At 54.3% G+C, this 57,038-nt stretch carries 55 protein-coding genes (2 of these 55 cut by a window edge); 27 read left to right on the top strand and 28 right to left on the bottom strand.

Annotation, left to right across the window (positions count from 1 at the left end):
* The 4 genes from aguB to FE783_RS19075 all read right to left on the bottom strand — a co-directional run.
* On the bottom strand, positions 1–96 hold the 5' end (the start) of the coding sequence (aguB, locus tag FE783_RS19090) for an N-carbamoylputrescine amidase (protein WP_138880983.1). The gene continues 780 nt to the left of window position 1, outside the view; 96 of the gene's 876 nt are visible here — the first part of the coding sequence; the start codon lies at positions 94–96; its stop codon lies beyond the left edge, outside the window.
* Between the two features lie 51 nt (positions 97–147).
* Positions 148–1,179 carry an agmatine deiminase family protein gene (locus FE783_RS19085; protein ID WP_138880982.1) on the bottom strand — a complete coding sequence of 344 codons (1,032 nt, stop codon included), beginning with the start codon at positions 1,177–1,179 and terminating at the stop codon, positions 148–150.
* A gap of 163 nt (positions 1,180–1,342) precedes the next feature.
* Positions 1,343–2,602 (bottom strand): M16 family metallopeptidase, encoded by a 1,260-nt coding sequence (locus FE783_RS19080; protein WP_158301907.1) that lies wholly within the window; start codon positions 2,600–2,602, stop codon positions 1,343–1,345.
* A 184-nt stretch (positions 2,603–2,786) separates the two neighbouring features.
* Positions 2,787–3,335 (bottom strand): NADPH-dependent FMN reductase, encoded by a 549-nt coding sequence (locus FE783_RS19075; RefSeq protein WP_138880980.1) that lies wholly within the window; start codon positions 3,333–3,335, stop codon positions 2,787–2,789.
* A 196-nt stretch (positions 3,336–3,531) separates the two neighbouring features.
* Between FE783_RS19075 and FE783_RS19070 the strand changes: the two genes are divergently transcribed.
* Entirely contained in the window at positions 3,532–4,353 is an 822-nt protein-coding gene (locus FE783_RS19070) for a class I SAM-dependent methyltransferase (RefSeq protein ID WP_138880979.1), read from the top strand.
* A 361-nt stretch (positions 4,354–4,714) separates the two neighbouring features.
* Here the strand turns inward: FE783_RS19070 and FE783_RS19065 are convergent, their stop codons facing one another.
* From FE783_RS19065 to FE783_RS19040, 6 genes are all read right to left on the bottom strand, one after another.
* On the bottom strand, positions 4,715–5,356 hold the full coding sequence (locus FE783_RS19065; protein WP_138880978.1) for an NAD(P)-dependent oxidoreductase: 642 nt from the start codon (positions 5,354–5,356) through the stop codon (positions 4,715–4,717).
* Positions 5,357–5,499: 143 nt separating this feature from the next.
* The gene (wrbA, locus tag FE783_RS19060) at positions 5,500–6,141 is read right to left on the bottom strand and encodes an NAD(P)H:quinone oxidoreductase (RefSeq protein WP_138880977.1); all 642 of its coding nucleotides are present in this window, start codon (positions 6,139–6,141) and stop codon (positions 5,500–5,502) included.
* 199 nt (positions 6,142–6,340) lie between these two features.
* Entirely contained in the window at positions 6,341–6,703 is a 363-nt protein-coding gene (locus FE783_RS19055) for a hypothetical protein (RefSeq protein ID WP_138880976.1), read from the bottom strand.
* 35 nt (positions 6,704–6,738) lie between these two features.
* The gene (locus FE783_RS19050; protein WP_138880975.1) at positions 6,739–7,935 is read right to left on the bottom strand and encodes a ParM/StbA family protein; all 1,197 of its coding nucleotides are present in this window, start codon (positions 7,933–7,935) and stop codon (positions 6,739–6,741) included.
* 217 nt (positions 7,936–8,152) lie between these two features.
* Positions 8,153–8,860, bottom strand: coding sequence for a DNA alkylation repair protein (locus tag FE783_RS19045; protein WP_138880974.1), 708 nt, complete (start codon positions 8,858–8,860; stop codon positions 8,153–8,155).
* 49 nt (positions 8,861–8,909) lie between these two features.
* Complete coding sequence (locus tag FE783_RS19040; protein ID WP_158301906.1) at positions 8,910–9,968, bottom strand: AraC family transcriptional regulator; 1,059 nt, start codon at positions 9,966–9,968, stop codon at positions 8,910–8,912.
* A gap of 117 nt (positions 9,969–10,085) precedes the next feature.
* On the opposite strand from FE783_RS19040, the gene FE783_RS19035 reads away from it, so the two are divergent.
* From FE783_RS19035 to FE783_RS19015, 5 genes are all read left to right on the top strand, one after another.
* On the top strand, positions 10,086–10,775 hold the full coding sequence (locus tag FE783_RS19035) for a DUF4386 domain-containing protein (RefSeq protein WP_138880972.1): 690 nt from the start codon (positions 10,086–10,088) through the stop codon (positions 10,773–10,775).
* Between the two features lie 118 nt (positions 10,776–10,893).
* Positions 10,894–11,715: an AraC family transcriptional regulator gene (locus FE783_RS19030; protein WP_138880971.1), complete on the top strand. Its 822-nt coding sequence runs from the start codon at positions 10,894–10,896 to the stop codon at positions 11,713–11,715.
* Between the two features lie 110 nt (positions 11,716–11,825).
* Complete coding sequence (locus FE783_RS19025) at positions 11,826–12,791, top strand: ABC transporter substrate-binding protein (RefSeq protein WP_138880970.1); 966 nt, start codon at positions 11,826–11,828, stop codon at positions 12,789–12,791.
* A 4-nt stretch (positions 12,792–12,795) separates the two neighbouring features.
* Positions 12,796–13,821 carry a FecCD family ABC transporter permease gene (locus tag FE783_RS19020; RefSeq protein ID WP_138880969.1) on the top strand — a complete coding sequence of 342 codons (1,026 nt, stop codon included), beginning with the start codon at positions 12,796–12,798 and terminating at the stop codon, positions 13,819–13,821.
* Complete coding sequence (locus tag FE783_RS19015) at positions 13,818–14,795, top strand: FecCD family ABC transporter permease (protein WP_138880968.1); 978 nt, start codon at positions 13,818–13,820, stop codon at positions 14,793–14,795. The genes FE783_RS19020 and FE783_RS19015 overlap by 4 nt, the downstream gene beginning before the upstream one ends.
* Here the strand turns inward: FE783_RS19015 and FE783_RS39005 are convergent.
* Genes FE783_RS39005 through FE783_RS19000 form a run of 3 tightly spaced genes read right to left on the bottom strand, consistent with a single transcriptional unit; the run spans position 14,758 to position 16,217 of the window.
* Positions 14,758–14,964, bottom strand: a complete 207-nt coding sequence (locus FE783_RS39005) for an SDR family oxidoreductase (RefSeq protein WP_420799752.1) — start codon at positions 14,962–14,964, stop codon at positions 14,758–14,760. The genes FE783_RS19015 and FE783_RS39005 overlap by 38 nt on opposite strands.
* A gap of 59 nt (positions 14,965–15,023) precedes the next feature.
* Positions 15,024–15,776, bottom strand: coding sequence for an SDR family NAD(P)-dependent oxidoreductase (locus tag FE783_RS19005; RefSeq protein WP_138880967.1), 753 nt, complete (start codon positions 15,774–15,776; stop codon positions 15,024–15,026).
* A gap of 12 nt (positions 15,777–15,788) precedes the next feature.
* Complete coding sequence (locus FE783_RS19000) at positions 15,789–16,217, bottom strand: MarR family winged helix-turn-helix transcriptional regulator (RefSeq protein WP_238403154.1); 429 nt, start codon at positions 16,215–16,217, stop codon at positions 15,789–15,791.
* Positions 16,218–16,426: 209 nt separating this feature from the next.
* Between FE783_RS19000 and FE783_RS18995 the strand changes: the two genes are divergently transcribed.
* Entirely contained in the window at positions 16,427–17,734 is a 1,308-nt protein-coding gene (locus FE783_RS18995; RefSeq protein WP_202916215.1) for a phytoene desaturase family protein, read from the top strand.
* 49 nt (positions 17,735–17,783) lie between these two features.
* On the top strand, positions 17,784–18,701 hold the full coding sequence (locus tag FE783_RS18990; protein ID WP_138880965.1) for an RNA polymerase sigma-70 factor: 918 nt from the start codon (positions 17,784–17,786) through the stop codon (positions 18,699–18,701).
* Between the two features lie 4 nt (positions 18,702–18,705).
* Here FE783_RS18990 and FE783_RS18985 read toward each other — a convergent pair whose 3' ends face one another.
* Positions 18,706–19,023 (bottom strand): MGMT family protein, encoded by a 318-nt coding sequence (locus FE783_RS18985; RefSeq protein WP_138880964.1) that lies wholly within the window; start codon positions 19,021–19,023, stop codon positions 18,706–18,708.
* Between the two features lie 87 nt (positions 19,024–19,110).
* On the opposite strand from FE783_RS18985, the gene FE783_RS18980 reads away from it, so the two are divergent.
* Entirely contained in the window at positions 19,111–20,064 is a 954-nt protein-coding gene (locus FE783_RS18980) for a TRM11 family SAM-dependent methyltransferase (protein ID WP_138880963.1), read from the top strand.
* Positions 20,065–20,080: 16 nt separating this feature from the next.
* Positions 20,081–20,587 carry a Crp/Fnr family transcriptional regulator gene (locus FE783_RS18975; RefSeq protein WP_138880962.1) on the top strand — a complete coding sequence of 169 codons (507 nt, stop codon included), beginning with the start codon at positions 20,081–20,083 and terminating at the stop codon, positions 20,585–20,587.
* 18 nt (positions 20,588–20,605) lie between these two features.
* On the opposite strand, the gene hmpA is transcribed toward FE783_RS18975, so the two are convergent.
* Positions 20,606–21,868: an NO-inducible flavohemoprotein gene (gene hmpA, locus FE783_RS18970; protein WP_138880961.1), complete on the bottom strand. Its 1,263-nt coding sequence runs from the start codon at positions 21,866–21,868 to the stop codon at positions 20,606–20,608.
* A gap of 191 nt (positions 21,869–22,059) precedes the next feature.
* On the opposite strand from hmpA, the gene FE783_RS18965 reads away from it, so the two are divergent.
* From FE783_RS18965 to FE783_RS18950, 4 genes are all read left to right on the top strand, one after another.
* A complete protein-coding gene (locus FE783_RS18965) occupies positions 22,060–23,187 on the top strand; it encodes an oxygenase MpaB family protein (protein WP_138880960.1) in 1,128 nt (375 codons plus the stop codon).
* 4 nt (positions 23,188–23,191) lie between these two features.
* Positions 23,192–24,808 (top strand): FAD-dependent oxidoreductase, encoded by a 1,617-nt coding sequence (locus tag FE783_RS18960; RefSeq protein WP_158301905.1) that lies wholly within the window; start codon positions 23,192–23,194, stop codon positions 24,806–24,808.
* 15 nt (positions 24,809–24,823) lie between these two features.
* Entirely contained in the window at positions 24,824–26,560 is a 1,737-nt protein-coding gene (locus FE783_RS18955; RefSeq protein WP_138880958.1) for a hypothetical protein, read from the top strand.
* Positions 26,561–26,671: 111 nt separating this feature from the next.
* On the top strand, positions 26,672–28,813 hold the full coding sequence (locus FE783_RS18950) for an ATP-binding cassette domain-containing protein (RefSeq protein ID WP_138880957.1): 2,142 nt from the start codon (positions 26,672–26,674) through the stop codon (positions 28,811–28,813).
* On the opposite strand, the gene FE783_RS18945 is transcribed toward FE783_RS18950, so the two are convergent.
* The gene (locus tag FE783_RS18945; RefSeq protein WP_138880956.1) at positions 28,777–29,385 is read right to left on the bottom strand and encodes an SET domain-containing protein; all 609 of its coding nucleotides are present in this window, start codon (positions 29,383–29,385) and stop codon (positions 28,777–28,779) included. The genes FE783_RS18950 and FE783_RS18945 overlap by 37 nt on opposite strands.
* 302 nt (positions 29,386–29,687) lie before the next feature.
* Here FE783_RS18945 and FE783_RS18940 point away from each other — a divergent pair, with 302 nt between their 5' ends.
* Positions 29,688–31,256, top strand: coding sequence for a methyl-accepting chemotaxis protein (locus FE783_RS18940; protein ID WP_138880955.1), 1,569 nt, complete (start codon positions 29,688–29,690; stop codon positions 31,254–31,256).
* A 10-nt stretch (positions 31,257–31,266) separates the two neighbouring features.
* On the opposite strand, the gene FE783_RS18935 is transcribed toward FE783_RS18940, so the two are convergent.
* From FE783_RS18935 to FE783_RS18915, 5 genes are all read right to left on the bottom strand, one after another.
* Complete coding sequence (locus FE783_RS18935; RefSeq protein ID WP_138880954.1) at positions 31,267–31,494, bottom strand: hypothetical protein; 228 nt, start codon at positions 31,492–31,494, stop codon at positions 31,267–31,269.
* Between the two features lie 34 nt (positions 31,495–31,528).
* Entirely contained in the window at positions 31,529–32,620 is a 1,092-nt protein-coding gene (locus FE783_RS18930; protein ID WP_138880953.1) for a GerAB/ArcD/ProY family transporter, read from the bottom strand.
* Between the two features lie 42 nt (positions 32,621–32,662).
* Positions 32,663–33,838 carry a Ger(x)C family spore germination protein gene (locus FE783_RS18925; RefSeq protein WP_138880952.1) on the bottom strand — a complete coding sequence of 392 codons (1,176 nt, stop codon included), beginning with the start codon at positions 33,836–33,838 and terminating at the stop codon, positions 32,663–32,665.
* On the bottom strand, positions 33,835–35,442 hold the full coding sequence (locus FE783_RS18920; RefSeq protein ID WP_138880951.1) for a spore germination protein: 1,608 nt from the start codon (positions 35,440–35,442) through the stop codon (positions 33,835–33,837). The genes FE783_RS18925 and FE783_RS18920 overlap by 4 nt, the downstream gene beginning before the upstream one ends.
* Before the next feature lie 72 nt (positions 35,443–35,514).
* Complete coding sequence (locus tag FE783_RS18915) at positions 35,515–36,102, bottom strand: NAD(P)H-dependent oxidoreductase (protein WP_138880950.1); 588 nt, start codon at positions 36,100–36,102, stop codon at positions 35,515–35,517.
* 118 nt (positions 36,103–36,220) lie between these two features.
* Between FE783_RS18915 and FE783_RS18910 the strand changes: the two genes are divergently transcribed.
* The 9 genes from FE783_RS18910 to FE783_RS18870 all read left to right on the top strand — a co-directional run bounded on the left by FE783_RS18910 (position 36,221) and on the right by FE783_RS18870 (position 45,816).
* A complete protein-coding gene (locus tag FE783_RS18910) occupies positions 36,221–36,664 on the top strand; it encodes a MarR family winged helix-turn-helix transcriptional regulator (protein WP_138880949.1) in 444 nt (147 codons plus the stop codon).
* Positions 36,665–36,700: 36 nt separating this feature from the next.
* Positions 36,701–37,405 carry a response regulator transcription factor gene (locus tag FE783_RS18905; RefSeq protein ID WP_138880948.1) on the top strand — a complete coding sequence of 235 codons (705 nt, stop codon included), beginning with the start codon at positions 36,701–36,703 and terminating at the stop codon, positions 37,403–37,405.
* Positions 37,402–38,322: a sensor histidine kinase gene (locus tag FE783_RS18900; RefSeq protein WP_138880947.1), complete on the top strand. Its 921-nt coding sequence runs from the start codon at positions 37,402–37,404 to the stop codon at positions 38,320–38,322. The genes FE783_RS18905 and FE783_RS18900 overlap by 4 nt, the downstream gene beginning before the upstream one ends.
* A gap of 114 nt (positions 38,323–38,436) precedes the next feature.
* Complete coding sequence (locus tag FE783_RS18895; RefSeq protein WP_338015875.1) at positions 38,437–39,363, top strand: ABC transporter ATP-binding protein; 927 nt, start codon at positions 38,437–38,439, stop codon at positions 39,361–39,363.
* Positions 39,356–40,108, top strand: coding sequence for an ABC transporter permease (locus tag FE783_RS18890; protein WP_158301904.1), 753 nt, complete (start codon positions 39,356–39,358; stop codon positions 40,106–40,108). The genes FE783_RS18895 and FE783_RS18890 overlap by 8 nt, the downstream gene beginning before the upstream one ends.
* Positions 40,109–40,185: 77 nt before the next feature.
* The gene (locus FE783_RS18885) at positions 40,186–41,652 is read left to right on the top strand and encodes a methyl-accepting chemotaxis protein (RefSeq protein WP_138880944.1); all 1,467 of its coding nucleotides are present in this window, start codon (positions 40,186–40,188) and stop codon (positions 41,650–41,652) included.
* A gap of 166 nt (positions 41,653–41,818) precedes the next feature.
* Complete coding sequence (locus FE783_RS18880; protein WP_202916214.1) at positions 41,819–42,157, top strand: DUF4234 domain-containing protein; 339 nt, start codon at positions 41,819–41,821, stop codon at positions 42,155–42,157.
* Positions 42,120–42,548 (top strand): DUF2752 domain-containing protein, encoded by a 429-nt coding sequence (locus FE783_RS18875; RefSeq protein WP_338015874.1) that lies wholly within the window; start codon positions 42,120–42,122, stop codon positions 42,546–42,548. The genes FE783_RS18880 and FE783_RS18875 overlap by 38 nt, the downstream gene beginning before the upstream one ends.
* 154 nt (positions 42,549–42,702) lie before the next feature.
* The gene (locus FE783_RS18870) at positions 42,703–45,816 is read left to right on the top strand and encodes a hybrid sensor histidine kinase/response regulator (protein ID WP_238403153.1); all 3,114 of its coding nucleotides are present in this window, start codon (positions 42,703–42,705) and stop codon (positions 45,814–45,816) included.
* 87 nt (positions 45,817–45,903) lie between these two features.
* On the opposite strand, the gene FE783_RS18865 is transcribed toward FE783_RS18870, so the two are convergent.
* The 3 genes from FE783_RS18865 to FE783_RS18855 form a co-directional block, all read right to left on the bottom strand.
* On the bottom strand, positions 45,904–46,485 hold the full coding sequence (locus tag FE783_RS18865; protein ID WP_138881125.1) for a uracil-DNA glycosylase: 582 nt from the start codon (positions 46,483–46,485) through the stop codon (positions 45,904–45,906).
* Positions 46,486–46,601: 116 nt separating this feature from the next.
* On the bottom strand, positions 46,602–46,952 hold the full coding sequence (locus FE783_RS18860; RefSeq protein ID WP_138880943.1) for a Rieske (2Fe-2S) protein: 351 nt from the start codon (positions 46,950–46,952) through the stop codon (positions 46,602–46,604).
* 16 nt (positions 46,953–46,968) lie between these two features.
* Entirely contained in the window at positions 46,969–48,030 is a 1,062-nt protein-coding gene (locus FE783_RS18855) for an amidohydrolase family protein (protein WP_138880942.1), read from the bottom strand.
* A gap of 139 nt (positions 48,031–48,169) precedes the next feature.
* Between FE783_RS18855 and FE783_RS18850 the strand changes: the two genes are divergently transcribed.
* On the top strand, positions 48,170–48,931 hold the full coding sequence (locus tag FE783_RS18850) for an AraC family transcriptional regulator (RefSeq protein WP_138880941.1): 762 nt from the start codon (positions 48,170–48,172) through the stop codon (positions 48,929–48,931).
* A 68-nt stretch (positions 48,932–48,999) separates the two neighbouring features.
* On the opposite strand, the gene FE783_RS18845 is transcribed toward FE783_RS18850, so the two are convergent.
* A complete protein-coding gene (locus tag FE783_RS18845; RefSeq protein ID WP_138880940.1) occupies positions 49,000–50,334 on the bottom strand; it encodes an extracellular solute-binding protein in 1,335 nt (444 codons plus the stop codon).
* A gap of 177 nt (positions 50,335–50,511) precedes the next feature.
* Positions 50,512–51,981: a glycoside hydrolase family 88 protein gene (locus FE783_RS18840; RefSeq protein ID WP_138880939.1), complete on the bottom strand. Its 1,470-nt coding sequence runs from the start codon at positions 51,979–51,981 to the stop codon at positions 50,512–50,514.
* Between the two features lie 509 nt (positions 51,982–52,490).
* Here FE783_RS18840 and FE783_RS18835 point away from each other — a divergent pair.
* Positions 52,491–53,300, top strand: coding sequence for an AraC family transcriptional regulator (locus FE783_RS18835; protein WP_138880938.1), 810 nt, complete (start codon positions 52,491–52,493; stop codon positions 53,298–53,300).
* Positions 53,301–53,407: 107 nt separating this feature from the next.
* Here the strand turns inward: FE783_RS18835 and FE783_RS18830 are convergent, their stop codons facing one another.
* Positions 53,408–54,319, bottom strand: a complete 912-nt coding sequence (locus FE783_RS18830; RefSeq protein WP_138880937.1) for a LysR family transcriptional regulator — start codon at positions 54,317–54,319, stop codon at positions 53,408–53,410.
* A 118-nt stretch (positions 54,320–54,437) separates the two neighbouring features.
* Between FE783_RS18830 and FE783_RS18825 the strand changes: the two genes are divergently transcribed.
* Entirely contained in the window at positions 54,438–55,178 is a 741-nt protein-coding gene (locus tag FE783_RS18825) for an SDR family NAD(P)-dependent oxidoreductase (RefSeq protein ID WP_138880936.1), read from the top strand.
* A 75-nt stretch (positions 55,179–55,253) separates the two neighbouring features.
* Here the strand turns inward: FE783_RS18825 and FE783_RS18820 are convergent, their stop codons facing one another.
* Positions 55,254–57,038, bottom strand: the 3' portion of a protein-coding gene (locus FE783_RS18820) for a protein kinase domain-containing protein (protein WP_138880935.1). 15 nt of this gene lie beyond the right edge of the window; the window shows 1,785 of its 1,800 coding nt (coding positions 16–1,800); the start codon falls outside the window, past its right edge — the gene reads right to left on this strand; its stop codon occupies positions 55,254–55,256.

Here is a 57,038-nt window from a genome sequence, read left to right as displayed (position 1 = left end):
CGCGGCTTGTCTTACAAGCGCATCGGCTCTTCTTATATTTTCCTCGATATTGCCGGTGCAGCTCATCTGCGTCGCGGCTACTTTCACCTTTCTCAAGTTCCATTCCCTCCTTCTCGCTTCTGGACGGGCTTCTGACGGATGCGGCAGTCAGCTCCGTACAGCCGCCATCTGCTGAGTCGTACAGTGCACGTTGCCGCCTTCACGGATAATGGCCATACCATCCACCTTGCGGATGCGCCTGTCCGGAAATGCGGCCTGTAGAGCTTGTTCCGCCTTCACATCGGTTTGTTCAGCCGCCCCGCCGAATACCGGCAGGATAATGCCGCCATTGACGAAATAAAAGTTCAAATAGCTTAGCGTAAGCCGGCTGTCTTCGTATGTTGCCTTCGGAGGCTGCTCAATCGGGATAACCTCCAGCTTCCGGCCCGCCGCATCGGTCGCTTCTCCGAGCAGCCGCAAATTTTCCTGCGTAATCGCATAGTTCTCGTCTTCGGGGTCGTTGCAAACCTGCAAAATGATTTTGCCCGGTGCCGCGAAGCAGGCAACGTTGTCGACATGGCCGTCGGTTTCGTCTCCGCTCAAGCCTTGCTTCAGCCAGATCACTTTGCTGATATTCAGAAACTTCTTCAGTTCCTCTTCGATTTGCTCCCGTGTCATATCGGGATTCCGGTTCGGATTCAGCAGGCATTCCTCGGTTGTAAGAAGCGTGCCCTCCCCATCGACATGGATGGATCCGCCTTCCATGACGAGCGGAGCGTCGAAGCGCCGGACGCCGAGACGCTCCAGCAGCTGGGGTGCGACCGCATCGTCCAAATCCCACGGGGAATATTTGCCTCCCCAGGCGTTAAAGCGCCAGTTGACTCCCGCCAATTCGCCGTCGTTCCGGACGATAAAGGTCGGCCCGTTATCCCGGAACCAAGCATCGTTATGCGGTATGACCACAACATCCACATTCGTTTCGCTGAATCGGCTCTTCACCTGCTCGGCGTCATGCGGATTCGCGATTACGGTGACCGGCTCGAACTCGGCGATCGCTTTCACGATCTGCGCATAGCCTTCGCACACTTCCTCCACCTGATCCGGATAAACCATCGACTGCTGCACGGGCCAGGAAATGAACGTACGTTCATGCTTGTCCCATTCCGCAAGCATCGCATATTGCATATCTCTAGGGTACATGGAATTCACTCGCTTTATCATTTGATTTCTTGTCGGCAACTATCACATTTTCTCTAACATCATATACGAAAATGCCGACAACCTCAACGCAAGCGGCCGCTCACGACTTGCCGATGCTGTTGCACCGGGATTCGCGTAAGCGGCCAAGTTTCATTTATTTGGGCTATACGGCCGACCGGCCTTGATCGTCTGCGGCGGCATCCGCCTCCCGGCTCACTTGGACGAACAGCATGCGGTCGGGGCCCAAATATTTTTGAGCGAAATCCAGCACGTCGTCTCTCGTCACGCCGCGAATACGGCCTGCGAAGTACCGCGGATCGGTATTCAGCCCGTACAAATGCTGAGCCGCAAGGTTGGCATTAATCGCTTCCGGTTTATCCTGCGCAATGAGATGCCTCCCGGTAATGGCGTTTTGCGCTCGCTCTAATTCCGCGTCGTCGATCCGTTCCTGACGCATCCGTTCCAGCTGCTCGACAATGATCGATTTCACTTCTTCCAGACGAAGCGGATCGCATCCGACGTAGCCGCTTATAAACCCTTCCGTAGCCATCGGACTAAGCGCGGCCCATACTTCGTAAGCGAGCCCCTTCTCCGCCCTCACATGCTTCCACAGCCGCGAGGCCTGCCCTCCGCCCAGCAGATGCATCGCCACGAACCCGGCATATTTGTCTTCGTCGTAAGCATCCGGGCCGTACATACCCCAATGAAGCTGAGCTTGACGGATGTCTCTCGCCTCATGGATCACTTGGCCGCCCAGCTCATACGACTGCAGCTTCCCGAGCGTTATCGCCGTCGGTTCCCGTACGGGAATATCGAGGCTGCTAACATATTCAACCAGCTGGTCGTGCTGAATGTGCCCGGAAGCGGCCAGCACGATGTTGCTCGCCCCGTAAAATTGCCCGTGGAACTTCAGCAAGTCGTCTCTCGTGAGCCCCGAGACCGATTCCTCGGTTCCGAGATTGCTGGCCCTCTCCGGATGCATCCCGCGCAGCAGCCGGTACAAAGTGCGGCTTCCGTATTCCCGCGGATTGTCCCGGGCGCGGTGGATTTCTTCCAAAACGACTTTTTTCTCCAGCGTAATTTCCTGGTCGGGCAGCGTCGAATGAAATACCATGTCGGTCAGAAGAGCGATGCCTTCTTTCCACCTATCGTATGGCGTATACGCATAGTACCGGGTCCGATCGGTGCCCGTCGCCGCGCTCAATCTTCCCCCGCAATTCTCGATATCCTGCGGAATTTGCTCCTTCGTTCTCGATGGGGTTCCCTTAAAAATCATATGCTCCAGAAAGTGGGCGATCCCGTAAGGGTAATCCTTCTCGAAATGCCCTCCCGCCCTTACCCAATAACACAGCAAAGTCGAAGACGCATGTTCATGATGCTCGCTTACGATCGTAAGCCCGTTCGTCAATACCGTTTTCCGCATCCGGCTTCCTCCTCGCCCCTTTACGTAACAGTTCCTTAATACAGGAAATTCGCCCATTCCGGAAAACATTCCTGCTTTTGCTCGAAACGGACGATTTACGCAGTGCGAGCCGGTCGGAAAACAGGAAAGCGGATGGCCCCCGCATACAGGAGTCATCCGCTGTCATACCGTGTTTCGTATCCCATTATTGGCGGGAAAGCTTGTCCATCCATGCCACGAAGTTGCCGACGACGCCGTCCAGGAACTTGACGGTCGGCTCGTGGGTCAAGTTGCCCTCGGCGTCGATTTTCTCATGAACGGCGCCCACGTACACTTCGTTTCCGGGAAGAAGCGGGGACGAGATACCCGGCGAGAACAAAATGTCGCGCAGATGCAATTGCGCTTTTACGGTACCGAGCTGGCCCATCGACGCTCCGACGATCCAAGACGGTTTCCCGTTCATCACTTTGTCTACGCGGGAAAGCCAATCGATTGCATTCCCCAATACGCCCGGGATGGTGGCATTATATTCAGGCACGACCCACAGGACGGCGTCGGCTTCGGCTACTTTGCGTTTGAACTCCTTAACCGCGTCGGACGGGTCGTTCTCGATATCCTGATCGTAGAACGGAAGGCTGCGAACGTCCAAAATGTCCAATTCGAAGCGGTCCTGGTACCGGTTCTGGATATAGCGGGCTAGCTTCTTATTGTAAGACTCCTTGCGGATACTGCCTACGATTGCTGCTACTTTCATGATGGTTTCCTCCATATATTTATATAGTGCTGACCGAGTTGAAAGAGGCCAGATGTTGCTCGCGGTTTCCACTTCATTATTTTTGCTAACTATATTTTAGTTAGTATAATGTGCAAAGTCAACCTTCCGCTGCGCAGGAATCCCCGGTTACGCTGTCGAAGTGGTAATGAAAACCGTTTTGAACGGAGGATGCCCTATGATTCCGGAAGGCAATTTGCGCAGCAATGTGGAACGATTTACAGGCTATCAAAGCTTGTATGACAAATATCGCCCTGAGGCGCCGCAGCGAGTCGTCGATCTCATTACGAACTATTTGGGCAAAAAACCGTCCTTGGTCGTCGACTTGGGCTGCGGAACGGGGCTGTCCTCGTTCGTCTGGAAAGGTCAGGCCAGCCGGATTATCGGCATCGAGCCGAATGCGGATATGATCGGCAAAGCGAGGGAGAAATTGGCGCAAACGGACGGAGCCGGGGCCATCTCTTTTATCCCGGGGTACTCGAATCGATTGGAGCTTGACTCCGGCACCGTCGACGTGATCACCTGCTCCCAGTCGTTTCATTGGATGGAACCTGTCAGTACGCTGAAGGAGGCTTCCCGTGTGCTGACGGATGGCGGTGTTTTCGCCGCATACGACTGCGACTGGCCGCCAACGGTCCATTGGACGCTCGAATCGGCGTACAACAAGCTGATCGAGAAAGCCGACGCTGTCATCGCCGCACTTACGACAGAAGAGGACAGAGCCATCAAACGGAATAAAGATCAGCACTTGAAGCAGCTGCAGGACAGCGGCGCATTCCGGTTTACGAAAGAAATCGTATTTCATAACGTGGAGACATGCGATGCGGACCGGTATGCCGGCCTGGCGTTCAGCCAAGGCGGTGTCCAGACGGTGCTGAAGCTCGGGTCCAAAGAGCTGGACACGGATATCGCGGCGTTCCGGAGCATGGCGGAAATGTACTTCCAGGGGCAGACGCTGGATGTGCTGTTCAGCTATAGAGTGCGGCTTGGCGTGAAGTAGCGTGCTTTGCTTGAACTAATTTTAGCTTTGCTAGACGCCTTCCCGCCGATTCCGCTCAACGAAACTGCATACTGGAAAACATACATCTATTCTCGCGTCAAAATGAGAAACGGCGAGGATGAACTGGAAAACCTGTATGTAATTCCACGATTTTCGCGGCTGTGGAGCGAATTCGTAGAGAATAGATGGACTTTTTCCAGTAAAAGTGGTCCCGAGTACGAATTTCCGCTAAAATAACGGGAGCTTTTCCAGTTAACATCGCCAAAAAGCACCGCGCACAAGCATAAGCAGGGACAACCGCTGCCCCTGCCCTGCTCCTGCTCCTGCTCCTCACCCGCTCCCGCCCCCGCTTCCAGCGAGCTTACTCCGCTTCCGATACGACGGTAAAACGCTCATTGATGTGCTGAGGCCTTTCGATTTCATCGACAACCGCGATCGCGTAGTCCGGGTAGCTCACATAGCTGTTGCCCTGTGCGTTCAGCAGCAAGTTGTCTTTCCCTTTCCGGTAGTCACCCGTTCTTTTCCCTTCCGGGTTGAAAAACGCGGCCGGGCTTATAAACGTCCACCGGATTCCGCTCGATTGCTGCAAATCCTCCAGGTTTTTGGTTTGGTTGGACGCCGTCGCATAATATTGCTTCGGAAATTCCGGCGTATCGACTAGTCGGATCGTCTTGGCTTCGTCCACGTACAGGCTGCCGGCTCCTCCTACGACGATCAGTCTCGTCCGCAGTGCTCCTTTCAATGCTTCAATCAGCGCTCTTCCCGCTTCCACATGAAGGTGCTCCTGGCCGGGAGCCGCTCCGAATGCATTCACCACCGCGTCGAATGCTTGGAGATCCCCGGCTTGAAGGCCGAATACGTCTTTCTCGATAACGGCAATGCGATTATCGCCGATTTTGGAAGCATTCCTGACGATGGCCGTCACTTCATGACCTCGGTTTACCGCTTCCTTCACAATCACGCTTCCCGCTTTGCCGCTTGCTCCGATTACTGCTATTTTCATCTTCCATTTCTCCTTTTGTCGTAAAATTGACTTCATACTGTAACCATTATAGTTACAGGTTTTCGGATTGTCAACCTGCCCTTTCCCCTGACGTCGCAAAAAAAAGAAGCTCCCTCAAAGAGGGCCGCTTCTTTAGTCCCGATTCATTTTTTCCGAACATCCGAATTTTTCAACGCTTGAGCTACTTTGGCGACCCGTACCGCCAGCCGGCCCGCCATCGTTTTCTCCTGTTCCACCGCTTGCTTCGAGCCGTCCGGCCCGGCTACTACGGAAGCGGCGTAAGGAGACCCGCCGATGCCTTCCGCGGTCTGCTGCTCCGGATTCTCGCCATAAGGCAGGCCGACATAGATCATGCCGAAATGCATGAGCGGAATCATCATCGTGACGGCAGTCGTTTCTTGTCCGCCATGAATGGAGCCGGAGCTAACGATAACTCCCGTAGGCTTGCCTTCCAATTCGCCGCGGGCCCACACGCCGCCCGATGAATCGAGGAACTGCTTCAATTGGGCGGGCATCACTCCGAAACGGGTCGGAACCCCCCAGACGATGCCGTCCGACCAAACCAAATCTTCTGCGGTTACATCCGGCACGTCCTTCTGCAGCTCTTGAGCTTGTACATACGGCGGCTGCGAAGACAAATACTTTTTCGCCATTTCGAACTCGGCCGCTTTCGCCACCTTCACTTCCACGTCGGGCAGCTTTCTCGCTTCGGCCGCAGCCGCTTGAATCATGTCATAAATATGGCCATAGGCGCTGTAATACACGAAAAGCAGATTGGTTGCCATGAGTTTCTCCTTTGGTCAATGAAATTCAAATGTAGTATCACTTGGAGACCGTGAAAACATACATGCCAAATTGAAAGACATGAACCTTTCGCTTAGTAATACCTAGTAACACTTCACATCACTTCGTATTACCAGATATTACTTTGCACCGCTTGGAAGTGCTTTGCATCACTCGGTAATACTCGTCTCGACAGTGCCTCTACAGCCAAGATTCGATGTCCTCATCATCGATTTCATCGGCCTCGTTCCGCCCGCTTTCCGCTTCATTTATCGGAGCTTGTGCGGCATCCTGCGCATGAGCCGGCATTCCGTCGGCCACCTGCTCGGAAGCGGCCGCCGTTTCGAGCCGGGACGCCGTCCATGCGGCTGCCAGCATCGGTCTGTCCGATGGAATAAAGTGTTGTAAATTTCTTACTCCGTTCAGACGGATCTCGTTCTCGATCAAATAGCGGATCGAATCCATCAGGTTGGACTGGCTGTTGATCCAGTCCATGACTGCGTCGGATTCGTTCTTTTTCGTCTTCAAGCTAATATTTTCGCCTGGCCGCTTTTGTTTTTTCATGCTTGTCCCACCTTAGCCGGAGCCGCATCCACCCTTTACCCGGCTTTTTTCGCCTTGCTCTTCAATGTCTCGTATATTTTGCCGTGAACGAACGCATTCAGTCCTTCGGCGTTCAGCGTGATCGCATGCTCCGGCGGGATATAGAGCAGTCGAATCTCGCGTTCGTCACACAATTCCTTCAGCATCGGATACAGGATGGAGCGCATCAAAATACTTCCTCCCCCGTACACGCAGATGATATCGATTTCGTTGCGCGCCTTCGTAAGCTGCTTCCGAATGTTCTGAATAATTTGCTTCGCCTGCCCCTCCAGCGGGCGATTCAATGTATGTATAGCTCTCGCGTAATATTTGTGCTTCGGGTTTTTGATCACATCGCTGTAAAATTGCCGCGGACTGTCCGGCAAATGAACGAGACGGTTAAACTCGCTGAGCGCCTCCTCGATCGCATAGCCCGCACCGTGATGGCTGCCGTGAACGAATTGGCGCAAAAATTTGTTTCCTTCCGTAATCGGGTATTCCGTCGAGCCGTCGCCGATATCCGTATGCAAAATCCGCTTGTCCTTGAAATAAGTGCCGTTGAACGATTTCCCCAAGTCGTACGTTTCTACAAACTCCCGGAAAATGTCGCCGCTCCGCCAATTCCCCTCCGCGTCCTTCTGGAGCGCGAAGATGACCGGCGTAGCTTCTGGAATCACCTTCGTGTAATCGAACACGATCTTGACCGCTACACGCAGCTTATTCAAATGTACCGTTACGTGATGGGAGCCTTCCATAAATCTTCTCTCGAACTTGGCCGCCGTCTCGTCCGAATGCTGGGTAACCGGGAGCGCCGTTGCCATATCGGCCTGAACTTCGATTTGCTCGGGGACCGTCTGGCTCTCCTCGTACGCGTTCTGTACCGCGACTGCGGCAATTTGCGCCAGCGTATTAATAATGGGCAAATCCATATCGCATTTCTGGTCAATGCCGATCTGCAGCGTATCCAGCAGCTCTCCGCTCTCCAAAGCGAATTTCCCGATGTAATACATACCCGGCCGCACGGAAGGCGAATCGATCGTCACGATCAGCTGCTCCGTCAAGTTTTTGATGAAGCTCTCCGGCGGGAGCTCCTCGCTCCAGGGCAGCTTGTCCACCCCGCAATATACGTTCGGTTGCTTGATCAGCCTGCCGTCGATAAACAAATCGTGCTCGCTGTTCCCGTTGTCGTTTCCTACGAAAAAATGATACTGCATAAAAGTAAAGCCTCCTTTATGTTCATTTTTTCGGTATTACCGGGCAATCCTTACCGGAATCGGATCCGGTAATACTTCGTAACACCTTGCAATGCTTTTGAACCTGACATACAGCCGCCGGGCACAGCACTACATCATAATACTTCGTAACACTTCCTGAAATTGGGTCCCCTAGCAAAGACAAAAGCCATCGGATTCGTCCGATGGCCCTTTCCTTTTAGCAGATGCAAGTTTTTTTCTTTTTGCCGGTTTTGCCGGCTTCTTCGACTTTGCGGATATATTCCGTCGCAAGAGGCACTTTGCAAGCGGTTTGTCCGACATGGACGTCCACTTTGCCGATTGCGGCGGCAACCGCTAAAGCTTCTTCATGCAGCGCCACGACACTCGCGCCTACCGCAATAACGAAGCCGTTCATCGTATACCGCACCCGATTGCGCTCATGATGAATGGTGGATTCCACACGGTGAAGGAGCCCTCGGATTTCCTCCCTATCAAGCGCTTCGTCCGGCGTAATCGTCAAATAGTTGCTGTACGTACTCCACCCGCAAGTAGCGATCATTTCGTCGGGGGAGTCGATCCATTGTTTGGCAAGCTCGACCGCGTGCGGGCTTTCGGCGGCAATCCAAGCGACCGTATATTCGGCAAGCATATACCAGCTTGCTTTCGTTACCCAGTCTTGAAGCATCTGCTTGGTAGCCGTCCTCGGATCGACAGTCAGTCCGGCCAAGTACATCGCATCGCTATTTCCCGTATCGAACAAAGCCCGGGCGAGCGCCTGATCTTTCTTCACATCCTTGACCAGCTTCTTCATATCGCCCACTTTAACGCCAAATAGCGGCTCATGCGCCCCATGACGCAGGAACGTAAGCTTCGTCTGCTCCGATCCCATCGCTTCGAGCTTGCCCATTACTTCGTCCAGCATCATCGTCGCCTGATCACCTCTTGTCCTTGTTAGTTCCATTGTAGCATGAACGCTACCCGTCCTGTTGAGCGGACGGCTTGGGAGTCTGTTCCCTCTTCTGCGGTTGGACCGATGCCGATCTGTATTGCCCCGGAGGGAGCCCCGTCCACCTTTTGAACGCATTCTGGAAAGCGCTCGGTTCCGAATACTGAAGCAAATAGGCTACCTCCGCGACTGTAAATTCGGGGTTGCGCAAGTACCGGCAAGCCAACTCCATCCGGGCTTTGTTGAACAGAATGTTATAGGACGCCTCCTCTTGCTTCAGCTTCGCCTGCAAAGCCCGGATGCTCACCTTGAAATGTCGGGCCGTATCCTGTACGGAAGGGAAAGAGGAAGGCATGTTATGAATAAGCCAATTGTACACCTGATCCGACAACGCGCGGCCATGAAGCAATCTGCTTCTCGCTTCCTCGGCATAAGCTTCGAAGGTGCGCAGCATGCGGGCATCGGACAGCAAAATCGGATAGTCCGCAACCTCACGGTCGCAGTAGAGCCTATTCGTTTCCTGCCCGAACCGGGGCGCTGTTCCAAAAGCGTTCTGATACACGGTAACGTTTGCCGGAGCATCGTGAGTAAAATGAAGCAGATGAACGGGAATTTTCCTGCAGCTCAGCTTGAACAGCAGGTGATACAAGGAACTGACCATACCTTCGATCGCATGCACCGATGCTTGTCTCGCCGGATCACCTACCCGGAACCGGATCCAAGTGCCGTGATCGTCCTTTCCCCATTCCATATCGATCCCGCTGCACAGAATGATATTATATCGCCGGTAGGCGTCCAATGCTTGGCCTATCGTACTGCAGTTCAATAGAACGTAGCCCAGTATGCCGAGATTGGATATTTCGATCGTTTGTCCTTGGCGCAAGCCGAAACGATCGTCATTCGTAAAGCTCGAAGCGGCGTCTAGCAGGCGATCCATCTCTTCTTCCGGGATCCGGGCCTCGGCATCTTGAAGAATACTCGGATCGAACGCGGTATATCGGCAAAACGCTTCGAGGTTGTAACCTTTCCGCACGATGCTGTGCACGATAGGATGAATCAGCGATACGGACAAGCCGTGTTTTCCCAACTCCGGAATCCTCCTTTGCGCGGCAGAGCACTTTTTTGACGTTTTCAATCATAGGGGAACTGGACAATCGCGTCCTATAATAAACTCATCAACCGCACCTAGGAGCGTGAGGAACCAATGTCCCGTATGGAAATCAGAACGGCCGGAATCGTACTGCTGCTGATGCCTTTACTCATTATCATATCATGGACCGGGCTAATGATCCGATTCGAATATCCCGACATTTTGAGGCAACCGGTCGAGCTCATTATGCAGAAGTATGAGACGGGAGGTTCGCTGGTAAAGCTATATTGGAGCGGCATGGTGTTGTCAGGTATGCTGATCATTCCGGTTGTGGCGCTGCTTTACCGGTTCACGAGCGCGGCCAACCGCAGCCTGAGTATGATTGCAGCCGGTATCGGCCTCGCAAGCGCCGTTTTCCATATATTAGGATTCTCCAGATGGCTGTTCGCAATGGACTTTTTGGCCGGTCAATACACGCTTGCTTCTGTCACAGCAGGGCAAAAAGAAGCTATGGAGACCGTATTTAACGCGCTCCATATGTACTTGGGCGTGACGATCGGCGAAACGCTCGGGTTTCTGACAATGGGAGCATGGGTTGTTCTCATCGCTATCGCCCTGTATCAGTCCGACCTGATGAAACTATGGATTACGGTCGTCTCGGTCATCATCGGATTCGGCATTATGGCAGGAACTCTGGAGTGGACCGGATTATCCGTCGCCGCGGAAATTAACGCTTACGCGTATCAAGCCTGGATTGCAATACTGGCAGGTTTAGGCATATCGTTCATCCGACGGAGCAAATAGCTCAGCTTTCGGTAAAAATGCGCTTGTACATTCGATAATACGTATGTCAATATAATCGTTGAACAGGACTCTCGGCATGGCGGGGTTTCTAACTTTAGGCAGGAAGGGATTGGCTTTCATGAGTTTCCATCAGCTTGTTTCGGTCATTCCGATCTTCGAACAAGTCGAATCGCGCCTCTCTTCCCGCACATTCGAATGTCCGGCAGGCCGCCACGTCTTAATCGTCGTCCGCCGCGGACATGTTACGATTGCGGCCCACGGCATGGAGCCCGTCGTCTGCACGCAAGGCTTCGCTTGCCATCCCCGGTTCGGCTCCTACGACATCCAAGTTCCGCGGACGAAGGAAGCCGAATATGTACGGATCACCTACCGTATGATTCCGGAGAACAGCCCTTGGACGCTGCATGGCCCGCTCGCCACGCTAAGCGAGATCAAAATCCATTACATGCTGGACGAATTGATCCGGACGACCGAAGAGATTCACCCCCGTTCCGCAGACGAGGAAGCGGCCCAGCAGTTCCGCAAACGGATGATATTGGAGCGAATTTTGTTCATTTTTCTATATGAATCCCACATGCAGCAAGAGGAGAAATCGTCGGTCGACTCGATCGAGGAGACGCTCTCCTATATGAACGAGCATTACATGCTGAAGCTTACTCTGCCTCTGATCGCCCGCCGCGCCGGGATGAGCGAAGGGCATTATACCGTGCTGTTCAAGAAGCGTACCGGGACGACGATGACCGCCTACTTGCGCAAGCTGCGCATCGAGAAAGCGAAGCAGATGTTCCAGCAAACCCGTCTGCCGGCCAAAGAAATCGCCCTGACCGTCGGCTTCTCCGATTACTTCCATTTCAGCAGAGTGTTCAAGCAAGAGACCGGCTGTTCGCCGACGCAATACATGAACGACGTCTCGCCGCACTTCGGGGATGAGCGATCTTAAATCTAATAATATAACATGCCTAATCTTAAGATCAGATATGGTCCAAACGATTATATGCGGCTAAAATACAGTTTAGTTGATAATAATAATCATTTGCAGGGGGAAGAAGCATGTTTCACAAGATCAAAAGATCGTTCGGCCTTGCCATACTCGCCATTCTTGCCATAATTGCCGCCGCTTGCGGGCAAGCCGGCGGCAATTCGTCCGGATCGACGCAAGGCGCCCAACCGTCCGCCCCGACTACAGCCGGCGGCAAAATTACGTTGGAAGACGCGCTCGGCACTGTAGAGCTGTCCAAGAAACCGGAGCGTATTATCGCGATGGAATTCAGCTTCACCGACATGCTCGTGACGCTGGGCGTTCAGCCGGTAGGAGTTGCCGACGACAGCAGCGCCGATCTGTTCATGGATTCCGTCAAAAGCGGATTGAAGCAGTATACTTCCGTCGGCTCGCGATATGAGCCGAATATCGAGCTGATCAGCTCCTTGAAGCCGGATCTCATTATCGTCGACTTGAATAAACACAAGAACGCCTTCAAGCAATTGAAAGGAATCGCCCCGATTCTCGTGCTGGACGACTTTCAAGCCGATTATGCGCAAATGCTGAAAAACTACGCCATCGTTGCCAAGGCGGTCGGCAAGGAAGCGGAAGGCAAGAAACGGCTCGACGAGCATCAGGCCAAGATGGAAGAGGCGAAGAAGAAAATCAGCCGCGCCAAGCTGACCGTAGTGCCCGCCGTCGTCAATCCGAAAGGCTTCTTCGCCCACTCGGACCATTCTTATTCCGGCTCGCTCCTCGCCATGCTCGGCTTTACCGATCCGGTGAAAAACGAAACGTCCTATCCGCAACTGACGCTGGAGCAGCTTGTCGAGACGAATCCGCAGGCGATGTTTCTGATGCCGACCGAGAAAGAGACGATCGTGAACCAATGGGAGAGCAACCCGCTTTGGAAAAAAATCGACGCTGTCGCGAACCGTAAAGTGTTTACGGTCGAAAGACGCGACTGGTCGCTATCGCGAGGACTGCTCGGTTCCGAGAAAATAGCCGAAGATCTCGTGAAATACTTGGGAGAATAACCGCATGTCGAACCCTATCCCGCCGAAGAAGCAGAACCGTACACGGTTTCTGCTCTTCCTATTTTGTAGTGCTGTCGTGCTGCTTGCCGCCGGCATTGTCGCCAGTCTGAAATGGGGGCAGGCGCAAATATCGTGGCACACCTTATATGAGGCGTTAACTTATCAAGGCCAAGACAAAGCCCATCTGTATATCCAGACGCTGCGCTTGCCTCGCGCGCTGACCGCCTGTATCGTCGGCATCCATCTGGCATTGGCCGGATTGCTGACACAGCTCGTGACGAAAAATCCGCTCGCCTCTCCTCATATATTCGGAATTAATGCCGGAGCTTCGCTTGCTGTCGTGTTCGGCTTGATTGCCGTCGCGGAACATACGATCACCGATTCCATCCTGTTCGCTTTCGTAGGTGCGGCGGCAGGCGCCGTGCTGATCTGGTCTTTGGCCGGGGGAGGGGGACAGAAGCAGCCTGTCCGATTGGCTTTGGCGGGCATTACGATCCATTTTCTGCTGTCGTCTTTGACCGAAGGTCTTATTATTTTCAATCAGCAATCGACGGACAGCATGATCTTCTGGCTGGTCGGCTCGGTCAGCCACGCCGGATGGCTCGAGGTCCGTACGTTACTGCCTTTCTTCGCGGCCGGGCTGCTCGTAATCGGCTTCATGATCCCTTCCTTCCGTCTACTGCTCATCGACGACGAGCTGGCGGCAGGATTGGGCCAACGGGTAGCGGTCGTACGTACCGTCGGCATCGTGCTCGTTATCGTGCTGGCCGGATCGGCGGTAGCGATATGCGGTCCGATCGGCTTCATCTGCTTGATCGTTCCCCACATCGCCCGCGCTTTGGTCGGCAGCAATCTCCCGGTGCTCGTTCCGCTGACGGGGCTGCTTGGAGGCGCCATGCTCGTATACGCCGATTGGATCAGCCGGTATATCGCGTTCCCGTTCGAATCTCCGGTAGGCATCGTGACATCGGCTATCGGCGCTCCGTTTTTCATTTACTTGGCACGCAGGCAAGGCGGTGCGAAACGATGAGAAAAGCTTTCCCGATTGCCGTCGCCTTCCTCGTCATGATCGGATTGGCCGTATTATCCGTCCGTCTGGGCGCGGTGCCCGTTTCTTTCGGCGATTTATGGGCCATTTTGCTGCAAGAAGAAAGCAAATTCACTTTTATTGTTACCGAGGTCCGCTTGCCCCGGATCATTGTCGGTATATTGGCGGGATTCGGCTTGGCTGTAGGAGGCGTGATTGTACAAAGCCTGGTGCGGAATCCGCTCGCCAGTCCCGATGTGATCGGAATTACGAAGGGAGCCGGGTTTACGGCGGCCGCCGTTCTCTTCCTGTTCCCGGAAGCCCCGGGCTACATGCTGCCCGCTGCGGCATTCGTCGGGGCGATCGCCGCCTTCGTCGTCTTGCTGCTGCTAGGCCGGAGGTTGAGCCTATCGCCCGCTTCGCTCGCTCTTGTAGGCATCGCGGTCGGCGCCGTCTTCCAAGCCGGTACGCAATACTTGATTGTACGGCATCCGACCGACATCAATATGGCGCTGCTTTGGTTGTCGGGGAGCTTATGGAGCAGAGGCTGGGACGATGTGCTGTCGCTGCTGCCGTGGATCGCCGTGCTGGCCCCTGTCGCCTGGCTCCAATTCCCGAAGCTGAACGTGTTTCAGCTCGGTGACGAGTCCGGCGCTTCGCTCGGCTTAAACTTGACCCGACAGCGGTTCTGGCTGCTGTTGCTTGCCGTAGCTCTCGCCGGCATTTCCGTATCGGCGGTCGGGGCGATCGGCTTCATCGGTCTGATCGCTCCGCACATCGCCCGCGGCATCGTCGGCAGCCGAAACCAATGGCTCATCCCGTTGGCCGCGCTTATCGGGGCGGATCTGATGCTGCTCGGGGACTGTCTCGGGCGGATCGTGGTCGTGCCGAGAGAGGTGCCGGTAGGCATTATGACCGCCGTCATCGGCGCTCCGTATTTCATCTATTTGCTGCGCAGAGAGCGTCGAAGGCCGTAATTCCAGGTAAATGAAAACGTAAAAACCGCCCTTCTCGCGAAAGGCGGTTCTCTACACATGTATAACTACTGTCTACGGTGACAAGCGAACCGGTCATGTAACTGGAAGCGGGCGAAGCCATGAAAGCCACGACTCCGGCAATTTCGCCCGGATCGGCCGGGCGTCCCATTCTCATGACGGAAATTACATCCGGCACGTAGCCGCCTTCCGCGAACGACAGTAGTATTGTTATTTCGCGTAATAGCCGCCGTCGATCGGAAGCTCGATTCCCGTAATAAAGGACGATTCGTCGGAAGCGAGGAACAATACGCCCGCCGCGATGTCCTCCGGATTGCCAAGCCGCGGAAGCGGCGTCTGGGACAGAAACCACTGCTTCATCTGTTCGTCGGCGAACAGATCGACGGTCATCGGGGTGGCGATATAGCCCGGATGGACCGAATTGACCCGGATGTTATGCTTGGCATAATCGATCGCCGTCGCCTTGGTCAGCAGCCGGACGGCCCCCTTGCTGGCCGTATAAGCGCCCGCTCCGCTGCCGCCCGTCAGTCCGGCGATCGACGATATATTGACGATCGAGCCGCCGCCGTTGTCGATCATGTGGGGAATGACATGCTTCTGTCCGAGAAAGGTCCCGGTCAAGTTGATCGACATCACCTTGTCCCACTGCTCGACGCTGGTCTCGAGAAACGGAACGGCGCTGGAAATGCCGGCATTGTTGACGAGTATGTCGATTTTGCCAAAATGGGCGACCGTCTCTTTCACGACGCGAATCCAATCTTCCTCCGATGCGACGTTGTGGGTGAAGCCGATCGCTTCCCCGCCGTTACCGTTAATTTCCTGTACGACTTCCTGAAGCTTATCCTGCTGCAGATCCGTAATGGCCAGCTTGGCGCCTTCCTTCGCGAACAGCAGAGCGTCCGCTTTTCCCATACCGCCCGCTGCGCCTGTAACGATAGCGACTTTATTATGCAATCTTCCCATAGCCGATTCCTCCTAGAGTTTGATGGTAAAATTCCGGATCATCTTCTCGAAAGAAACGATCAGCAAGTCGATTTCTTCCTCGGAGAAGCCGGACCATAAATCTTTCGCCAATTCCTTGTACCGCTCCACCATCCGGGCTTCCACTTCCCTGCCTGCATCCGTAATCCGCAAATAGACGTTCCTCCTGTCGGTCTCGGATACGATTCGTTCGATATATCCTTTGCGGACCAATTTGTTCGTCAAGTTCGTGACGGCCGGAAGCGTAACATCCAATGCGCCGGCAAGCTCCGAGCAATTCCGCTTACCCGCCTCCGCCAACGTCTGCAGGATGAAATATTGCGGACCGGTCAAATCGTTTTCCAATATTTTGGCGTACCCGATTACGAAATGGGTCATTTGACTGGACACCAGCTGTGACAGTCGTTCCTTCTTATCCAGCAAACATCGCCTCCTTTGCGATTTCCGCATATTGTTTCTATCTTTTAATAGTTAATACCTTTTAACTAATTTCATTGTATGCCCGCCCATGCGGAGAGTCAAGCTTCAAGCTTTGACAAAAAAATGGTTAAACTGCCGCATCCAACATGTCACAGAATCGCATCCTTCATCGTCCTGTTAGATGAAATCACCATTAACGGAGGTCGATCGAGATGCAAACGTATGATGCGGCCATTATTGGCGGAGGAATTTCGGGATTGATCGCGGCCATCGATTTGGCTCGTGCGAATAAGTCGGTCATCGTGCTGGAGAAATCGAATCGCTTGGGCGGACGGGGGATGACGATCAACAAAGACGGGGCTTGCTTCAACCTTGGAGGGCACGCGCTCTATCGTGCGGGGGAAGCCTATTCCATCCTTCAGGAGCTCGGCGTGAAGCTGGAAGGCGGCACTCCTCCTGCGGATGGGTATGCCATCTGGCAGAACCGGTTGTGGCCGCTGCCGGGCAATCCGGCCCGTCTGCTCTCATCCCGGCTTCTATCGTGGCCGGGCAAAGTAGAGCTTGGCCGCTTCATGCTCGGACTGGGTAAAATAGATGCCGCCGCAATGGCCAACATCAGCTTGCGGGACTGGGCCGAGCGGCAAATCCGCGATCCGATGGTGCGCCACATTTTCTATGCGCTGTGCCGGACGGCCACTTACAACAAAGCGCTTGACGACCAGCCGGTAGGACCGGTAATCCGGCAGGTGCAGCGCTCGCTCAAGAGCGGAGTTCTCTATGTGAACGGAGGCTGGCAAACGATCGTGGACCAGCTTCGCGAGCTGGCGGTTCGGGCCGGAGCGACCATCAGGAGCGGCAAGAACGTGACGGAAATTATGCATAACGGTGCCGTGAGCGGCCTCCGGTTCTCCGACGGGGAGACGATCCAGGTCAACCGGGTGATCAGTACGCTCTCCCCTGCGGAGACGTATCGGCTGGTCGGTGACGCGGACCCCACTTCGCTGCGGCGGTGGAAAGACGGAGCACGCCCGGTCATGGCCGCTTGCCTCGATCTTTGCCTGAAACGTCTTCCGGTTGCCGACCGCCACTTTGCAATCGGTCTCGATCAACCGGTCTTCTTCACGAATCATTCCAGGGTGGCAAAGCTGAGCGACCGTGATACACTGGTAATGCATTTGATCAAATATAACTGCAGCGGCGATTCGGATCCGAAGACGGACGAACGGCTGCTGGAACAGACGATGAATCTGCTGCACCCCGATTGGCAGAAGGAAGTAGTAGCGAAGCAATTTTTGCCCAATATGACGGTCGTTCACGATTATATGCACCTGGGTCAAAGCGAACTGATGCCCGGACCTGCCGTTCCCGAGATTCGCGGTCTCTACATTGCCGGAGATTGGGCGAGTCACGGGGAGATGCTCGCCGATGCAGCCGCAGCAAGCGCCAGACGAGCCGCCGGCCGCATTATAAATGAGATTTCTTCCGAATATGCCGCGGCATCTGCGGCTTACCGGGCGTAAGACGATTTAACGGATATTCGGGGAAATCGGATGAAAGGGTGTTGTCTTCATGGATACTCCGATAAATATGGAGCAGCTGTATGCCTCTTATAAGCCGTTGTTATTTTCGCTTGCTTACCGGATGCTCGGGAGCGTAATGGATGCGGAGGATATCGTGCACGAGGCGTTCATTTCCTTGAATGCGGCGGCTGAACCCGATAAGATTCAAAGCGAGAAATCGTACCTGTGCAAAATTGTCACGAACCGCTGCATCGACCGGCTCCGCTCCGTGCAGAAGCAACGCGAATTGTATGTAGGGCCATGGCTTCCCGAGCCCGTCGTGGACGATGCAACGGAGCGAAACGACGACCCGCTTCAGGCGTACGTGCGTCATGAATCGATATCGACGGCCTATTTGCTGCTCCTGCAGCAGCTCTCCTGGGTGGAACGGGCCGTCTTCCTGCTGCGGGAAGTGCTGCAGTACGAATACGACGAAATCGCCGGCATCGTCGGCAAGACCAGTACGAACTGCCGGCAAATTTTCCGCCGCGCGAAACGAAGCATCGGCACCCTCCCGCTTGTACGGGAAGAAGCCGACAAGGCCGAATCGAAGCAGCCGGAGACGCTGAATGAGCAAGTGAGCCACCTGGTCGATCAATTCGTGCATGCTCTGACGGTCGGCGATCTCGGCAAGCTGATGAACATTTTGTCCAACGACGCGACCCTTTATTCGGACGGCGGAGGCAAGGTGAAGGCAGCGGTACGGCCGATTATGGGAGCCGATCGGGTGGCCGCGTTTTTGGCGGGCATTCTGGAGAAAGCGCCGGCGGGCTTCTCGTACCGAATCGCCGACGTCAACGGTCAAGCCGGAATCGTGACTTATGCGAACGGGAGCCCGTTGAGCGTCTTCTCGTTTCATGTCGAGAACAACCGCATGACCGCCATCTATATCGTAGGGAACCCGGATAAGCTTCGGCATATCCGCTAATCCGTCAGCTTTCACGTTCCGGCATATATCGGTACGCCGCCAGCTCCACGCGGCCGTTGTCGTCTACACGGACACCTTCGTCTCTCAGGAGCATCGACTGCATAAACCGCAGCTCATCGTCCATGATCGCGATTTCGCCTTTTGCATTCAATACTCTGTGCCACGGCAGCCCGTGGGCTTTGCTCATCGCATGCAATATTCTTACGACTTGCCTGGCCCCGCGCGGGCTTCCGGCCAAGCCGGCAATTTGCCCGTAGGTCATGACATAGCCTACGGGTATTCCTTTTATAATATCGATTACATTGCGAGTATAGGGCTCCATGCCCTTCCCCCCTTTGCTTTTGCGGGCGAATACGGGTATTGTTTGAGAGTGTACTTCATTCCGATTATGGCAAAGGTTGATTATCCGTTGAATTCGTCCCGGCATCATCCCGTCTTTCTATACACATACGCTTGTCACGAGGATGAGATCTCCTTATGCAATCTGGAGCTGCGCTCGTTATTCGCTGCGGACACCCCGCCCCATATCCTGCTAAGCCATATCCGGATCGACCCGAGCCGCAGCCCGTTTATAAAAGAACGGATCGAAGTGATCTACGAAGGCGGCAGCTTGTCCGATATAACGGAACAGGTGGCGGGTCTGCAGTTATCCGGAGCTACGTTCAAAGTCATTTTCGTGAAAAGATCCGACATGGACTCGCCCGGCCGGGCCGACTATGCCGAGCAACGCGCCATTGAGCGGGAAGTCGGTTCGCATATGAACGGGAAAGCGGACGTCCGACACCCCGACCGGCAGTTCGGCATCGCCTCCTTGGGCGGCAGATGGTATTTCGGCCACTACGAGAGAAGCCGGTACGTATGGCTTCACCATATGAAAAAACCGCGAAGCTATTCCATCGCCCTTCCTACCCGCGCAGCCAGAGCCATCGTCAATATCGCCGTTCCCCACCCGCCGGGCATCCGGGCGATCGATCCTTGCTGCGGCATCGGGACCGTGCTGGTCGAAGCTCTGTCTATGGGAATCGACATCGTCGGACGCGACATTAACCCGCTCGTCGTCCGCGGAGCGCGCGAGAACATCGCACATTTCGGGCTCACCGGCCGTGTGGAGCTGGGGTCCATTGCCGATATTACCGGAAGCTACGATTCGGCCATCGTCGATATGCCCTACAACTTGGTATCCAAGGTTACGCCGGAGGAACAGCTCTTTATCCTTCGGCACGCCCGCCGCATCGCCGGCAAAGCGGTCCTCGTTTCCACTCAGCCTATGGACGGGATGATTGCAAATGCTGGATTTATCATAGCAGATCGCTGCGTTGCCAGAAAGGGCTCGTTCGCCAGATATATTACGGTATGCAACTAAGCAGGGAGGTTTCATGATGATTCTTCATAAAGGGGAGACGTTGTTTCGTCAAGGGGAGTCGGGTCCGCTGTATCGTCTGAATCAAGGCTTGCTGAAAATCGTGCGCATCCATGAGGACGGAAATTCGACCTTGGTCAATATTATCGTGCCCGGCGAAGTCATTCCCCATCATTCTTTACTGTCCCCGAACCCTTATTACGGGACTTCCATCGCTCTCGCGACCAGCGAAGTCGAGATGCTGCCCCCGTCGGAATGGTACCGCAGTCTGGAGCAAGATCCGCACAAATACCGCGCCATCGCGCTGCAGCTGCAGGACAAGCTGAGAATGATGCAGCAGCGAATCGACCAATTGACAGAAGCAGCCCCCGCCGAGAAACTGCGGAAGCTGCAAGTGTGGTTTCAGTCTTATTTATCCTCCGTGCCGATAACCGATATCCTTACGCAGGATGAAATCGGGCAATTCATCGGGCTTAGGCGCGAAACGGTCAACCGGCTGCTGCGAGCGCAGTGCGCGTCCGAATGACGGAACCCGCTTCCGCCGTTACGCGTTCTTGCCGGACAGCGCCTCCTCCTTCTGTTCGGAAACGGGCTCCAGGCTGCCGGCCGGACCGAAAAACTCGTAATGGATGTCGGCTTCCGGAATCCCCATCGCCTTGAGCGAGCTATTCATAGCCCGCATGAACGGAACCGGGCCGCAGAAGTAAAAGCTCGCATCTCGATCCGGGATAACCGCCTCAAGCCACGACTGATCGGCGTATCCCCGCTTATGAAATGCGTTAGCCGTGATATCTTCGTCCGTCGGGTCGTTATAGCACCAGAAGACGGCTACTTGGGCGTGATTGTCCGCTATCTCCTCGACCTGCTCCTTCATCGCATGCACCTTGCCGTTCTGAGCGGCATGGATGAATGTCACCCGGCGCGAAGGCTGCGCCGCTATAACCGTATTGAGCATGCTGATCATCGGCGTCAGACCGACTCCTCCGCTTATCAATACGAGCGGCCGCGTATCGTTTTGGTCCAGCGTAAAGTCCCCGGCAGGGGCCGACAGCAGCAGAAGGTCACCCGCCTCGACCTGCTCATGCAAATAAACGGAAACTTTCCCGGCCGCGCTATCTTCCATTCCGTCCTCCCGCTTGACGGATATCCGGTAATACGGCTTCCCGGGCGCATCGGAAAGACTGTATTGCCGAATATGAGTGTAAGCTTCCCCCGGAATATTCATTTTCACGCTGACGTACTGCCCCGGCTCGAACGAAGCGATCGCCTCACCGTCATCCGCAATGAGATAAAACGAAGTGATCACATCGCTCTCCCTTACCTTCCGGTCCACGCGGAATTTCCTGAAGCCGGCCCATCCGCCGGTTTGCCGTTCGGACTGCTCGTACATCCCTTTCTCTACGCCGATAAAAGCATCCGCAATCATTCCATAAGCTTCCGCCCAAGCATCGAGTATGTCTTTCGTCGCCGCGCTTCCAAGCACGTCCTGGATAGCGGCCAGCAGGTGATGTCCGACGATCGGATAATGCTCCGCCTTCACGCCGAGACTGCGGTGCTTATGGGCGATTTGCTTGACGACGGGCAGGATCTCCTCCAGCCGGTCGATATATTTCGCCGCAGCGTACACGGCGTTGGCCAGAGCGGCCTGCTGCCTGCCTTGCTTCTGATTGGCATGATTGAATATATTCAGCAGCTCCGGATGGTTGCCGAACAGCATTTGATAGAAGCGCGTCGTGATTTCCGTTCCGTGCTTTTCCAGCACAGGCACCGTCGATTTGATGATTTCGATCGTTTTCTCGCTTAACATGATCGTTTCCCCGCTTTCGTTAGAATAAGCATGGACCCAGTATATCCGAGGTGCGGACACCCCTCTTGTGATTAAGATCACACCAAAATGCAACGATTTGTGACGTGCGGCCGCAATGATTTTGTAAGGCGTTTGTAAGGAGATTTCATGATAATAGGGGGAAGAACCGATCAACCAAGGAGAGAAATGAGATGCGGTATACCGACGAATGGATGGACAGCTTGCGCATGGAAGGAGACGTGCTGCCGGACCGGATCCTGAGCGAACTATTCCGCGACGACCAGATCGACGAAGTGAACGCTCTTCTGCGCCAGCTGATCCGCAACGAGCAAGCTTACCCCGAGGCGCTGCCGGACAATGTGGAATATTGGCTGAAGGATACGGCCCAGTGTCCGGATTGGGTCGATTGGGAGCGGATGCGCAGCGCGTCCCGGCTGTTCCAGGAGCATGGGCTGGCGATGGCGCTGCTTCTGTCGACTTCCTCGCTTGTCTATTGTTATGCCGCGCGCAAAGGCGTGAAGGTGCTCACGTTCAGCTATCGCCTGGGGCAGAACGCCTACCGCAGAATAGCCGAGACGGCGCAGTTCGTCATTTTTATTATGACGCCGGGCGGATTGGAGCCCGGCGGACACGGAATCAAGGCGATTCAAAAAGTCCGGCTGATGCATGCCGCTATCCGCAACCTTGTCAGGAAAACGGGCAGGTGGGACGAAACGGAGTACGGCGTACCGATTTGCCAGGAGGATCTGCTCGGCACGCTTGTTTCCTTCTCCAGCATGATCATCGACGGGCTACGCCGGCTAGGCATGAAGATTACCGATGAACAGGCCGAAGATTACATGTACTTCTGGCGAGTCGTCGGCGTCATGCTGGGCATCCGGGAGGATATTATACCCAAGACGCTTGCGGAAGGCCGAATCGTCTCGGAGACGATCGCCCGCCGCCACCACGGCCATTCGGCCGAAGGCGTACAGATGACGCGGGCTTTGCTCGAATATCACGCCGATCTCATCCCCGGTGAAATGTTCGACGGCGTCATCCCCGCTCTGATCCGGGAAATTCTCGGTGACGAACTGGCGGACTGGATGGAAGTTCCGCGATCGAACTGGCAGAAGATCATGAAATTTAAAGGGTTAATGGGCGTATTCCTCGATTCGGACAACTCGGGTGTTTTCGGCAGTACCGTCAACCGGCTCGGCCTCGCACTGCTGACGCGCCAGTTCATCGCGGCGACCGGCTATGAGCACGCCCCGTTCCTCATCCCTACGGAGCTTCGCGAAGTATGGGGGGTTGCCGGAAACGAAGGGAAAGGAGCCTAAACCGATGAAAAGACCGACCCGCGTGCTCATTCTCGGCGGCGGCTACGCAGCCATCAGCGCGGCCCGTATGTTCAGAAAAGGGATTTTGAGCGGAGAGCTCGACGTAACCGTAGTCAGCCGGGAAAATTACCACGTTTTCCACGGCTTCGTCTCGGAGATGATAACGGGCCGGATCGCCCCCGGACAAATATTAAGCCCGGCCAGACGTATCTTTGCGCCTGCCCAAGTCCATGTAGGAGAGATCGAAGCGATTGATCTCGATGCCCGCAAAGTCGTAACAAGCCGGCATTTGGACGGCCGCCAGTACGAATTGGAATTCGATCATGCCATATTGTGCCTGGGCACGATCGACAATGTGGGCATGTACCCCGGACTGGCCGAACACGCGTTCAAGCTCAAAACGTACGACGACTGCTTTCGGCTGAAAAACCATATCCTGACGATGTTCGAGCTGGCGAATATCGAGCCCGATCCGGAGGAACGGCGCCGGCTGCTGACCTTCTTCGTAGCCGGGGGCGGATACGCGGGAACCGAAGTGGCCGGGGAGCTGGCCGATTATATCCGTCTGCTGACGAAACGGGAATATCGGAGCATCAAGCGGGAAGAATGCCGGGTCGTGCTCGTGCATCCGGGGCCGACGATACTGCCCGAGCTCTTCGGAGGCAAAGGAGCCTCCGGATACGGGGACGGACATCCGAAGCTGGTACAATATGCCGTCCGCCATATGGATCGGCTCGGTGTCGAGATGATGACGGATACGAGAGTCGTGTGGGCGACTCCGAACGAAGTGGGCCTCTCGAACGGGTCCCGCGTCCCGGCGAGGACCATCGTAAGCGCCGTAGGCACGCGTCCCGGGCCGCTTATCGATTCGCTGCCGATCGTTAAGGACGACCGGGGCAAAGTAGTGACCGACGCCCATATGCAGCTTCCGGGGTACCCGAATATTTGGGCTGCCGGCGATTGCGCCTCCATCCCCCATCCGCTCGGCGGCACTTGTCCGCCCGTCGGCATATACGCCTTGAAGGAGGGCGCCCACGTCGCCCGGAACATTTTGCGCGCGGCGGAGAACAAGCCGCCCTTGCCGTTCGCGTATCGCGGTCTGGGGCAAGCCGTATCGATCGGAAGGCGCACCGCCGTCGGCGAAATGAAGGGTATCGAATTCAAAGGACTGCCGTGCTGGCTGCTTTGGAGGGCGATGCTGCTCTATAACATCCCGACGTGGGACCGCAAGCTCCGGTTAATCGCCGACTGGCTCATATGGCCTTTGGTAGGAAGGGATATCGTGGAAATGAGCGTAGCTGATGCGGATGATTATGAGATCAGCCATCACGTGTTCCAGCCGGGCGAAGTTATTTTGTCCGAGGGGGAAATCGGCAAGCATATTCATCTGATCACAAGCGGACAGGTCGAGCAATACCGGAGAGAAGCCGATTCGGAACGAAGGATCGGGACACTCGCCCAGGGCGATTATTTCGGCTACACGCAGCGGAACCGGAAGATGACGGAAAGCGTCCGCGCCATAACGGAAGTATGTACGGTCAGCATCCGCAACGACCAGGCCCACCGGCTGAAGAAAGCGTTGTCTTCCTTGCACGAAGTGGCTATTGCGGATATGAAATAGGAGGCGCGAGAAACGATGTCCAGCAATCCTTCCCCGGCGGGTAGCTCCCGGCCGATTCATTTGTTGTCCCTGGATCGCCATCACCGGTCGCTCGTGCTGTACGGCCTTATTCAGGCGGCGGCCGCCATGATCGTCACTTACGCGTCCGGGTTAACCCGCGAGCGAATCTCTTTAACGCTTATCGACGGTCAAGAAGTGGTCAGCCACTCCCCCGTCATCGTCCTTCTGATCGCTTTGCTATTGATGAGCGCTATGACCTATGCGCTGGCGGGTGCGACTCGCGGTGCGCTGTGGCTGCGGATACCGGTTGCCGCGATTGTCTCTTGCCTGATGCTCGTGCTGGGATGGGGCTTGGGCACCTTGGCATGGATCGCGGTTCCGGCCTTACTCGCATTCGGCTATGTCTTGTGGCGGGGCTTCAACCCGTTGCCCCATCATCCGGGTCTGAAAGATCTTGCGATTATCGCGGCTATCGTAGCGGCGGCCTGGACATTGGCGGTAGCCTTCGGACTTCGGCCCGAAGGGTTGGGCGCTATCGGGAGCTTGTACCTCGGGATTGCGCAATTAATCGCCGTAGCCTCCTTTCTGCCGATGACCCTGCTCCTGCTGTCCGGCTTGGACTTGGCCGAATTGTCGAAGGTGGCCGCCGGAAAAATAAGCGAGGCCTGTTCGCGTCTCGGAAACCGGGTTGTCGTTCTGACTCTCTTGCTCGCTTCGGCGGGGAAAATCGCGTTCTACTGCTGGAGGGGCGAATGGGGCTCGATCAGCAGCTGGCTCGCCATGGCGCTTTTTACGGCCGCTTTAATCGGGCTGACGGTCCGCGCCCCAAGACATGCGCTTGAATTTACGCCTCAATTCAAGCATTGGCTCGCTTTAACCGGCCTTGTGCTGACGGTCCCCGTAGGCGCCATACTGATCCTGATCGTGGGCGGCGGCGCAATCGACACGGAGGCGGCGGGACCGCTTCTGCTCGGTTCGATAGGACCGCTTTGGCTCCTGTTTGCCGCAATATTGGCCATTCGCCCGGGCGGACGCCCATTTGCTTTGTTCTCCGCCCTGCTCGGATCATGGGCGCTGCTGAGCATCGGCCTAGCTCCTCTAAGCCAGCTTGCGTTCGGCAGCGCCGTTCCGGGGCTCGGACTGAGGGAGCTCGACGCGGGTACGGCCATCTTCTTCCTCGTCTGGAGCGTGATGCTGCTCGTTCGGGGCAAATCGTCTCCGATGGCCGCTACCGCTTTGACCGCTACGTTTTTCTTAAGCTGCGGCTACGTGCTCGATCAATTGTTTAATCGCGAAGTGAAGGTCGCCGAGATGTACACGGTGCTGCAAGCATTGAGCTACTCGATCGTCCGGCAGCTGATGACCCGGACGAAGAAGCGCGTCTGGCTGCAAATCTTGCCGTGGCTTATCATCATTGTGATGCTTGTTCACAGCCAGTTGGATAGCGGGATCCTCGATGGGGTCATGCAATTTATCAAAATTTCGATCATCACCGTCGCCGTAGTCTGGGATATGCTGATGTCCGAAGACAGATTGGGCGGCGCCGAGCATTTGGGACCCGACCGGCCGGCCCGCCTCCTCCTCTATTTGGGCTTCGTGACGTGGTCGGTCGCCCAGCTCGTTTTCGCCGAGGGCGGCGACGGGGCTGCGGAGCTGGAGATGGAGCCGCTCATTTTATTCGGCTTCCTGATCATCGGCACTCCCCGGGTATTCCATCACTTTATGGCGGAACTCCGATCGGATCGAATGTAGCTCCAAGCGTCCTCCAATGGGAAAAAGTTCTATTCACCGTATTCCCGATTTTGGTATGCTTAGTAATACAAATCGAGAGTGCGGTGAGTCGTGCACCTGCAGGAGGACTTTATGCTTTCCTTTGTTCGATCGGTTATTGCTTCTTTCATGCCATACAAGCTGAAGACCGCGCTGCTGTTGTCCGCCCTTCTCGTCGAGCTGGCCTACGAGACGTTCATGCCGCTCAGCTTCAAATTTCTGGTCGACTATGCCATCGTTCCGCATCGGTACAGTCTGCTCATCCTTCTGCTGTCCCTAATGGTTACCGGCGCTCTCGCTTCGGTCGTGATCGGCATCTATCGCGACCGCATGTTCGCGGGATTGGGCTCCCGGATCGTTACGGATTACTACAGACGGATGTTCGGGAAGCTGCAGAGCCTGTCCACCGACTATTATCACCGCGTGAGCGGCGGGGACATCGTTTCGCGGTTCAATAACGACCTTATTTCCATCGACACCTTCATCATGCTGATTCCTTATGCGCTGTTGTCCGTGCTCGGACTTCTATTGAATGTGGCCGTGCTTTTCGTTCTGCAATGGCAGCTCGCCCTTCTCGCCGTAATCGGACTGCCGTTATGTCTCATCGGACCGAAATTGTTCGGCGGGCAAGCATACGATGCGAGCTACAAACTGAAGGAGGAGCAGGCGGACATCGCCACAGCCATTCAGGAAAACGTAAGCGCCCAGCCGGTCATCAAAGCATTCGGGCTGCAGCCGCTGTTCATACGGCGCTTTAACGACCGCATGAGCCGCTACGGGAGCTTATCCGCACGCTCCAGCTTTACCAACTTCCTAATCGACCGCACGACCAACATGGGCACGATGATTTTGAACCTCATGACCATTTGCGCCGGCTCCCTTCTGGCGTTCTTCGGCTATCTCTCCATCGGATCGCTGCTTGCCTTCAGCGCCATTCTCATCAGCTTGAGCTATCTGGTAGCGGCCATCACCTGGCTCGCCCCCCAGTTTATTCAAGCTACGACCGGGATGCAGCGGATCCGCGAGCTTCTGGATGAGCAGCCGACCGTATCCGACAATGAGGGGGCCGGTCCTCTCCGGCAGTTCGAACGGGGAATCGAATTCCGTGACGTGACGTTCGGCTACGCGCCCGGACAACGCAGTCTGAATGGCGTTAGCCTAACGATTCCGAGAGGCACTTATGCCGCTTTTGTCGGAGCAAGCGGCTCCGGTAAAAGCACGATCATCAATTTGCTGATGAGGTTTTATGATCCGCAGCAAGGGGCCGTCCTGTACGACGGAACCGATATTCGTCAAATTACCCAGCAATCGCTCCGCTCACGGATCGGGATCGTCTTCCAGGAAAGCTTCCTGTTCCGGTCCTCCATCCGGGAAAATATTCGTCTCGGCAAGCCCGAAGCAACCGATGAGGAGGTCATCCACGCGGCTCGTTCGGCCGAAATTCACGATTTCATAACAGGCCTGCCCGATGGATACGACACCGATGTCGGCGAACGGGGCGGGCGGCTGTCCGGCGGTCAGAGGCAGCGTATCGCGATCGCCCGCGCCATTATTCGCGATCCGGCCATCCTGATCTTGGATGAAGCGACCTCGGCGCTCGATCCGGCTACGGAAGCATCGATCAACAAGACGCTGCAGCGGTTAACCGCCACAAGGACCGTCGTATCCGTCACCCATCGCCTCGCTTCGGCCGAACACGCCGACTGCATCTACGTGCTTCATGAAGGGAATATTGCCGAGAAAGGCTCCCATCAGCAATTGCTGCTGCTGCCGGAAGGACGCTACAAGCAATCGTGGCTGAAGCAGACCGGTTTCGACCTTAGCGACGACGGCTATCACGTGGAGGTTCGGGCGGAACGGCTCAAGCTGTTTCCGATTTTTGCGGATATGGACGACGCTTTTTTACACGACGTGTCCCATTTGTTTGCGACCGAGTCCTATGCAAGTAATCGGACGATCATCCACGAAGGGGACCCAGGCGATAAGTTTTACGTCATCGTAAGGGGAAAAATCGAGGTGCTGAAGAAGGATGAGACGGGTGAGGATCGGCGGGTTGCCGTGCTGTCGGACGGGGACTTTTTCGGGGAAGTCGCTTTGCTCCGCGACATTCCCCGTACCGCTACGATACATACGTTGACACCGGTCGTGTTTATTACGCTGCAGCGCGAGTTTTTCCGGGACTTGCTAAATCTTGCCCCTCATCTGACCGCACTTCTCGAATCCCGTTCGAAATAAATGACACGAATCGAATCGACCAGCTCGTGCCGGGTCGCCGCGATCTCTACTTTTTCCTTGAACTCGGGACGAATGAGGTGAGCAAGCGGCTGCTCCACCTCGTTGTAATGCCGGAAAGCGTCCAGCGCCTGAGCATCCCATATATCCGCATATTGAAGCAAATCTCCCGGCATGACCCGGGTTCGATCGGTTCCTTCCTCCGGAAAACAATCGAACGGCTCATCCACGTTCAGCGATCCGTAATCATCGGTCAGCTGTTCCCCCGGATATATATCGCGTATGGCAATTTCAACCTCGTACGCCGTTCCGATACAATTGGCATGGAAGCTGTGATTCACATACCTTCCATTATCCCAGCAAAGGATGAACTTGCCGTGTTGGTTCCGGTAAGAGTATTTCTGGACCAGCTTCTTCCTGTCTTCATCCAGCGCCTCCACCGCCTCCGGCTCCAAAATCTGATCCAGATCGTCCAATGCCCATGTTAAAGTCCCTTTCGGAATAAAGCGGGTTGCAAATACGCCGAAACCGATTTGATCGTTAATGTAACGCAGCTCCGTATGCGGATGCATCATCGCGGTATGCTCCTTGTCAATCAAGTTGACACCAGTTTTGTACTATATATTATCGATCCCCCCGCTCAATTCCTTCTTGGCCGTAAAGAGATTTTTACACGGTTGAATTTTACAATTTTCTTAAGGATCGCCCCGTTTACACGGGTATTTATTGTTTCTATAATTAGGTAGTAAGAACTAATTCGACACAAACCTACAAACTCGCAATGCGACGGAGGGATGGACGGAAAGGGTACGGATACTGACAAACGAAAACAGGCACGGCTTCAAGAAAGTACCCCTTTACATGGAGGCGAGCGTCAATGAAAATATCGACACTGCTCAAAATCATCGGTTCTGCGTTTGTAGTGATCGCCATTGCGCTAATCGTTACGGTTCTAATGCTTCGCAGCAATTATATGGACGTCCGGGAGACCGTATCCCGTCAGGCGGAGTTCAAGCAGCTCGGATATGATTTGGTGAATGCATCCGATTATTTAACGAACGAAGCGAGAAAATATGTCCAGTTCGGCAATAAAACTTACTATGACAATTATTGGCGTGAAGTCAACGAAACGAAAACAAGAGATCGCGTAGTGGCCCGATTGAAGGAACTGCAGGCCCCTATTGGAGAACTGGACCTGATCGAGAAAGCGAAGCAAAACTCGGAAACGTTGGTAAAAACCGAGGAAGCCGCCATGAAAGCGGTTGCAAACAGTAGCATGGAAGAAGCCCGCAAGCTTATGTTCGATGATCAGTATGAGAGAAGCAAAGTGATTATCATGGAGCCGATCTCCCAATTCCAGAACATGATGAACACGCGCGCAGAGAAAGAAGCGGAGCAAGCCCAATCTGCATTCAACCTGTGCCTAGCCCTCACGATCGTTCTGATCGTGATCGTAGCTGCGGTCATGCTGATCTCCACCTTGCTGCTGTTCTACAAGATCAAGCCGCTGCAAACGATTGTACATAAGCTGAAGGAGCTTGCCGGCAATGAGGGGGACCTCACCTCCCGGCTGCCGGCCGCCGGCAAGGATGAAATCGGCGAGCTGTCCCGCTCGTTCAATCTTATGATCTCCAATTATCAGACGTTCGTCCGGAACATTCTCGGCTCCGCGCAGCATGTGGCGGCGGCCTCGCAGCAAATATCGGCAACGACCGAAGAGATTGCGAGCGGCAGTCAATGTCAAGCCCAATCGGCTCAACAGATGAACGTATTATTCCGCGAATTGACGTTCGGACTGGACTCCATCTCGAGAAATGCGGAAGACGCCGCGAGCCTTTCCGAGAATATGTCCAAAGTAGCCCAAGAGGGCGGATCGGTCATTCATAAGACGATACAAGGGATTACCCAATTAAACGAACAAATCGCGACCTTGAAGAAGGATTCGGATAAAGTCGGACATATTATCGAGGTGATCGACGACATTGCCGATCAAACGAATTTGCTGGCTCTCAATGCGGCCATCGAAGCCGCGAGAGCCGGAGATCAAGGCAGGGGATTCGCCGTTGTAGCCGATGAAGTCCGCAAGCTCGCCGAACGCAGCAGCAAGGCTACGAAGGAAATTACAGCCATTATTACAGCGATGCAGAAAAATATGAACGACAGCGTCATTGCCACTACCGAAGCCGTACGTCATACGGACAAAAGTGGAGAAGCGTTCGAAGGCATCCTGCGCATGATTAAGGAGGCGTCCGGTAAAATCGTGGAGATCGCCGCAGCTACCGAGCAGCAGAGCGCCCAGTCGGCCACTATTTTGCAATCGGTGGAGCTGATCGCCTCCTCTTGCGAACAATCCGCGGCGGCCTCGGAGGAAACGGCAAGCTCCTCCCAGTCTTTGGCCGGACTTGCGGAGCAGCTCAATTTATCGGTCGCCGCCTTTAAAATATAAGGCGATTTCATTATTGCGAAAAAAACCACTTGCCGATAGGCTCAAAAACCGCCTGCAGCGGAGTCGCCGGGCTCGGCAATCGGACTCCGGCAATGAGCAGCGCCCCGATCACCGCGGCCGCCAGCATCAATCCGGCGTATGCGGCCGCTTCTTTCTTCTCCCCCTTGCCATAGGCTATTTGCAAGTAAGATAAGCCGGCGAGCAGCAGCAGGAACAACGCGATTTTCACGATTACCATTGACCGTTACCTCCGGCTCGGCGCTTGGACACGCTCAAGAGCTGCTTAGCTTCCGCTTGCCGATATAGGCGGCGAGCAGCAAGAGCAGCGGAATTATAATCTGAAACGGCATGGAGTACCACTGCCACACTTTGGTCGCAAACCGGATCAGTTCCGTATTGTTCTGGTAGATGGAGCGGGAAACCTCCAGCATCAAAATAGCGAGCGGAACTAGATACGTCCGGAACCGTTTGCCGGACAGCACTGTCGAAATCGATTTGGCGCACACGATCAGGCAGACGCTTAGTTTGATGAATCCTCCCATCATCCAAGTGACGATCGCAATCGGTTCCACCCGTTCGAAGAAATCGGCTATCGAAATATACTGGTAGGCCGTGTAGCTCGGATAGATCAGCTTCGACGATATTTCGCCCAATATGAGCGTATTGCGGACATTGACGAGAAGAAGGAGCGAGCCTGCAGCCACTAACGCCCATAGCAACGTTTTTCTTGCCGATTCGATCTTGTTAAGCTGCGGAATGATCATCGCGAACAGGATCGTTTCCCCGAACGGAAACCCGACGAGCTCCGTCATGCCCTGCATAATCGGCATCCAGCCCCGGTCGACCACCGGAAGCAAATTTTCGGGCTGAAAATCTTTTCCCATGAAGATCAAAGAAATGATTCCTTCCGAGAAAACAAAGGCAAGGATAGCCAGCGAGCAGCGGCATACCACTTCTATGCCCATATAGGCCACCCAAAGGACAATCGCCACCATTGCTGCGGAGATGGCGAGCGGCGGCGTCTTGGGCAAGGCGACCATCGAGATGAATTCGGTGAAAGCGCGCAGCACGAGCACGCCCAGGTGGAACGCGTACCAAGCATAACAAATGCCAAGCAGGCGACCGATCCAAACGCCGAACAATTCGCCTCCGATTTCGATAATCGTCTTGCCGGGGTATAGCTGGCAAAGAGTCGAATACGTCCATATGATACCGAAGGATAGCGCAAGGCTGAGAAGGATGGAAATCCAAGCATCGTGTCCGGCTACGGCGGCCAGCGGCACTGTCAGCGAGCTTCCGACAAGAAACATGACCATCACGGCTCCAAGCCCGCTGCTTGTCAGCCGTTCGACCCTCTGTTCCATTTCCCAGTCCTCCTTCCCGGCACTTTTCCGGCCCGGTATCCGTCACTTGACGACTTCCTGCTCCCGCAGCTGCAGCGAGGGCCCCGTCATGCCTGCGCGTATGACAACGAAATCGGTATCAATGGTAAATTCGGCTTCCGCGAACGTTTCGTTCCAATTCGATTTGAGCTGCCGCCACGCCTTATTGTTCTTCTTGTGAAGCACCTCGCCGAATCCGAAAATATCGGAATCGTATGTCTTCTGCACATCCGCGATCATCTTCCGCATACGTTTGCCGATCAATTTCTCCAGCTCGTTTTCTACCAAGTGCAAATTATCCGGATTGGCAAAATCCAAATGGCTGGTGTCTTCTTCCACCGTGCCTTTTCCTTCCAAACGGATCGCGAACGTTACTTTCCCATTCTCCACCTTCGGACTGATTTTCCGTTTGGCTTCGGTCAACTTTACGTTTACGGTATCTTCGGTACCGGGCAGCTCTACGGCCAGCGAACCGTCCTTCAGCTTTCCGGTCACCCACAGCATAAGCTGCGTGTCCCGACCGTTCAAATAGCCGACCAGCTTCAAATCTTTGAACACGGCCGTGCCGGTCAAATCGAACGTTTTTGTGGCTCCCGCCTTGCCCTTCTCCTTGACGGGCTTCAGTTCGATTACACCCAGGACAGGCTGAATCCCTTCTCCGGAAGCGGCGGCAAACAGATCCCGCATCGTTACCGCCGTACTGCCGACCATAAGCTCCATCTCCCGTACCGCTTCGGTAGGCACGAATTCAAGCGGATATTCGATATCGAGGGCGTCGTGCCCTTCTCCCCCTTTGACCACCAGCACGTATGTGCGTAGCCTTGTCGTAGGATTGCGTCCGTGATAATCGAAAATATCTTTGAGCCCGTGCTTCGCCAGCCTCTCGCCGATGAACAGCACGCGCCGGTGTGCGACGAACAGCCTTCTGGACAGCTTCGGCTGCGTATCCATGATCATTTGCTGGATACCGTTCCCCGCTCCCGATTCCACGAAATACCGCTTCGATTTCTGCGTCGTATTGCCGATTTGGCGGGCCGGTATCGCCATCTGAAGCGAGCCGGAATATCGGCCGTCCTCATCCAGATCGATGGAGGAAGCCATCACCAGCGCAATATCGTTAATTTCCGTGCGATCCCAACAAGCCGCACAAATTACCGTCATGGCGACGATCAAGACGCCGAGCGACCCTTTGCGGATCATCGTCCACGCACCTGCCTTCCTGCCTGATCCTTTCCCCGGCTCGGCTCCGGTTGCTGCCCCTGCGGAACGCGCAGCGACTCTTGATAGCCCGTCTCCTGGGGACGCAGCTTCATCGCCCAATGAGGCGCGCGGATCAATACGTCTTTCAATTCGACCAGCGATAGCGGAGCGACCGGCGAAAAATACGGAATTCCAAACGAACGAAGCGAGCACAAGTGAATCAAAATGCCGAGCAATCCGATTCCGATGCCGTACAGTCCGAGCGTCCCGGCCAGCATAATGATCGGGAAGCGCAGCATTCGGATACTGATCGCCATATTAAAGCGGGGAATCGCAAAATTCGCAATCCCCGTAATCGAGACGACGATGACCATCGGCGCCGAGACGATGCCCGCCTGTACCGCGGCCTGACCGATGACGAGCGCCCCCACGATGCTGATAGCCGAGCCGACCTGCCTCGGCAGCCGGACGCCGGCTTCGCGCAGCACTTCGAACGTAATTTCCATCAGCAGCGCCTCCACCAGCGCCGGGAACGGACTCGCCTCGCGCGCTCCGGCAATGCTCAGCAGCAAATTGGTCGGGATCATCTCCTGATGGAACGTCGATACCGCCACATACAGCGCAGGCAGGAATAGAGCGACGATAAGGAAAACGAACCGGATCCAACGAAGAAACGTTCCGATCAGGAACCGCTCGTAGTAATCTTCCGCACTTTGCAGCGCGCCCCAGAAGGTCATCGGCACAATAAGCGCGATTGGCGTGTTGTCGACCAAAATCGCGATTTTGCCTTCGAGCAAATTGGCCGCGACGACATCCGGCCGTTCCGTATTTTGCACCTGCGGGAACGGAGAATACGGCAAATCTTCAATGAACTCTTCGATATAGCCGGATTCGATCACTCCGTCGATCTCGATACGCGATACGCGATCGCGTACTTCCTGTACGACAGAATCGGCCGCAATCCCTTCGATGTAGGCGATCGCGACCTTCGTCTGAGTAAGCTCCCCCACCGTAAACCGCTCGATCTTGAGACGGGCGGTCCGTAAACGTTTGCGGAGCATGATCGTATTCGTCTGAATCTGTTCGACAAAGCCTTCGCGCGGACCGCGAATAACCGTTTCCGCCTGAGGCTCCTCCACACTGCGCGAAGGCGTCCGATCCATCCCGACGATCAACACGCTCTTCTCGCCGCCGGGAACAATCGCCGCCTCGCCGCCAAATACGCCACTCGCAAGCTCATCCATCGTGTCCGTCGTGCGGACTTGTCCGGCCGTCAGCGATTGCTTCAATTGTTCGACCAGGCTTTGCGGCGCTTCTCCTTCGCCTCTGCGCTTCCGGTCCGGCACCGCCTGCAGTAAGCCTTGATCGAGAAGCTGCCGATCGACCATTCCGTCCACGTATACGAGCAGTGCTGGGCGATCGTCGAACAGGTTCACGGTCCGGATGACTACGTCCGAACAGTTCTCGAACGTCTTCTCCAATATAGCCCGATTGGCTTCCAATTGATCGCTGAAGGCATTGCCGGGCTTTGAGAAGCTTGGCAGCTCCTGTGGCCGTTTTGTGCGGCGGAACGATTTTTTCCATTGCTTCAGGAAACGATACATACGCAGCTTCCAGCCCCTACGCCCTCCAGAATATGTGTATTGTTTGGAATGGAAGTGTTAATTATGCATTTATTACCGGGTTACGGTTTTGAAATAACGGTATACTTTGTTTAATTTCTCGCCATGTTTTCCTTTAGAACTTTCCATGCTGCCGAACTCAAAAAACTTTACGTCTTTAATGCCCACATATTGAAATAAAGCTTTTTTCATCAATACTTTGTGAGCATTATTCAGCCAATACAACGGATAAAAGGCCGGACCCTTCATCGTGGAAATGCAAACAACCGACTTCCCTTTCAGAAGCCCTTCCGGCAGAAGCCCTCCCTTATCCTTATAAGCGAACCCCGAAGCAAACATTTGGTCGATATAGCCCATCAACATCGCAGGAGGCCGGCCCCACCAGATCGGATACACAAACACGATTTTGTCCGCCCATAGCAGCTGTTCCCTGTACTTTTCCAATGCGGGATCGGCATGCATATCTCTTCTCCGCTTGTGCTCATTGAACACCAGAACGGGGTTAAACCGCTCCTCGTACAAATCCAGCACCTTCACTTCCTCGATATTCGGATTCTCTCCGCTTCCCTCCATTACTTTTTGCAAAAAGGAATAGCACAAGCTTTGATGATTCGGATGCGTGTAAACGACCAATGTTTTCAAAACGCCACCCCATTACTTATCATTTGATAATCAAATCGTAACACAGCTATTTTTTAGTTGTCAAATGATAATTGTTTATTGATAATGAATTTGGTATCGTATGGATGAGGTGATCCGCTTGGACAAAAAACAGTTTTTCCAGAAAATCGTTAAGTTCGTTACTTCCGTTCATCAAGTGACGAACGAAATGACCAAAGATGTGAAATCCGACGCCATTACCCCCGTTCAATACGGTATTCTTGAATATATCGCGGTCGAACAGCCCGTTACCCCGAGCGAAATTAGCGATTGTCAGCGTATGTCCATGCCTAATACGAGCCGCGAGCTGAAGAAATTGTGCGAGAAACGGCTGTGCGAGAAATACGCCGCCACCGACGATCGTCGCAAGCAATACATCCGTCTTACCCCGGAAGGAGAAGCCTTCATGGGTCAGGCGTTTCAACGCGTAGAAGCCCTTTTCCTGCAGCGCATCAAGGATGCATCGGACAAAGAACTAGAAGAAATCGAACACGCTCTGGACGTGCTTCATACCAAGCTGTTTTATTCCGGTACGACTCCATAAAGATGACTTTATCCGAAACATGGTGGGGTGAACCTTATGCGTTCCAAAATTCTCATTGTCGAAGACGACCGGGACATTCACGATTTGCTGACCGCCTGTCTGCAAAAGGAAGGCTATGAGACGTCATCCGCTTACAACGGAGAAGAAGCGCTTGGCCTAATCGCTCAAACCAGCTTCCAACTCCTCGTTCTGGATCTGATGATCCCCGGGATCGACGGTTATGAGGTGCTCCGCCGCTTGCGGGAAACCCAAAGCGTTCCCGTACTGATCTTGTCGGCGAAAGGAGAAGAAGTGGACAAAATTATCGGACTCGGGCTCGGAGCGGACGATTATGTTGCCAAGCCTTTCGGGATTGGTGAGCTATCCGCGAGGGTGAAAGCTTTGCTTCGCCGATATATGTACTTCAACAACAATCCGAAAGATAACCCTGCCTCCGTACTGGCCCACGGCGAGCTGGCGATCAATCTGCATACCTATGAAGTCACTACCGGAACCGGCAAACAAACGCTGACCGCCAAAGAGTTTGACATATTAAAGCTGTTTCTTTCGAATCCTACCCGCGTCTTCACGAAGTCGCAAATTTTCCAAGCCGTCTGGAAAGAAGATTGTATATCGGATGAGAATACCGTCATGGTCCACATCCGCCGTCTCCGCACGAAAATTGAGCCGGACCCGTCCCAGCCGGAATATATTCAGACGGTGTGGGGAATCGGGTACAAGCTCGGGGAGGCTGCGAATTGAACTACCTTATCGCCATTTTGCTTGCCGCTTGCAGCTTGCTTGTCATCCGGCACTGGCAGCTCAAGCGGCAGCTGATGCTAATTACCGCCCGTATTGAAGAGATACGGCTAGGCAACATCAACCAAAGAGTTCGCACCCCCACCTTGGAGAAATCGTTGAACGAGCTCGGCGGCAGTATGAACCGGCTCATAGACGACTTCCAGCGCGGCACGGAGAAGATCAACCTGCTGGAAAGCGAACGTAAAAAAATGATTGCCCATCTATCCCACGATTTACGAACGCCGCTGACAGCGATACTCGGCTATGTGGAAGTTTTGCAGAAAGATGCCACCCTGACGGAAGCTGTGCGGCAGCATTACCTCGAAGTCATCTCCTCCAAGGGGAACAAGCTGGAGACGCTGATCCGGGACTTCTTCGAGCTGTCCAAGCTGGAAGCGGACGACAGCCCGCTGAACACGGAGAAAATCAATGTGATCGACAAAGTGCAGGAGGCGGTACTCTCCTTCTACCATCCGATTCAGCACGCCCGGCTCACTCCGAAACTGCAGTTCCCGGAAAGCCCTGTTTACGCATGGGGAAACGGACAAAGTCTGGAACGAATCATGAACAATTTGCTGTCCAATTCCATTCGTTACGGAGCGGAAGGCGGAACGATCGGCATTCTAGTCCGGGAAGAGCATGAACGCGTCTGGATAGAGGTATGGGACCGGGGCAGGGGAATTTCGGAGACCGATTTGCCCCATATTTTCGAGCGTCTGTATACGGGAAAAGCATCCAGAAACGCTGTCCAGCAAGGGAACGGACTAGGGCTGACGATAGTCAAAAAATTAGTCGAGAAACAGCAAGGCGAAATTCATGTTGCAAGCATCCCTCATGTGAAGACAAGCTTTTCGTTTTGTTTGCCCAAGGCGACTTAAGAAAAATGTAAGAAACGGTTAAATGGGATGTAAAGCCTATTTTGTATAATAACATTCAACCAAAGCGAATGCTTACGAAGCCGTTTTGCTTGGCAAAAACGTCCAGGAGGTTGAATGCAAGTGGAGTACGTATTGAGGACAAACGGCCTTACGAAAAAGTATAAAGATCGTACGGCGGTCGAAGGGATTAACATCTCGGTGAAGCGGGGAGAAATTTACGGTTTTCTCGGTCAGAACGGGGCCGGCAAAACGACGACGATCCGCATGATTATGGGACTCATACAACCTACATCCGGCCAAATCGAGCTGTTCGGGCAGAAGCTGGAGCCGAGGCGCAGAGCGCCGTTTGAACGCATCGGTTCGATGATTGAAATCCCGGGCTTCTATCCGAATCTGACTGCCGCCGAGAACTTGGACATTCACCGTCGAATGATGGGCATGGGCAATAAAGAAAGCATCGAACAATCGTTAGAGCAGGCCGGCTTGCTGGAAGTCCGCAACAAGAGGGTGAAAAGCTTCTCACTCGGGATGAAGCAGCGTCTCGGCATAGCCCGTGCCCTGCTGCATCACCCGGAGCTGCTTATTCTTGATGAGCCGACGAACGGGCTGGACCCGGCCGGAATCAAGGAAGTTCGCAATTTGATTATGGATCTGGCATCGAAGCGCAATATTGCCGTTCTGGTATCGAGTCACATCCTAAGCGAGGTCCAGCAGATGGCAACGATACTCGGCATTATCCATAACGGAACATTAGTAGAGGAAATCGAACAAGAAGTTCTGCAGATGAAAAACAGACACTGCATGGAATTCAAGGTAAGCAACGACCGCCATGCCGTCATGCTGCTGGAGCAGAAGCTGGGCATCCGCGATTACTCGGTTCCCGAGCCGGGCATCGTCAGGGTGTTCGAACAGTTGTCGGAATCGGCTGCGATCAATCGGACGCTGGTCGGGAACGGCGTAGACGTAGCGGAAATTACGATGCTGCGCGAAACGTTGGAAGATTATTTCCTCAGCCTGACGGGGGGTGGTCGTAGTGCTTAATGTGCTGTATACCGAGTTGTTGAAATTGAAACGGTCGAACATCGTCTGGCTCGCGATCATCGGCGCCGTGCTGCCCGCGCTGATCACCACGTTCGGTGAACTGGGTTCGATGAACTGGACGGAGCTTTATATCAACAACCTTTTATTTCTCAACGTGATGATCGGGCCGATGCTGTTATCGATGCTGGCAGGATTTGTGGTCGTCCGGGAATACAGCGATAATACGATCAACCAGCTTTTCGTCTATCCTCATCGCCGTGTTACGATTTTACTTGCCAAGATGATCGTCATTTTACTTTTATCTGTCATTATATTCGCTCTGAATTATGTCATGATCTGGTTGGCGGGAAGCTTGCTCGGCGATCAGCCGATTCCGGGAGAACTGCTGCGGACCTATACCTCCGCTTATTTATGGATGTTTGCACTGCACGCGCTGCTAATCCCGCTTACGATGACAGCCGGAATCGTGGGCAAGAGCTTTATCCCTCCGGTCGTACTCGGCATTATCGCCATCCTCGCGAATATGATGGCAATCCAGGGCGTCGAGGATCATGTTTCGGAACGTGTCGCTATTGTAAGCTATCTCCCTTTCGGCTCTACGATCGTACATTTGCTTGATATGATTAAATCGAATGTGGATCAAGTCGTTATTCACGCAGTGTATCCTAATGGAATTGCGTTCGTCCTTTTTTTCATATTCAATGCACTCTACTATACGGAGTCCGAAGTTCATAGCGGTTCTTGATCTGCTCCAATTGATGACGCAGGTAAATCATGGTAGTGTTGTATCAGAAACAACATATCATGGAGAGGTTGATATTCGTGGCACTTTCTGACACATTGCACAGAAGAAATAAACTGCTCGTCAACATTATATGGGGGATGCTGGTCTTAGGCATCGCAGTCGACCTGTTGACCGGCGCCTCCTCCAACTCCATCATCGTCTTGGCTATTGTGGGGTTCATCACTTGCGGTACGGCGACGATCATGACCTACAAGCGTTGGCTGGCAGAGTATGTCATGTATTTCATTCCTGTGATCATTACCGTTCTGACGCTGCTCTTGATTATGACCGGGCCTGTTATTACAACTTACTTCCTCATCTTCGTGAACTTGGGAATCATGACGCTGTACAGCAACTTCCGGGCACTCGCCTTCTCGGCCATCTTGGGCACCGGCTTGACGATATACTTGTTCATGAGCCCTTATAGAGAACCGATGTTCGGCGACAATTCTCCTTTTACGATTATGATGTATTTGGCGATGGTGGCGGGTCCGCTTCTGGCATCCACGAAGTTCAGCGAGCGTCTGCAGACGGAAGCGGCCGTTCAAAGGGAGAGCGCGATAGCCGAGAAAAACCGGGCGCAAGCGATCGTCGATCAAATCTCCTCCTCCCTTCACGTTCTGAACGATTTCAGCTCGAATCTGAAGCATAACGTGACTTCGACGAGCTCCATCTCGCTGGAGGTAACCTCCTCCTTCTCGGAGGTGACTTCCAGCATGGAGACGCAGACCTCGAGCATATCCGACATCAGCGAATCCATTCGTGCGATAGAGCGGGAGGCCGCAACGCTTGCCGCCGGCTCGACGGAGATGAGAGTATTGTCGGAGAGCTCCGTGAAGCTGACGAAGAGCGGCAGCGAAGAAGCCGACCTGCTGATGAAGCAGATTGCCCACGTCCGCGAAACGATCGATAGCTCCGCCGCACTGATGAAACAATTAAACGAACAGAACAAGCAGATTGGCGATATTGTAGCGACTATCCACCATATTTCCGCTCAAACGAACCTGCTGGCGCTCAATGCCGCCATCGAAGCCGCCCGGGCGGGCGAGCACGGCAAAGGTTTTGCAGTCGTATCCCAAGAAATTCGGAAGCTGGCCGAGAGCTCCCGGCAATCGACCGAGCAAATCGGTGCAATTTTGGAAAACATTCGCGTGAAGACGGACGACGCTGCGAGCCAGGTCATAATCGGACAGCAGACGATCGTCGAAAGCCTGCAGGCCACGAAGCAAGTCGCGGAAGTCATTCGTTCGCTCTCGGCCGATTCGATGAAAGTGGAACAACAGTCCGCCCAGGTTCAACAGTCCGCCGACGATATGTACAGCCAATATATGAAAATAGCCGATGAAATCTCTACTATAGCGGCGGCAACGCAAGAGAATATGGCCGCTATCGAAGAGATGTCGGCCAGCATGACCATGCAGGATTCCCGTATCAACGGAATCAAGGAAAGCTTCCTGCAGCTGGACGGGCTTGCCACCGATCTGAACAAAATGACCGAACGTTGATCGGCTTCCTCCTTGCCTATTGCTCGGCGCACATTCAAAAATGACCGAACAGATCCCCTCTGTCCGGTCATTTTTTGTCTTGTACTCGCATTCATAGTTTTATATAATGATTCTTGTCGTTTTTTGCCAATTTATTTCGAAATTTATAACATCAGGATGGTGTGTAATGATTACTCAAAGAAGTGTCGGGATGGCAGTCGTTTTAACATTAATCACATGCGGTATTTACGGGATCTACTGGTTTATTGTGTTGACCAATGAAGTCGGCCGACTGAGTGGAGACCACACGTTTACCGGAGGAAAGCATTTCCTTCTGTCTTTAATCACTTGTGGCATTTGGAGCTACGTCTGGTCTTATCAGATAGGTAAACAGGTCGGAGCTGCCCAACACCAACGAGGCTTGATGGTCTCTGATAATTCGGTTCTTTACCTGGTCCTTACCTTCTTCGGTTTGGGAATCGTGGCGTATGCTTTGGCACAGTCGGATGTCAATAAACTTGTATAAGGTTACGCCGAATTGGATGAAGAACCGTAAACTCGCCGGGGGGCTCTTGCTTGCCGCCGGAGGGGTATCGTACATAAAAGTATGGTTACCTGCAACCGGCATTGGGGTTCCCTGCATATTTCACGAGTTGACAGGGTTCTACTGTCCGGGATGCGGAATTACGAGGACCGCTCTTTCTTTACTGAACTTGGATTTTTATCAAGCGTTTAGATACAACCCTTGGATGATATGCCTTCTTCCTTTGTATATCGCTTATACGATGGCCAATAAGAAACAAATGCGTCGTACAAGTGCTGTGATGATGGCTGTAATGCTTACCTCAACCCTTGCATTCGGACTATTAAGAAATATCCCCGCATTCGATTGGTTGGCTCCAACAGCGGTTCGTTAAGAAGATAGGGATCGAATTTGCCGACATGGCTTATTCGGTCTTTTTTTGTAACTCGAGCGGATGGTACCCAAATAAAGGAATTCGCGCAATTTATGTCGAATTCGTTCGCATGATGCGAATATTGACTAAAACCTCCTCTACATATGCAGTCTTAATGATCGTATTTCTAGGCGTTCTATTCGGCCTGCGTTTGGCATGGTCCGAAGCTTTTCCTACATGGAACCACCCTCGTGCTGTCGGTGGCGTACTCGACCTGCGCGGTTTGGATTTGGAGAAATCCCCCACCTTCTTTATGGACGGCGAGTGGCGGTTTTACCCTGAACAATTGTTAACCAGCCAAGACATACCGTCGAAGGAAAACCGGTTCCGCCATATTCAGGTGCCGGGAGACTGGGGAAGCGTGCTGAATCAAGATTCCGACTCCTCGTACGGGTACGGGACGTACCGGCTGCGCATTCTGATCGATCCGCTGAAGCAGCCTGTCGCATTCTGGTTTCAAGGAATTCAAGCTGCATCGGAGGTAGAACTAAACGGGGTTTTCACGAGCGTTGTCGGCAAACCCGCCGCGAACGCGAATGAATACACGCCCAGTAATGTCTCTTACACATCCTCCTACTCGGTAGAAGGGGCGACGGAGATCGAATTGCTTATTCGTACAGCCAACTTCGACGAGCCTTTTAACGGCGGGGTGACGCGTTCTTTACGTTTCGGCTCTCAGGCTGCGATTGACCACGTGCGCTGGTATTCGATCGGATTTCAACTCGTTACGTTTATCATTTTACTGCTTCACGGTTTGTACGGTTTCATTCTATACGTTTTCAATCGGCAAGAACGGACCTTGTTCATTATGGGTTTGTTAACACTGTCGGTCGGGATAGCGGTTCTGATCGGTCACGATAACGTGCTCTTGTTATGGCTGCCGATCAATTATACGTGGGCGATCAAGCTCAGACTGATCTTCCTGCTGTGGCAAAACTATTTTATTCTTCTTATTTTTAGAAGATTCGCTTCGGCTCCTTCACCGAACGTTTGGCTTCGGGCCTATACCGCGGCGCTCGTTTCCCTTACGGGATTCCTGATGGCCATACCCGCTTCATGGGCAAACGGAATCATCGATTTAAAAGTATTTATTGCCTTTTATTTATTCGCGTTCGCCTGGTTTATTTATATTGTAGGGACGATGATTTTCAAGAAGCAGGCCGACAAAGACGTCGTCTTCTTGCTGCTGACCGCGGCCGGCATCATATCCAATTTGTCGTGGAGCATAGTGGAGTCCGCCAAAGAAGTTACGACCGTATACTATCCGTTCGATATCATTACGGCCATAACCGGGTTCTCCACTTACTGGTTCAAGAAATATTTCCGCAATGCGAGAGAAAACGCCAAGCTGAACGATCAGCTGCGAATGGCCGACAAACGGAAAGACCAATTTCTCGCCAATACGTCTCACGAGCTGCGGACGCCGCTGCACGGCATTATGAATATCGCCGAGACCGTCGTCGCCAAAGAAAAGGTGAAGCTTCACGAGAGCAGCCTGAAAGAGATGGAGCTGCTTATCACGATCAGCCGTCGCATGTCGCACATGCTCGGCGATCTTCTCGATGTGGCGCGGCTTCAGGAGCACCGCATCGTATTGCAGCAAGAGTCCTTGAAGATTCAATCGATCGCTCCGGCCGTCATCGCCATGCTCAAATTTATGACGGACGGCAAGCCTCTCCGGTTGAGCATGGATGTTACGGAATCGATGCCGCCTGTGTGGGCCGACGAGAAAAGGCTTGTGCAAATCTTGTATAACTTGCTGCATAACGCCTTGAAATACACGGAAGAAGGGACGGTCACCGTTTCCGCCGAGATCGGGAACGGACAAGCCGTCATCCATATTTCCGACACCGGGGTCGGCATGGACGAGGAAACACAGGCGCGAATCTTTCTCCCTTATGAGCAAGGGGCTTACGGAGTAAGCGACGGAAGAGGGATCGGACTCGGCCTGAGCATCTGCAAGCAGCTGGTACAATTGCACGGCGGAACATTGACCGTCCGTTCCGAGCCGGGCAAGGGTTCCGTATTCAGCTTCAATCTGCCGCTCGCCGGCGAGTCAACGCTTCCATTGTCGCAGCCTTCTCTTCATCTCGACCCATTCAAGGACGGGCCTGACGATGGGCCAGCCGGATTCATTTTCCCGGACACCGTAATCGGCGAATTGGCGACGTCCGCACGATTCCCTCCGCTTCTGCACGAAGGGAAAGTGAATATTCTTGCAGTGGATGACGATCCCGTCAACCTGAGCGTGCTCGTCGGGATCCTTTCCACGGAGCCGTATACCGTCACGACCGTTCATTCGGCCCGCGAGGTGCTGGAATTGCTGGGCTCCCAGCAATGGGACCTGCTGATTGCCGATGTGATGATGCCGCACATGTCCGGCTACGAGTTGACGCAGAAGGTAAGAGAGCAATACTCGGTATCGGAGCTTCCGGTTTTGCTGCTGACCGCGCGCAGTCAGCCTGCCGACATCTATACCGGATTCTCGTCGGGAGCGAACGACTACGTCACGAAGCCTGTGGATGCTCTGGAGCTGAAATACCGAATCCGAGCGTTGACCATGCTGAAGCAGTCCGTCAATGAACGTTTACGCATGGAAGCCGCCTACCTGCAGGCGCAAATTCATCCTCATTTTTTATTCAATACGCTTAATTCGATTATGGCACTCGGCGATATCGACACCGAGAAGATGCAAAATCTGGGCGATGCGTTTGCATCCTTTCTCCGGATCAGCTTTGATTTTCTGAATACGGGGGAACTGGTTGAGCTTTCCCATGAACTGAAGCTTGCCGAAGCTTATTTGTACATCGAGAAGGAACGGTTCGAGGACAGATTGTGTATCGTATGGGAGGTTGAATCCGACATCAGCCTGATGCTTCCTCCGCTCTCGATACAGCCGTTGATCGAAAACGCGGTCAAGCACGGCCTCCTTAGTCGGCCCGAAGGAGGTACGGTGCACATTCGGATTGCTCGCGGGGGCAGCTTCACGCTTGTTGAAGTGAAGGATGACGGCGTCGGGATGGATCATGAGAAGGTCCTGCAACTGCTCAGCCCAACGATGGAAGATAAGCGCGGGATCGGGCTCGCCAATACGAATCGGAGGTTGATCCAATTGTACGGTCAAGGCTTGTCTATCGTCAGCAAGCCGAGCGAAGGCACGACCGTGTCGTTTGTTATTCCGGACAACAAGAGAGAGCGCTCCATCCGCGACCGGGCCGGAGCCATTTGAAAATGTCCCCGTCCTATTCAGGCGGGGACTTGTCCGGTTTCGGTTCCATGTGCGGCTCTATGGGCCCCTCCCGCCTCTCACTGCGCTCTACATCTCCCGCGTCTTCTTCCATCGCGCCGCGAGAGCGGAGAGATCCTCCACGAACAGCCTCATCAGGTTGGGCCGTCTTCGGACGGCAAGCGGATGATACGAAAATCCGACCGGAATCCCTTGATAGTCGTGCCAGCTCCCCCTCAGCACTTTCACGCTGGCTTCTTCCCGCCAAGGGAACAGCGCTTCCGCCACGACATTGCCGAAGCCGAATAGCAGAAGCGGCCGCTTCTGCTGCAACTGCAGCAGAAGGTGCGACGCGCATGCCTCTCTCGCCGCAGGCTTATTATAGGCGCGGACAGGTCTGCATTTCAGCAAATAAGTGACGTAGACGGAGCCGATATCCAGGCCCGCCTCCCTCATGCCGAGCTGGAGCGTCTCGCGCGTCCCGCACAGGAACTCGATTCCTTGCCGGTCTTCCCGGGCTCCGGGGTTATCCAGAATCATCATGATCGGGGCGTCCGGATTTCCTTCTCCCCATATTACGCGGGTCCGCTGGCCGGATAGCTCGCAACGGTCACATTGCCGCGCATGGGGCGGCGCCGCTTCTTCGGGCAAGATCGTGAATGGTTCATCCATTAGCGTCATTTGGGGAATCCTTCCTTCCAGTCTCTTCGTAGTATAGCCGAGAAGTCGGGAAAGATAACTTGCACGCGCTCGTCTTCATCGATCCGGCGCCGCCGCTGCATCGGGCTTTAAAGGACGATGCCGACTTTGCCTTCGTCGACCTGCACTTTGTAGGAGCGTGTCCGCACCTTGTCGCTGAACAAGGATTTGCCGGTTTTGATCTCGAACTCCCAGCCGTGCCAAGGGCAGCGGACGAGCTCGCCGCGGCGGCCATATTCGTATTCGTACACCCGGGACGGCATCGTCGTTCCGCACACGGGCCCTTTGCACAATGGCGCTCCCTCATGCGGACATCTGTTGTGCAGTGCATACAGCTCCCCGTTCACGCGATACACTCCGATCGATCTCCCCTCTACTTCGACGATCATTCTCCCGCCTTCCGCAATATCGCCGGCTTCGGCTACGTAATGAACAGCCATCGGGCTCGCCTCCGCTCTATAGTTGGTATAGCTTCTTCGCATTCTCGTAATATATTTTCCGCTTCGCCTCCGGGCTGAGCCGCTTCAATATTTCCGTTGGCACGTCATTGTCCCAATGCGGATAATCACTCGAGAACATCAGCATATTCTCGGCGTCGATCATGTCGAATATGGAGATCAGATGCTTCGGATCTTCCGGCTCTTCGATCGGTTGGGTGGAGAACAGGCAATGATCGCGTATATATTCGCTCGGCAGCCGTTTCAGCCACGGTACGGAGGAGCGCAGCCCTTTATAATTTTTATCCAGCCTCCACATCAGATGAGGCAGCCAGGCGATGCCCCCTTCGAGCAGGACAAACTTCAAACGCGGAAACTTCTCGAACACGCCCTCGCATACGAGACTGGTCAAATGCGCCATATAGTTTTGCGACAAGCTGGTATGCCACTCCAAATACCTTGTCGGATAACCGGACGCCGTCGGCGGATTCGATCCCCCGGCGCCTTCCGTCCCCGGATGAATCGCTACAGGAAGACCATGACGCTCCGCCGATTCATAGATCGGGTGAAATTGGCGCTGACCGAGCAAAGCGCGTTGACCGCTCCCCATAATGACGCCAACCATTCGCGGGTGATCGGCCATCCGATCGATTTCCTTTGCCGCAAGCAGCGGATCGTAAGCCGAGACCAAGATCGAGCCGCGGAGCCGGGAATGCTTCTCGAGCCAATGCTCTACCAAATGATCGTTATAGGCCGAAGAGATGACGGCGGCATGGTCCGGATCGTGCATCGTCGAGACCCCCATCAAGTTTCCGGTCAAAATACCGTATTCGATCCCGTACGGCTTCAGCAGATCCTCGATTAGAAAAGCCGGGTCGGAAGCGGCCGGTCCGCCCGAAGGCGGTGTACAGTCTTTGCGAATGACCCCGATCGGGCTCTGATAGCCGTGTCCAGGCAGCCCGAGCCCCGAGCTCGCCACGCGCGATTTCCATGGCTCCGGCAAATACGGGACAAGGTCCAGGTGGCTTTTCAACGAATTATGAATGTCGACGTCGATCACTTTCATTTCCAGATTGCTCATACTAAGGTTTACCCCTCTCGGTATCCGGCTTTCTTACATACCCTATTGTAAAGGGGTCTCCTATCGATTACGATTGGTAATCATATCGTTTTTTTAGTGATTTTACGATTTTGAATGAAAAGAAGGAGGCCTCCAACCCGTGAAGATCGACAATATCGCCTTCCAGCAGGCCGTTAACGGCAATTGGCGGGTACCGAGAAAAACGGTCAAGCACGATATATTGATTCTGGTCATTAGAGGCGCGGCCGCTTATCGGATCGGCGAGGAGGCGGTTGTAGTCCGGAAGGGGGAAGGACTGTTTTTTCCGGAAGGCACACTGCGCTCCGCGGAAGCGGATAAGTCGGAACCGCTCCAGCTGTACTCCGCACATTTTAGGGATTTATCGATCGAGGGTCATCCATTGCGGGGAGAGCCGTATGTGCATATCCGGCCGCTTGGCTGCGACTATTTGAAGCAGAGATTCTCGATGCTGTACGAACACTGGATCGGCAAAATGCCGGGTTATGAGTTCATAGCCTGCGGCATCTTGATGGAAATACTCGGCCTCGTCCACCGCGAACGGTTCGGCGACAGCCACTCCTCCTCCCGGCGGAACTTGGCGCTCCGCGTTCAGCAGTACATCGTGCAGCATTACCGCGAGCCGCTTCGCCTGAGCGATATGGCGCAAGTCGTCAACCGCTCGCCTACCTATGTCTCCAGCGTGTTCAAGGAGGTTACGGGGCGTCCCCCGATCGAATACATGCACGAAGTCCGCATCGCCGCCGCCCGCGAGCTGCTCTTGACCGACACGATGACGATCGGAGAAATCGCCGAATCGCTCGGATACTGCGATCAGACGTACTTCAACTACATGTACAAGAAAATAGTCGGCCATCCCCCTTCCCACACATTAAAAATGTAAGGCGGCCTCCCGGCCGCCTGGATAACTGACTGCTTCCCCATAATTGTCCGATCGCTTGTCGGTACCCGTCATTTCACTCCGGTTGTGGCGATCTGCTCCTCGATCCGCTTGTTCGAGGTCGCCTCGGCTTCCCGCAACGCCGTATTGACGTCTTTTTTGCCCGTGACGACATCGGCGAATACGGCTTGAATGCTCGTATCGGCGATCGCGTAATAAGGCGAGAAAGGGGGCGCCGCCGCGAACTTCTCGGGAAAGAAGGCGCTGATGTTTTTCCCTTGGTAGTTTTTGTTGTTTTGGCCGAATGCCGCCCGGACCTCCGGCGTATTGATCGCCGGCGTGAAGCCTTCCTTGGCCAACTCGATCTGCACCTCCTCCGAAGTCAGGAAGGCGGCGACCTCGAAAGCGGCCTGCTTATGCTTGCTCGTAGACATGACGTACAAGTAGTACGGATCGACCGAAGGCGCAACGCCCGGCGCCTCTTTGTAATAAGGCATCGGCGCGACGTCCCATTTCAATATTTCCGTATCGGGAAGACGCCGGGCGACGTTCGTGTAATGCGGGTACATCGCCAACGTTTGATCCTTGAAGAACATATTTTCCAGGTCCGAGCCTTTCGCCATTCTATCCGTCCCAACGAATCCGGGTATGCTGAAGAAGCGCAGCCAGTTTTCGAATACGGTCTTCGCTTTATCGTCGAAAACGGACTTGTTGGTCTTCGGATCGACTAATGCTACAGGTAGCTGACTTGTTCGATATTGCCACAATATATTCGTGCCCAGCCCGTAATACTTCACTCCGCCTTCGATCCGGCTTAATTTGACCGCCGTCTCGTACAATTGATCGTAGGTCATCCCGGCTTTCGGATAAGAAACTCCGAACTTGTCGAAAATCGTGCGATTGTAGAACAGCACTTGGAACTGGGTAAAGGCAGGCAGCCCGTACAGCCCGCCCTTGGCGATATCGCGCTGCGTATCGATGATCGTCTTGTCGAACCGGTTCAAATCGAATTTGCTCGCCTGAATCATTTGCGTCAAATCGGTGTGCAGATTGTAGTCGATCACCATCCTGCGCGTTCCGGACGGAGTGACGAGCATCAGGTCGAACGGCGTTCCCGTCGTGATCAGCTGTTCGAGCGGCGTGTCGCTGTTCGGGATCAGCTTTGGCGTAATATGAGGGAATTTCCGCTTGATCGCTTTCCCGTAGAGGGCGTCGAACATTTCCTGAGTCCAATTCGATTGCCCCCCGTACAATACGATCTCGATCGGCTCCTGCGGCTTCGCTTCCGCCTGCTTGCCGGTCGCATCCGTTCCGGCTCGCTCCGCCGTGCCGCCGCTGCAGCCCGCTGCCCATACAGCCAGAATGGCCGCACATACAACGCTTGCACCTGCACGATAGTTCTTCATCTCGATCCCCCCGTAAATTTAAAATATAACCCAGAATAATTAAAGCGCTTTCCTAATTTCACGGCTCCGTATAAGCCCGAATCGCGTCATAGTGTCACTACGACCCGTAGCGAGATATGCTTCTCTCCTTTGGCAAGAACCGGCTGATACGCGGATCAGCCCGTCCCCCCGACAACCTTATGCATGCTTATATGCGTCTACGGCCGCATACAGCTGTGCCAGCAGCCCCATCCCCATCTGCGACAGTACGCGGTATCCGCAAGTTTGCAGCTCGATCCCGCCGGCATTATGCTGGGTGACGCCCGAGAGAATGCCGTCCGGCGTCAGATACGATTGAATCGTTTCGAACGTCTTCGCCGCCGCGTCATAGTGATGCCTCTCAAGCAGACCGTATCCCGCTCCCAACGCGAGGGCTGCGGCAATCCCCGCCGATCCGGACGTTTCGGCGCCGGTATCCGGCTCGTCCAGAAACGCCGTCCATAGTCCTTCCGGCCGTACCCAATGCATGGCGACATCCGCCATTCTCCGAATTTCCCGCTCCAGCTCGCCCAGTTCGGGCATATGGCCAAAAACGGAACGCTTCAATTCGTGCCAGGTCCTCGTCATGCCGACCATATACCAGGCATAAGCCCGCGACCAGCTGCGGAAAACATGCGTATCGGTCTTCCGGTTATACCGCAAGTACAGATGCTGTCCTCTGGCCAGCGCATCCCGGCGAAGCAAGACCTCGCTTACCGCCCGCTCGGCCAAATCCGCCCGGCCCAGCTTCGAACCGATGACGGCCAGCGGGTAGGCCACCGTATACGTGCCTTCCGCCGTGATCGAGTCTCCGTCGACGATCGCTCCGCGGCTTGCCGTTGACCGCGACTCCCAGAACGATATGGTCCGCAGGACGACCGGATGGTCGGCTTGAAGCTTGGCGATGACCGCCAGCGGCAGTGTCGCTTCAATGGTCGTCAGCTTATCGTCCGCCGCTTGGCCGTGCAGATCTTCGTACAACAGCCGCCCGTCCTCGCTCAAATATTGCCCGAGATGCTTCTCGATTACCGGATCGATATGGTTGGCCCCGACCGCCGGGCGCAGCGCGTACAGCCCGTCGAGCACACAGCCTTCCAGCCAGCCGAAAGGCTGCAGGGAAGACAGCGAGGCGACGCTGTTCAAGAACGGCTCGATCCGCCGTTCGCCGCCTCCGATGAGCAGATGGGGGACAAAAAGCTTGCGCGCTTCGTCGCCCTGCAGCTCATCGAATATCCATATCGGCTGCCCATCGCCGGCCATCCGCAGCAACACGCCTTCGCGAACGGCGTCCGCTGTCCGTTTCCCGTCCAGCACGATCTCGAACGGCTGGAACGTATAGGCATAACGAATATCGAAGCTGCCGATCCGCTCTCCAGACCGTGCGAGAAACGCCTCTACCTTTTGCTCGCTCCGATAATCGAGCGCCACCGCGATTCGCAGCCTGCTCTCGCCGGCGGCGCGCTGCACCGATGACGCGGGTACTTCCCATTCCAGCAAAATCCCGTCTCCACGATCGAGCGGAACGGCGGTCCAACCGCGGGGCAGCCTTCTCCCCTCGGGCAACACCCCGGGTGCACGGTTGCCTGTGACCTTTGCCGGATAGTATGCAGGAGTATTAGGATTGAACACAATTTGCCCTCCACTGCTGTAAGCCACAACAAACTAGCTTAACAATTTGTAAATACTTTTTCCCCTATACATGTTCCCGAGCCACTGCGGAAAGCGCTCCCCCTCTAATCTACGAACCGAATCCTTCCCGTCCGGCTTACTTTCTATTTTAGATATTTCCACGTGGAACACCATTAAGAAAATCCCAATTCCTTAACGATATCACTATTAAAAACATGTAAAGAGGATTCAGCTTGTTGAGATAGTCAAAATGAGAGTTTTGAAATACAAAGAGGGGGCAGGGAGATGTGCGTAAAGCGAAGCGTCTGACTTTAAAATCGAGTTGTACCCGCTTAAATTCAAATAAAGCAACTCGATTTTAACGGAAGTGGAGCACATTCCCCGCCTCCTTGCCATCACTGCTTCCTCTCATTGCAGAATTTCTCAACAGCCTCGATTGCTTTTTTGCGCCTGCGCCCATAAACTCATCCATAGAGAGCAACGAACTCGGCCAACCGGGAGGACTTAGGATGCTTCGATTGGAAAATGTGATCTACGACGATAATATTCCGAACTGGCGAAGATCCCGCATCAAATCGATGAGGCATGTCATTATTTTTGTCGTGCAAGGCACGTTTCAATTTCAATTGGACGACTTCGAAACCGAATTGACCAAAGGAGACATGCTGTTCGTTCGCCCGGGGCCGTACCGGTCCGGCACGAACGGTCCGCATCCTCCGCATCAGAAATACGTGGCCCACTTCCAGCTCGATGAGCCTTCCAAGCTTCTGTCCTCCCCCCACGGATGCGGGAAAGGGTACGAGCTGTTCAAGACGAACAGAGCCGAATATTTCCGCCAGCGCTTCCACGCGCTGCATCAGGCCTGGATGGACAAAAGCGCATACCACGAATTCGTATGCCACGGACTGATATCGGAAATATTCGGCTCTATGCTGCAGGAGCTGGATCGGAAAAATATTTCTTCCTACAAGATGAAGATCGCCCGCCGCGTAGAGAACTACATCCTCCAGCATTATAAGGAGGAAATCAAGCTCGAACAGCTGTGCGAGCTTGTCCAGCTATCGCCCAACTACGTGATCCGCATCTTCAAGGAAGTGTTCAACCAAACTCCACTCGGATATATGCACCAAATGCGCATCTCCGTCGCCCGCGACATGCTGCTGCAGTCGGACATGACGATCCAGGAAATCTCGAACTATTTGGGCTTCTGCGATCCGACCTATTTCAATCGGATGTTCCGTAAAATAACCGGCAATCCGCCTTCCCTTCTGCGCAAGGAGAGGAAAAAAGCCGAAGCCGACAACGGTAGAAACGGCTAGCCTCGCGAGCCCGGGCGGTCCGTCATCATGATAAGGAACTTTATCGGAATAACGTACCTGCTCCTTGACGACCGGGACTTGCCGGTCCACAATGCCCCGGTCGTCAGTCAGGGCGGTAATTCCGTTAAAGTTCCTAATTCGTCCCGGGTGAGCTCCCGCTCCAAATACCGGTATAATGTCGCGGCTGCAGGCTTCATGACGGAGTCGGGTTTACAGAGCATGCCGATCAGCATGTTAATCGGCGAGCCGTCCATGGGACGAGTTATCGTTCCATTAGGCATTGGATTCAACATGATCTGCGGGACCAACGCGATGCCAAGCCCGCTTTCCACGTAGTGCTTTAGGGCCGTCATACTTCCGATTTCCATCGTATTTGCCGATATTACGCCCGACTCTCGCAGAGCTATCTCAAGCTTTTGGCGGTATGGACATGTAACGGATGTAATCAGTAAGCGATGTTCTTGCAAATCACTCGGACGAATGACCGTTTTACCGGCAAGCGGATGGTCTTCCGGCATGAGAAGCGTAAATGGTTCGTAAAACAACGGTTGAAAATAAAAATCGGCCGCTGCATCCGGAACGGAACAGATGGCAAAATCTATATCGTCGCGATGCAGCTGCTCCACCAATGCAGGCGTACTGGAAATCGCCACGGACACTTTGACCCGAGGGTATTGCTCCATAAATTTCTTAAGCAAATCAGGCAGACGAATACTGGCGGTGGGATCGGTTACACCAATCCGAACGGACCCTGCTTCTCCGCTCTGCAAATCCGTCATGTTTAGTTGCAATTGTTCCATTCGCCGGACGATCTCCTTGCTCTGCTCCCGAAGCATTCTGCCTGCCTCCGTTAACTGAACGGCCTTCCCCCGTTCGAATAGCCGGACCCCCAAATCTTTCTCGAGTTTCTGGATTTGCATCGTTACCGTGGATTGGGCATAATTCAGTTCCTCCGCTGCCCGTATAAAGCTTCCATGCTCCACAATGGAATGAAACGTTTTGATTGTTTTAATATCCATCCCTATTCTCCCGGTTTATTGTTCAATAATATTGAACTTTAAGTTCATTTAATTCAATTATACAAATACATTGATCAAAGCTACAATGTCTCTATAGGTCAGGAAAGGAGAAATTCTCATGGATTTGTTACACAAAGTCGCGCTTGTTACAGGCGGGGGAACCGGGATTGGCAGAGCAACCTCGATCGAGTTGGCCAAACGGGGAGCAACGGTTGTCATTAACTATTCCCGTTCAAAGGCCGATGCGGAAGCAACCGTGCGCGAGATAAGCGCGATAAAGGGGAGCGCCTTCGCTTTTCAAGCCGATATTTCCCAAGACAGTGAGGTCAGATCTATGGTTCACCGCATCGTACAAAATGTCGGATCAATCGATCTGCTTGTAAACAATGCGGGTGCTACACAACACATCCCGATGGATGATCTTGAAGCTGTAACGGATGACATCTGGAACGAACTGTTGGATGTCAATGTGAAAGGGATGTTTTACTGTTCCAGAGCCGTCTCTCCTTACATGAAAGACAAACGGCATGGCGCCATCGTGAATGTCGGCAGCATTGCGGGTCAAACGGGACTAGGCTCCTCCCTTCCCTATGCCGTCTCCAAAGCGGCTGTGCATGGACTGACCAAGTCGTTGGCACGCGCGCTGGCGCCCTGTATTAGAGTGAACTGTGTCGTTCCGGGTGCCGTGGAGACAAGATGGTGGAAGGGGAGGGAAGATCGCATGAATGCCTTGGCACCCCATCTCTTATTGCAAGCCATTTCGACACCTGAAGATATTGCTCACATGATCTGCGCCGCCTTGGAGCAAGAAGCCATGACCGGTCAAATTATCACCGTGGACAGCGGCCAGACGCTTTAAATACACTTGTTCTGGTCCGCCATCGGATCATCCCTCCTTGAATTAATTGCAATGTACACGTTGAGGGTAATCTTGTCATACCCCGTTTAGGGGCTCTTTCAACAGCGGACCGGTCTGGGGGATCAGACCGCGCATACGTCCGGCCTCTACCGCCTGTATCCGCTTGCTAACCTCCAGTTTGCCGAAAATATTCCGAATATGGGCCTTTACCGTTTCCGCCGCCACGACAAGCCGGGCCGCGATTTCCTTGTTGGACAGACCGGCCGCCATAAGCTCCAGCACTTCAAGCTCACGGGCAGTCAGCTCCGATTCGGTGCCCAGACCGACAGGCGGCGGCAGTTCTCGACCATCCGAGGCGGTCAACCGGTTCGCATAGAACAGCTGCATCGCCACCATTCTTAACACGCCGACCCGCTCGGTAGAGAAGGCATTGGCGGACAAGTGATTCTCCACATAGAGCAGGGTCAAAATTTCTTCGCCCGTCGGGATCGGACAGCACAAGACCGACCGCAGCCCGGTTCGTCTGACATATTCCGTATTCATAAAGCTGCCTGTCACGGCCGCGTCTCCCAAGCAAACGACCGTCCGGTTTGCCTCTGCTGCGTGAATAATCTCATGGCTGGCTTCCGGGAACCGTTCCAGCGGAACATGGGCGGATTCATAGGACCATCCCGATTCGAGGGTCCATGCTGCAGCCAGCTCTACGATGTATCGGCCCCGTCGATGAGATACCCAGCACCCCCGCGACGCGCCCGCTTGCTCCAACAAGAGCAGCAGCAGCTGCCGAACCCGTTCTTGAGGATCACCGACCGACGCAAAAATTTGCGACGCCTTGAATACGGCCGCAAGATCCAGCATTTGCGTATACCCGCTATCGGAGAACGGCGTAACCCCGATTTGTCTGATCGGTGCGGGGCTGATGCCGGCTACCTCATCCAGCAGTCGAGCCGGTACCGGGACAACGTCTGAGAGCTGCAGCTCCGAGTTGCCCTCATCCCTCTCGACATCCGAATTCCATATCGGCTTATCGAGTAGGCCAAGCTGGAACTCCTCCAGCTCCCCCTGTCCTTCCAGTTGGTCCAGGCAGCGCTGCAAATCTCCCTTTAACCCCGTTGCGCTCTGGTAGCGGCCCTCGGGAGCTTTGGCGAGCAGCTTGGATACGATGGCAGCAAGCAGCCGCGGCACACCATATTTGTCTGACAGCGAGGGGGGCTGCTTGGCAATATGGGCATGGGCCCACTCCAGCGACTCCTTGGCCTGAAAAGGCAATTCTCCCGCAAGCATCTCAAAAAAAGTGACGCCAAGCGAGTACAGGTCCGTTCGGCCGTCCAGCAGCTGGCGCGCTCCATTGGTCCGCTCGGGGGCCATATAGGGCGGATACCCTTCCAGCCGCGTCGCATGCAGCGATTGCCGGATCGGCACCGTATCGCTGAATCCGGTCAGACAAACCTGCATCGACTCCGGCACCAACAAAATCGTATCCGGCCGAAGATTCATATGCAGCAGCTCCTGGCGATGCAGCTCCTCGACAATTTCAACCGCCCTTACCGCGATTTTCAGGAAATAAATCGGCTCGATCGGACCGGCAGCCATATATTGACGAAGCACGATTCCGTTAATGATATCGAACAGAAGCACCATGGAGCCCCCCTGCCGCAGCAAGGTATGCGGCTTCAGCACACCGTCCATCCGCAGCAGAGAGAGCGTCTCGTATTCATGGATCAGCTTCGCATTCTCGATCATGGTGCGCGGCCCGTCTTTCACCATTTTCCACAGTACGACGCGGGATAACGCTTCCGAATACGCATAGCAGATCCATATATTATCATCTTCGTATACCAGATGGAGATAGCGGTATCC

Source organism: Paenibacillus mesophilus, from assembly GCF_005938385.1.
Classification (GTDB): domain Bacteria; phylum Bacillota; class Bacilli; order Paenibacillales; family NBRC-103111; genus Paenibacillus_AB; species Paenibacillus_AB mesophilus.
The sequence above is the reverse complement of the archived record's forward strand: the minus strand, read 5'-3'. Positions and strand labels throughout refer to the sequence as shown.

What these genes read in the sequence shown, in the direction of transcription:
- FE783_RS18990 (WP_138880965.1), top strand. Translation starts at nt 17,784, where the DNA reads ATGGATACTCCGATAAATATGGAGCAGCTGTATGCCTCTTATAAGCCG.
- FE783_RS18865 (WP_138881125.1), bottom strand. Translation starts at nt 46,485, where the DNA reads ATGGATGAACCATTCACGATCTTGCCCGAAGAAGCGGCGCCGCCCCAT.
- FE783_RS18960 (WP_158301905.1), top strand. Translation starts at nt 23,192, where the DNA reads ATGAAAAGACCGACCCGCGTGCTCATTCTCGGCGGCGGCTACGCAGCC.
- FE783_RS19025 (WP_138880970.1), top strand. Translation starts at nt 11,826, where the DNA reads ATGTTTCACAAGATCAAAAGATCGTTCGGCCTTGCCATACTCGCCATT.
- FE783_RS18950 (WP_138880957.1), top strand. Translation starts at nt 26,672, where the DNA reads ATGCTTTCCTTTGTTCGATCGGTTATTGCTTCTTTCATGCCATACAAG.
- FE783_RS19005 (WP_138880967.1), bottom strand. Translation starts at nt 15,776, where the DNA reads ATGGGAAGATTGCATAATAAAGTCGCTATCGTTACAGGCGCAGCGGGC.
- FE783_RS19055 (WP_138880976.1), bottom strand. Translation starts at nt 6,703, where the DNA reads ATGAAAAAACAAAAGCGGCCAGGCGAAAATATTAGCTTGAAGACGAAA.
- FE783_RS18835 (WP_138880938.1), top strand. Translation starts at nt 52,491, where the DNA reads ATGCTTCGATTGGAAAATGTGATCTACGACGATAATATTCCGAACTGG.
- FE783_RS19085 (WP_138880982.1), bottom strand. Translation starts at nt 1,179, where the DNA reads ATGTACCCTAGAGATATGCAATATGCGATGCTTGCGGAATGGGACAAG.
- FE783_RS19045 (WP_138880974.1), bottom strand. Translation starts at nt 8,860, where the DNA reads ATGATGCTGGACGAAGTAATGGGCAAGCTCGAAGCGATGGGATCGGAG.
- FE783_RS18895 (WP_338015875.1), top strand. Translation starts at nt 38,437, where the DNA reads ATGCAAGTGGAGTACGTATTGAGGACAAACGGCCTTACGAAAAAGTAT.
- FE783_RS18870 (WP_238403153.1), top strand. Translation starts at nt 42,703, where the DNA reads ATGATCGTATTTCTAGGCGTTCTATTCGGCCTGCGTTTGGCATGGTCC.
- FE783_RS19015 (WP_138880968.1), top strand. Translation starts at nt 13,818, where the DNA reads ATGAGAAAAGCTTTCCCGATTGCCGTCGCCTTCCTCGTCATGATCGGA.
- FE783_RS19075 (WP_138880980.1), bottom strand. Translation starts at nt 3,335, where the DNA reads ATGAAAGTAGCAGCAATCGTAGGCAGTATCCGCAAGGAGTCTTACAAT.
- FE783_RS18965 (WP_138880960.1), top strand. Translation starts at nt 22,060, where the DNA reads ATGCGGTATACCGACGAATGGATGGACAGCTTGCGCATGGAAGGAGAC.
- FE783_RS18930 (WP_138880953.1), bottom strand. Translation starts at nt 32,620, where the DNA reads ATGGAACAGAGGGTCGAACGGCTGACAAGCAGCGGGCTTGGAGCCGTG.
- FE783_RS18830 (WP_138880937.1), bottom strand. Translation starts at nt 54,319, where the DNA reads ATGGATATTAAAACAATCAAAACGTTTCATTCCATTGTGGAGCATGGA.
- FE783_RS18855 (WP_138880942.1), bottom strand. Translation starts at nt 48,030, where the DNA reads ATGAGCAATCTGGAAATGAAAGTGATCGACGTCGACATTCATAATTCG.
- FE783_RS19050 (WP_138880975.1), bottom strand. Translation starts at nt 7,935, where the DNA reads ATGCAGTATCATTTTTTCGTAGGAAACGACAACGGGAACAGCGAGCAC.
- FE783_RS18955 (WP_138880958.1), top strand. Translation starts at nt 24,824, where the DNA reads ATGTCCAGCAATCCTTCCCCGGCGGGTAGCTCCCGGCCGATTCATTTG.
- FE783_RS18995 (WP_202916215.1), top strand. Translation starts at nt 16,427, where the DNA reads ATGCAAACGTATGATGCGGCCATTATTGGCGGAGGAATTTCGGGATTG.
- FE783_RS19020 (WP_138880969.1), top strand. Translation starts at nt 12,796, where the DNA reads ATGTCGAACCCTATCCCGCCGAAGAAGCAGAACCGTACACGGTTTCTG.
- FE783_RS18825 (WP_138880936.1), top strand. Translation starts at nt 54,438, where the DNA reads ATGGATTTGTTACACAAAGTCGCGCTTGTTACAGGCGGGGGAACCGGG.
- hmpA (WP_138880961.1), bottom strand. Translation starts at nt 21,868, where the DNA reads ATGTTAAGCGAGAAAACGATCGAAATCATCAAATCGACGGTGCCTGTG.
- FE783_RS19070 (WP_138880979.1), top strand. Translation starts at nt 3,532, where the DNA reads ATGATTCCGGAAGGCAATTTGCGCAGCAATGTGGAACGATTTACAGGC.
- FE783_RS39005 (WP_420799752.1), bottom strand. Translation starts at nt 14,964, where the DNA reads ATGGGACGCCCGGCCGATCCGGGCGAAATTGCCGGAGTCGTGGCTTTC.
- FE783_RS18940 (WP_138880955.1), top strand. Translation starts at nt 29,688, where the DNA reads ATGAAAATATCGACACTGCTCAAAATCATCGGTTCTGCGTTTGTAGTG.
- FE783_RS18845 (WP_138880940.1), bottom strand. Translation starts at nt 50,334, where the DNA reads ATGAAGAACTATCGTGCAGGTGCAAGCGTTGTATGTGCGGCCATTCTG.
- FE783_RS18880 (WP_202916214.1), top strand. Translation starts at nt 41,819, where the DNA reads ATGATTACTCAAAGAAGTGTCGGGATGGCAGTCGTTTTAACATTAATC.
- FE783_RS19065 (WP_138880978.1), bottom strand. Translation starts at nt 5,356, where the DNA reads ATGAAAATAGCAGTAATCGGAGCAAGCGGCAAAGCGGGAAGCGTGATT.
- FE783_RS18925 (WP_138880952.1), bottom strand. Translation starts at nt 33,838, where the DNA reads ATGATCCGCAAAGGGTCGCTCGGCGTCTTGATCGTCGCCATGACGGTA.
- FE783_RS18920 (WP_138880951.1), bottom strand. Translation starts at nt 35,442, where the DNA reads ATGTATCGTTTCCTGAAGCAATGGAAAAAATCGTTCCGCCGCACAAAA.
- FE783_RS18860 (WP_138880943.1), bottom strand. Translation starts at nt 46,952, where the DNA reads ATGGCTGTTCATTACGTAGCCGAAGCCGGCGATATTGCGGAAGGCGGG.
- FE783_RS18945 (WP_138880956.1), bottom strand. Translation starts at nt 29,385, where the DNA reads ATGATGCATCCGCATACGGAGCTGCGTTACATTAACGATCAAATCGGT.
- FE783_RS19030 (WP_138880971.1), top strand. Translation starts at nt 10,894, where the DNA reads ATGAGTTTCCATCAGCTTGTTTCGGTCATTCCGATCTTCGAACAAGTC.
- wrbA (WP_138880977.1), bottom strand. Translation starts at nt 6,141, where the DNA reads ATGGCAACCAATCTGCTTTTCGTGTATTACAGCGCCTATGGCCATATT.
- FE783_RS19080 (WP_158301907.1), bottom strand. Translation starts at nt 2,602, where the DNA reads ATGCGGAAAACGGTATTGACGAACGGGCTTACGATCGTAAGCGAGCAT.
- FE783_RS19035 (WP_138880972.1), top strand. Translation starts at nt 10,086, where the DNA reads ATGTCCCGTATGGAAATCAGAACGGCCGGAATCGTACTGCTGCTGATG.
- FE783_RS18985 (WP_138880964.1), bottom strand. Translation starts at nt 19,023, where the DNA reads ATGGAGCCCTATACTCGCAATGTAATCGATATTATAAAAGGAATACCC.
- FE783_RS18875 (WP_338015874.1), top strand. Translation starts at nt 42,120, where the DNA reads ATGCTTTGGCACAGTCGGATGTCAATAAACTTGTATAAGGTTACGCCG.
- FE783_RS18935 (WP_138880954.1), bottom strand. Translation starts at nt 31,494, where the DNA reads ATGGTAATCGTGAAAATCGCGTTGTTCCTGCTGCTGCTCGCCGGCTTA.
- FE783_RS18905 (WP_138880948.1), top strand. Translation starts at nt 36,701, where the DNA reads ATGCGTTCCAAAATTCTCATTGTCGAAGACGACCGGGACATTCACGAT.
- FE783_RS18975 (WP_138880962.1), top strand. Translation starts at nt 20,081, where the DNA reads ATGATTCTTCATAAAGGGGAGACGTTGTTTCGTCAAGGGGAGTCGGGT.